General features: G+C 59.4%; 28 protein-coding genes and 1 pseudogene (1 of these 29 cut by a window edge). 19 read left to right on the top strand and 10 right to left on the bottom strand.

The genetic code is table 11. From position 1 onward, the window contains the following. Window positions 1-93 precede the first annotated feature (93 nt). The 6 genes from QZ460_RS07650 to QZ460_RS07625 form a co-directional block, all read right to left on the bottom strand. Window positions 94-474 (bottom strand): TraR/DksA C4-type zinc finger protein, encoded by a 381-nt coding sequence (locus QZ460_RS07650; RefSeq protein ID WP_290540986.1) that lies wholly within the window; start codon window positions 472-474, stop codon window positions 94-96. A gap of 83 nt (window positions 475-557) precedes the next feature. Then, window positions 558-3,953: an isoleucine--tRNA ligase gene (gene ileS / locus QZ460_RS07645; RefSeq protein WP_290540985.1), complete on the bottom strand. Its 3,396-nt coding sequence runs from the start codon at window positions 3,951-3,953 to the stop codon at window positions 558-560. A gap of 262 nt (window positions 3,954-4,215) precedes the next feature. Then, window positions 4,216-4,782 (bottom strand): sugar O-acetyltransferase, encoded by a 567-nt coding sequence (locus QZ460_RS07640; RefSeq protein WP_290540984.1) that lies wholly within the window; start codon window positions 4,780-4,782, stop codon window positions 4,216-4,218. A 1-nt stretch (window position 4,783) separates the two neighbouring features. Continuing rightward, window positions 4,784-6,613 carry an ABC transporter ATP-binding protein gene (locus QZ460_RS07635; protein WP_290540983.1) on the bottom strand — a complete coding sequence of 610 codons (1,830 nt, stop codon included), beginning with the start codon at window positions 6,611-6,613 and terminating at the stop codon, window positions 4,784-4,786. Window positions 6,614-6,746: 133 nt separating this feature from the next. Beyond that, the gene (gene rnhA, locus QZ460_RS07630) at window positions 6,747-7,211 is read right to left on the bottom strand and encodes a ribonuclease HI (RefSeq protein ID WP_290540982.1); all 465 of its coding nucleotides are present in this window, start codon (window positions 7,209-7,211) and stop codon (window positions 6,747-6,749) included. Between the two features lie 151 nt (window positions 7,212-7,362). Further along, on the bottom strand, window positions 7,363-9,990 hold the full coding sequence (locus QZ460_RS07625) for a valine--tRNA ligase (protein ID WP_290540981.1): 2,628 nt from the start codon (window positions 9,988-9,990) through the stop codon (window positions 7,363-7,365). 116 nt (window positions 9,991-10,106) lie between these two features. Here QZ460_RS07625 and lon point away from each other — a divergent pair, with 116 nt between their 5' ends. The 4 genes from lon (at window position 10,107) to QZ460_RS07605 (ending at window position 15,636) form a co-directional block, all read left to right on the top strand. After that, on the top strand, window positions 10,107-12,536 hold the full coding sequence (lon, locus tag QZ460_RS07620) for an endopeptidase La (RefSeq protein ID WP_290540980.1): 2,430 nt from the start codon (window positions 10,107-10,109) through the stop codon (window positions 12,534-12,536). A 260-nt stretch (window positions 12,537-12,796) separates the two neighbouring features. Further along, a complete protein-coding gene (gene kdsB, locus QZ460_RS07615; protein ID WP_290540979.1) occupies window positions 12,797-13,552 on the top strand; it encodes a 3-deoxy-manno-octulosonate cytidylyltransferase in 756 nt (251 codons plus the stop codon). Window positions 13,553-13,891: 339 nt separating this feature from the next. After that, a complete protein-coding gene (gene kdsA, locus QZ460_RS07610) occupies window positions 13,892-14,644 on the top strand; it encodes a 3-deoxy-8-phosphooctulonate synthase (protein ID WP_290540978.1) in 753 nt (250 codons plus the stop codon). 26 nt (window positions 14,645-14,670) lie between these two features. Beyond that, window positions 14,671-15,636 (top strand): KpsF/GutQ family sugar-phosphate isomerase, encoded by a 966-nt coding sequence (locus QZ460_RS07605; protein WP_290540977.1) that lies wholly within the window; start codon window positions 14,671-14,673, stop codon window positions 15,634-15,636. Between the two features lie 301 nt (window positions 15,637-15,937). Here QZ460_RS07605 and QZ460_RS07600 read toward each other — a convergent pair whose 3' ends face one another. From QZ460_RS07600 to trpS, 3 genes are read right to left on the bottom strand one after another with little or no spacing between them, the layout of a single operon-like run. Then, complete coding sequence (locus tag QZ460_RS07600) at window positions 15,938-16,285, bottom strand: PAS domain-containing protein (RefSeq protein WP_290540976.1); 348 nt, start codon at window positions 16,283-16,285, stop codon at window positions 15,938-15,940. Beyond that, window positions 16,282-18,063, bottom strand: a complete 1,782-nt coding sequence (locus QZ460_RS07595) for a chloride channel protein (RefSeq protein ID WP_290540975.1) — start codon at window positions 18,061-18,063, stop codon at window positions 16,282-16,284. The genes QZ460_RS07600 and QZ460_RS07595 overlap by 4 nt, the downstream gene beginning before the upstream one ends. Before the next feature lie 7 nt (window positions 18,064-18,070). Further along, entirely contained in the window at window positions 18,071-19,195 is a 1,125-nt protein-coding gene (gene trpS, locus QZ460_RS07590) for a tryptophan--tRNA ligase (protein WP_290540974.1), read from the bottom strand. 116 nt (window positions 19,196-19,311) lie between these two features. Between trpS and QZ460_RS07585 the strand changes: the two genes are divergently transcribed. The 9 genes and pseudogenes from QZ460_RS07585 to QZ460_RS07545 all read left to right on the top strand — a co-directional run bounded on the left by QZ460_RS07585 (window position 19,312) and on the right by QZ460_RS07545 (window position 30,261). Continuing rightward, window positions 19,312-20,211 (top strand): hydrogen peroxide-inducible genes activator, encoded by a 900-nt coding sequence (locus QZ460_RS07585; RefSeq protein WP_290540973.1) that lies wholly within the window; start codon window positions 19,312-19,314, stop codon window positions 20,209-20,211. Window positions 20,212-20,622: 411 nt separating this feature from the next. Beyond that, window positions 20,623-20,973, top strand: coding sequence for a ribosome silencing factor (gene rsfS, locus QZ460_RS07580; RefSeq protein WP_290540972.1), 351 nt, complete (start codon window positions 20,623-20,625; stop codon window positions 20,971-20,973). A gap of 8 nt (window positions 20,974-20,981) precedes the next feature. After that, on the top strand, window positions 20,982-23,087 hold the full coding sequence (gene ftsH / locus QZ460_RS07575) for an ATP-dependent zinc metalloprotease FtsH (RefSeq protein WP_290540971.1): 2,106 nt from the start codon (window positions 20,982-20,984) through the stop codon (window positions 23,085-23,087). Window positions 23,088-23,120: 33 nt separating this feature from the next. After that, window positions 23,121-23,969, top strand: coding sequence for a phosphatidate cytidylyltransferase (locus QZ460_RS07570; RefSeq protein ID WP_290540970.1), 849 nt, complete (start codon window positions 23,121-23,123; stop codon window positions 23,967-23,969). 19 nt (window positions 23,970-23,988) lie between these two features. Beyond that, window positions 23,989-24,672, top strand: coding sequence for a phosphatidylserine decarboxylase family protein (locus tag QZ460_RS07565; RefSeq protein WP_290540969.1), 684 nt, complete (start codon window positions 23,989-23,991; stop codon window positions 24,670-24,672). Window positions 24,673-24,676: 4 nt separating this feature from the next. Continuing rightward, window positions 24,677-25,783 carry an AI-2E family transporter gene (locus QZ460_RS07560; protein WP_290540968.1) on the top strand — a complete coding sequence of 369 codons (1,107 nt, stop codon included), beginning with the start codon at window positions 24,677-24,679 and terminating at the stop codon, window positions 25,781-25,783. After that, window positions 25,783-26,076 (top strand): annotated as a pseudogene (locus QZ460_RS07555) (riboflavin kinase); the annotation flags it as partial. The gene QZ460_RS07560 and the pseudogene QZ460_RS07555, both read left to right, overlap by 1 nt. 78 nt (window positions 26,077-26,154) lie before the next feature. Continuing rightward, complete coding sequence (ahcY, locus tag QZ460_RS07550; protein WP_290540988.1) at window positions 26,155-27,564, top strand: adenosylhomocysteinase; 1,410 nt, start codon at window positions 26,155-26,157, stop codon at window positions 27,562-27,564. Window positions 27,565-28,083: 519 nt separating this feature from the next. After that, window positions 28,084-30,261: an alpha-N-acetylglucosaminidase gene (locus QZ460_RS07545; protein WP_290540967.1), complete on the top strand. Its 2,178-nt coding sequence runs from the start codon at window positions 28,084-28,086 to the stop codon at window positions 30,259-30,261. A gap of 80 nt (window positions 30,262-30,341) precedes the next feature. On the opposite strand, the gene QZ460_RS07540 is transcribed toward QZ460_RS07545, so the two are convergent. After that, entirely contained in the window at window positions 30,342-31,547 is a 1,206-nt protein-coding gene (locus QZ460_RS07540) for an ROK family transcriptional regulator (RefSeq protein WP_290540966.1), read from the bottom strand. A gap of 657 nt (window positions 31,548-32,204) precedes the next feature. Here QZ460_RS07540 and QZ460_RS07535 point away from each other — a divergent pair. From QZ460_RS07535 to QZ460_RS07510, 6 genes are all read left to right on the top strand, one after another. Continuing rightward, complete coding sequence (locus QZ460_RS07535) at window positions 32,205-35,336, top strand: TonB-dependent receptor (RefSeq protein WP_290540965.1); 3,132 nt, start codon at window positions 32,205-32,207, stop codon at window positions 35,334-35,336. Between the two features lie 19 nt (window positions 35,337-35,355). After that, window positions 35,356-37,002, top strand: a complete 1,647-nt coding sequence (locus tag QZ460_RS07530; RefSeq protein WP_290540964.1) for a RagB/SusD family nutrient uptake outer membrane protein — start codon at window positions 35,356-35,358, stop codon at window positions 37,000-37,002. A 25-nt stretch (window positions 37,003-37,027) separates the two neighbouring features. Then, window positions 37,028-37,414 carry a hypothetical protein gene (locus QZ460_RS07525; protein WP_290540963.1) on the top strand — a complete coding sequence of 129 codons (387 nt, stop codon included), beginning with the start codon at window positions 37,028-37,030 and terminating at the stop codon, window positions 37,412-37,414. A gap of 44 nt (window positions 37,415-37,458) precedes the next feature. Then, a complete protein-coding gene (locus tag QZ460_RS07520) occupies window positions 37,459-38,814 on the top strand; it encodes a DUF5018 domain-containing protein (RefSeq protein WP_290540962.1) in 1,356 nt (451 codons plus the stop codon). 111 nt (window positions 38,815-38,925) lie between these two features. Then, a complete protein-coding gene (locus QZ460_RS07515) occupies window positions 38,926-40,200 on the top strand; it encodes an alpha amylase family protein (protein ID WP_290540961.1) in 1,275 nt (424 codons plus the stop codon). Window positions 40,201-40,209: 9 nt separating this feature from the next. After that, window positions 40,210-40,778 carry the start of a family 10 glycosylhydrolase gene (locus tag QZ460_RS07510; protein WP_290540960.1) on the top strand. The gene runs 766 nt beyond the window's last position, so the window shows 569 of its 1,335 coding nt (coding positions 1-569); it begins with the start codon at window positions 40,210-40,212; its stop codon lies off the right edge, out of view.

The raw sequence follows: 40,778 nt of genomic DNA, 5'->3' as shown, positions 1-40,778 counted from the left end.
TGTCCCCCCCCCCCCTGAAAGAGAAAAAAGACGACCCGAAGGTCGTCTTTTTTCAGTTGCCGTCCGGCGTGTGGAAATCGCTTCCTCCGCTTCCTATTTGCGTTTCTCTTTGGCCTCGATGCACTCCGTGGCATGGGGCACTTTCATCAGCCGCTCCTTGGGGATGAGCTTTCCGGTCGTTTTGCAGATGCCGTACGTCTTGTTCTCGATGCGGACGAGTGCCATCTCGAGATTGCGGATGAATTTCATCTGATGGGCAGCCAAACGACCGCTTTCCTCCTTGGAAAGGGTTGCGGCGCCCTCCTCCAGCACCTTGAACGTCGGCGAAGTGTCTTCCGTATCGTTGTCGGCGGTATGGGTGATCGTGGCGCGCAGCAGCTCGTAGTCCGCCCGTGCGTTCTCAAGCTTTTTCAGGATAAGCTGCCGGAACTCTTCGAGTTCGGCATCGCTGTATCTGGTTCTTTCGTCTGCCATAATAGTCTCCTCTCTTTTAAGGTTTATTGTAAAATTAAGCAATATTTCCGATATTACCAAATTTTACCGGAATATATACGGGGCTATATCCGCGTCACGGCGATGCGCAGCGGTTCGTCATCCACGTCGGTTTCGACGACCGTTTCGCCAGCCGGTTCCGCCGCCGGACGAACCTCCACGGCGAGGGTCTGCGAAGCGATGTAGTCGGCGAATTTGGCGATTCCGTCGGCCACCAGGGGCTTCTGCTCGATCTCTACGCGGATCTTGTCCGTGACTTCGAAGCTGGAGTCCTTGCGGATATTCTGGATGCGGTTTATCAACTCGCGTGCCACGCCTTCGGCTTTCAGCTCCTCGGTGACGGTGATGTCGAGCGCCACGGTGAGTTTTCCTTCCGAGGCGACGAGCCACCCGGGCATGTCTTCCGAAGTGATTTCAAAGTCGGCGGGCGTCACGGTGATCTGCTCCGTTCCGAGGTTGAGCACCGTTTCCGGCGCGGCTTCCACCTCGGCGATGCGTTCCTGCGAGAACTCCGCGACGAGGGCGGCGATCTGCTTCATCCACTTGCCGTAACGCGGCCCGAGGGTCTTGAAGTTGGGCTTGATGCGTTTGGTGATCAGTCCCGTGGTTTTTTCGATCAGCTCGATCTGCTTCACGTTCACCTCGTTCATGATGAGGTTCTTCACGGCCGCAATGTGCTCCGCCGTTGCGGGGTCGAGCACCGGGATCAGTATCTTGGTCAGCGGCTGGCGCACCTTGATCGATACCTTGCGGCGCAGGGCCAGCACCATCGACGAGACTTTCTGTGCCAGCGACATCATCTCTTCGAGACGGGCGTCGATCAGCTGTTCGTCGGCTTTCGGGAATGCGGCCAGATGCACCGACTCTTCCGTGTGGCGGCCGCTCACGCTGTTGAGATCCGTGAATATGCGCTCGGAGATGAAGGGTGCGAACGGAGCTGCAAGCATCGTGACGGTTTCGAGACAGGTGTAGAGCGTCTGATAGGCCGCCAGCTTGTCCTCCGACATGCCTCCGCCCCAGAAGCGTTTGCGGTTGAGACGCACGTACCAGTTCGAGAGGTTTTCGCCCACGAACTCCTGAATGGCGCGGGCCGCCGGGGTCGGATCGTAGGCTTCGAGCGACTCGGTGACGTTCTTCACCAGCGTATTCAGCAGCGAGATGATCCAACGGTCGATTTCGGGCCGTTTCTCCATCGGAACCTCCTCCTCACGCCCCGTGAAGCCGTCCACATTGGCATAGAGGGCGAAGAACGAGTAGGTGTTGTAGAGTGTTCCGAAGAACTTGCGGCGCACTTCGTCGATGCCGTCCCTGTCGAACTTGAGGTTGTCCCACGGCTGCGAGTTGGAGATCATGTACCAGCGTGTGGCGTCGGCTCCGTAGGTGTCGAGCACCTCGAACGGATCGACGGCATTGCCCAGACGTTTCGACATCTTGTTGCCGTTCTTGTCCAGCACCAGACCGTTCGAAATGATATTCTTGAAAGCCACCGAGTCGAACAGCATCGAGGCGATGGCGTGCAGCGTGAAGAACCAGCCGCGCGTCTGGTCGACGCCTTCGGCGATGAAATCCGCGGGGAAGACCTCGCCGAAGTTCTCCTTGTTCTCAAACGGATAGTGCACCTGGGCATAGGGCATGGCGCCCGAGTCGAACCATACGTCGATCAGGTCTGATTCGCGTTTCATCGGCTCGCCTTTCGACGAGACGAGCACGATCGAATCGACATAGGGACGGTGCAGGTCGATGTTCCCGGTCGCGTAGTTCTCCTGCGACATGTCGCCGACCTTGAAATTCCGGTACGGGTTCTCCTGCATGACGCCCGCCGCTATCGAACGCTCGATTTCGGTCATCAGCTCTTCGATCGACCCGATGCACTTCACCTCGGAGTAGTCCTCCGTGGCCCATACGGGCAGCGGGGTTCCCCAGAAGCGCGAACGCGAGAGGTTCCAGTCCACCAGTCCTTCGAGCCACTTGCCGAAGCGGCCCATTCCGGTCGATTCGGGTTTCCAGCGGATCGTTTTGTTCAGTTCGATCATCTTGTCGCGCAGCGCCGTGGTGCGGATGAACCACGAGTCGAGCGGGTAGTAGAGCACGGGTTTGTCCGTGCGCCAGCAGTGGGGATACGAGTGGGTGTGCTTCTCGATCTTGAAGGCCTTGTTTTCGGCTTTCAGCATCACGGCGATGTCGATGTCCAGTGTCGGGTCGGTCTCGCTCAGGCGCTCGTCGTAGGCGTTCTTCACATAGCGGCCCGCATACTCCCCGTATTTCACGGTGTCGACATGCGTCTTCACGAACTCCGGGTCGAGTTCCTCGATCAGGAAGAATTTGCCCTGACGGTCGACCATCGGCTGGTTCTTGCCCGCGCGGTCGACCATGAAGAGCGGCGGGATGCCGGCGGCCTTGGCCACACGGTCGTCATCGGCACCGAACGTCGGGGCGATGTGCACGATGCCCGTACCGTCCGAGGTGGTCACGTAGTCGCCGACGATCACGCGGAAGGCGTCGCCTTCGGGCTTCACCCACGGGATCAGCTGTTCGTAGTGGATTCCCTCGAGCTCGGGGCCTTTCCAGCTTCCCTCCATGATCTCGTATGTGCCTTCCTGCTTTTTGGTGAAGTAGGAACCCAGAAGTTCTTTGGCCAGGATGACCGTCTGGCGCTGGTCGGTATAGGGGTTGCGGCACTTGACCTTCACGTATTCGATGGCGGGGCCTACGGCCAGTGCGGTGTTCGAGGGCAGCGTCCACGGCGTGGTGGTCCATGCTAGGAAATAGAGCTCGCCTTCGACCCCGGCGAAGAGCTTTTCGCTCTTTGCGTCGCGGATCACACGGAACTGCGACGTACAGGTCGTGTCCTTCACATCGCGGTAGCAGCCGGGCTGGTTGAGTTCGTGGGTCGAGAGTCCCGTTCCGGCGGCGGGCGAGTAGGGCTGGATGGTGTAGCCCTTGTAGAGCAGCCCCTTGTCGAAGAGCTGCTTCAGAAGCCACCACAGCGTCTCGATGTATTTGTTGTCGTAGGTGATGTAGGGGTTGTCCATGTTGACCCAGTAGCCCATCTTGCGGGTGAGGTTCTCCCAGGCGCCCGTGAACTCCATCACCGCCTCGCGGCATGTGCGGTTGTACTCCTCGATGGAGATCTTCTTGCCGATGTCCTCCTTGGTGATGCCGAGTTTCTTCTCGACGCCCAGCTCCACGGGCAGTCCGTGCGTGTCCCATCCGGCCTTGCGGTGCACGAGATAGCCCTGCTGCGTCTTGTAGCGGCAGATGATGTCTTTGATCGTGCGGGCCATGACGTGGTGGATGCCGGGCATGCCGTTTGCCGAGGGGGGGCCCTCGTAGAATACGAACGTGGGATGGCCCTCGCGGGTCGTGATGCTTTTGTGGAACGTGTCGCGCGCGTCCCATTCGCCGAGCACTTCGGCGGCTGTGCCTGCCAGGTCGAGGCCTTTATACTCCTTGAACTTCATATCGGTAGAAATTTCTTCGCTAATTTTCTGACAATTGGCAAAGATATAAAAAAGATTTGAAAAACGGCCCTGCAGCCTTCGATTTGTGGATCTCCGCTCCGGGAATCAGGGTTCAGCACCCGCCCCTCCTTTGCCGGATTTTGTCCGGGCCCTCTTTTGTGGCGGCGGTGTGCCGGATTTTGTCCCGATGTCTTTTGCGGCGGCGGTGTTTGTGGCGGCGGTGTGCTGGATTTTGCCCGGATGTTTTTTTGTGGCGGTGGTGTTATTCGGTTTCGCCCGGCCGGGGCAGCGTGCGGATCACGCGAGCCGGGTTTCCCACGGCCACCGAGTTGGCCGGGATGTCGCGCGGCACGACGGCTCCGGCGCCGATGACCGAACGCGCGCCGATGGTGACGCCCGGGCAGACGATGACCCCTCCGCCCAGCCAGCAGTCGTCGCCGATGCTGATCGGATGGCCGGCTTCGAGTCCCGTGCGGCGCTGTGCCGCGTCGAACGGATGCAGGGCGGTGAGCAGCTGTACGTTGGGGCCTATGAGCGTGTGGCGGCCGATGCGGATCGGCGCCAGGTCGAGGAACACGCAGGAGAAATTGACGAACGAGCCTTCGCCGATCGAAATGTTGCACCCGTAATCGCAGTGGAACGGGCCTCGGATGAATCCTTCGCATGCGGGACACAACTCGCGCAGGGCGGCTCGATAGGCCTCGTCGTGGCCGCAGAGTTCGACGTTGAGCCGATGCATCAGACGTGTGGCCCTGTCGCGGATGGCGGTGAGTTCTGCATCCCGGGGGTCGAACCACCTGCCGGCGAGCATCTTTTCCCGTTCGGTCATTTTAGTCGAAGGATTGCATTTCGATCAGCTTGGCGTAGATGCCGTTGCGCTCCATCAGGGCGTTGTGCGTGCCCTGTTCGGCGATGCGGCCGTGGTCGACGACGACGATCAGGTCGGCGTTGCGGATGGTCGACAGACGGTGGGCGATGACCACCGACGTGCGGCCCTGGAGCAGGTTGTTGAGGGCATCCTGCACGAGTTTTTCGCTCTCGGTATCGAGAGCCGATGTGGCCTCGTCGAGGATCAGGATGTCGGGGTTCTTGAGTACCGCGCGGGCGATCGAGAGCCGCTGGCGCTGGCCGCCGGAGAGTTTCACGCCCCGGTCGCCGATGTTGGTTTCGTAGCCCTCGGTGCATTCGCGGATGAAGCAGTCGGCGTTGGCGACCTTCGCCGCCTCGACCACCTCTTCGTGCGTGGCGCCGCGCTTGCCCATGCCGATGTTGTTTTCGATGGTGTCGTTGAACAGCACGGTGTCCTGTGCCACGACACTCATATGGGCGCGCACGCTCTCCTGCGTGTAGTCGCGCAGCGGGATGCCGTCGATGAGGATTTCGCCTGCCGAGGGGTCGTAGAAGCGGGGCAGCAGCTCGCTCAGCGTCGACTTGCCGCCTCCCGAGGGACCTACCAGAGCCACGGTCTGCCCGCGGCGGATCTCGAACGAGATGCCGTTGATCACTTCGCGCTCCCCGTCGTAGGAGAAGTGCACGTCGCGGAATTCGATTTTCTCTTTCAGTCCCGTGAGTTCCCGGGCGTCGGGTTTGTCCTGTATCTCGGGCTTGGTGTCGATGATCGAGAAGATGCGCTCTCCGGCGGCGATTCCCTGGTTGATGTTGGCAAACTGGTCGATGAAGGTGCGCACGGGGCGCGTGATCTGCGAGAAGATGGCGATGAAGGCGATGAATCCGCCGGGGTCGAGCACGCCCCGGGTCACGAGCGAACCGCCGAAGACGAGGATCACGCCCACGGCCGCGATGCCGAGGAATTCGCTCATGGGCGATGCCAGCTGCTGGCGGCGGGCCATCGAGAGGGTCAGACGCGCCAGATCGGCGCTGATGGCGTAGTATTTCTGCTTGATGTATTCCGTGGCGTTGTAGCTCTTGATGACCTTGATGCCCGAGAGCGACTCGTCGAGCGTCGAGACCATTTCTCCCATGCGCTGCTGGTTGGTGCGGGCCGGGTGGCGGAGTTTCTTCACGATGCTTCCGATCAGCAGGGCGACCATCGGGAGGAACAGCACCGAGAAGATGGCCAGCTCCCACGAAATGGCCACCATCATCACGATGTAGCCGATGATGAGGAACGGCTCGCGGAACGACACCTGGAGGGTGTTGGTGATGCAGAACTGCACCACGCCCACGTCGGAGGTGATTTTCGAAATGATGTCACCCTTGCGCTGGTCGGAGAAATAGCCCACGTTCATGTCCATCACGCGGGCGAACATCTCGTTGCGCATGCGTTGCAGGGTCCGCGTGCGCATGTTCTCCATGGTCCATGCGCCGAGGTATCGGAACAGGTTGCTCAGCAGGCTGATGCAGATGGCCACCACGGCCAGCAGCATCAGTACGTTCTGGCGGTCGTACTGTTCGAAGATGTGCGAGTAGGTGAAGTTGAAAAGTGTTGCGAGGTAATCCTGGTTGAACTCCAGGGGAGGCAGCTTTTCGACATATTCGAAGGCGTAGCTGGCGTCGAACATGGTGTTCAGGATCGGGATGATCAACATGAACGTCAGCGAGTTGAACAACGCATAGAAAAGCGAGTAGAGGAAGTAGGGGATCGCGTATTTCTTGATAGGCCGGGCAAAACCCAACAGCCTCATGTATGTCTTGAACATTCGGGGCGTATGTTTTTGGTTACGCAATTAGCGGTGTAAAGATAAAAAGAATAAGCCGAAAAGCGAAAAAAGTAGGATATTTCAGAGGATTCTGGCGAACTTTCCGCCGAAAAAAGGCTCCGGGGCTCCGTTTTTACCGCTCCGAGGGATCGTATCCCGTGTCTTCGAGCCAGCGGGCCTTGTCGTTGGCGGCCGCCACTGCCAGCCGGTCGCAGCGGTTGTTCTCGACGGTTTCGGCGTGGCCCTTGACCCAGACGAAGCGGACGTTGTGGCGGTTGTACACGCGCAGGAAGCGCATCCAGAGATCGGGGTTTTTCTTGCCCGCAAATCCCTTGCGGACCCAGCCGAAGACCCAGCCTTTGGTGACGGCGTCGACGACGTATTTCGAATCGGAGTAGACGACCACGTCCGAGCCCTCGAACTTGAGTGTTTCGAGCGCCACGCACACGGCCATCAGTTCCATGCGGTTGTTGGTCGTCAGGCGGAATCCCTGCGACAGTTCCTTGCGGTGGTGCCCCGAGAGGAGTACTGCGCCGTAGCCGCCCGGACCGGGGTTTCCGAGGGCCGAGCCGTCGGTGTAAATCGTGATTGCCGGCAAGAGTTGATCGGTTGAAAGGTGAGTGTGAAATTGTGAAAAACGACTTGTCGTCCCGGAGTCCGTGTTGTGCGGGATGACGGAAAAGCGGAAAGAGGACGGTTTTGTCGGATGTCCCGCAAATGACCCTCCTCTTTCCGCATTCGGTTGCAGCCTATTGCAGTGCCGCCAGTTGTTCGCGGAGCGCCGTGATCTTGGCTTCGGCGTCGGCCTGCTTGGCGCGCTCGTTGGCCACCACCTTCTCGGGAGCCGATGTGACGAACCGCTCGTTCGAGAGCTTCTTCATCACCGAAGCGAGGAATCCCTCGTAGTAGGCCAGCTCGTCGGCGAGCTTTTTGCGCTCGGCCTCGGTGTCGATCTTCCCGGCCATCGGCACGAAGTACTGCGTCGTCTTGACGATGAAGGCCGCGGCCGCCGGGTCCTTCTCCGTGACGGTCTCGATATCCGCCAGGTTGGCCATTTTCTGCACGACGGGGGCGAATTCCGCGGGGTAGTTTCCGTCGGCGATGACCCGGAGCGTCAGCGTCTCTTTCTGCGGCAGTCCCTTCTGGTTGCGTATGTTGCGTACCGAGGTGATGATCTCCTTCGCCAGATCGAAGCGCGCCAGCATCGCGGCATCTTCGGCTGCGGGCTCGGGCATCTGCGCCACGCAGATCGACGCATTCTCGGCGCGAGGCGCGAGGTCCTGCCAGATCTCCTCCGTGACGAAGGGCATGAAGGGATGCAGCACGCGCATTAGGGCGTCGAACCAGCCTTTCGTCGCCTCCATCGTCGGGGCGTCGATGGGCTGTCCGTAGGCGGGCTTCACCATCTCGAGGTAGAGACCGCTGAAATCGTCCCAGAAGAGGCGGTAAGCCTCCTTGAAGGCCTCCGAGATGCGGTATGACTTGAAATCCTCGGCGATCTGGCGCAGCGAGCGGCCCAGAGCCTGCTCGAACCACGCCACGGCCAGACGGTTGTTCTCGCTTTGCGCCGCCGCGGTGTCCTCCGCCCAGCCGTTGACGAGGCGGTAGGCGTTCCAGATTTTGTTGCCGAAGTTGCGGCCCTGCTCGCACAGCGCCTCGTCGAACATCACGTCGTTTCCGGCCGACGAGGAGATCAGCATGGCCATGCGCACGCCGTCGGCGCCGAATTTTTCGATCAGATCCAGCGGATCGGGCGAGTTGCCCAGCTGCTTGGACATCTTGCGGCCGATCTTGTCGCGCACGATACCCGTGAAATAGACGTTTCCGAAGGGTTTTTCGTTGCGGTATTCGTAGCCGGCCATGATCATGCGGGCCACCCAGAAGAAGATGATGTCGGGGCCGGTCACCAGGTCGTTGGTGGGGTAGTAGTAGCTGATCTCGCGGTTGTCCGGGAACCGGATGCCGTCGAATACCGAGATGGGCCACAGCCACGACGAGAACCACGTGTCGAGCACATCCTCGTCCTGCCGCAGGTCGGCGAGCTGCAGCGAGGCGTCACCGCTCTTCAGGCGGGCCTTTTCGAGCGCCTGCTCGGGCGTGGGTGCAACCACGAACCCGCCTTTGGGCAGATACCAGGCCGGAATGCGCTGGCCCCACCACAGCTGGCGCGAGATGCACCAGTCCTTGATGTTCTCCATCCAGTGGCGGTAGGTGTTCTTGTATTTCTCGGGCACGAACCGGATCACATCCTCCATTACGGCCTTCGTTGCCGGCTCGGCCAGCTCCTGCATCGAGAGGAACCACTGCATCGAGAGTTTCGGCTCGATGGCCACGCCCGTGCGCTCCGAATAGCCCACGTTGTTGGTGTAGTCCTCGGTCTTCTCCAGCAGTCCTGCCGCTGCGAGGTCCTTCTCGATCTGACGGCGCACGTCGAAACGGTCCTGACCCACGTACATGCCCACTTTGTCGTTGATCGTGCCGTTGTCGTTGAAGATGTCGATGCTCTCCAGGCCGTATTTCTCGCCCAGCATGTAGTCGTTCACGTCGTGTGCCGGGGTTACCTTCAGGGCGCCCGTTCCGAATTCGATGTCCACATACTCGTCGCGGATCACCGGGATCGAACGGCCCACCAGCGGCACGACGACGCGGGCGTCGGCCGGCAGCGACCTGTAGCGCTCGTCATTGGGGTTGACGCACAGCGCCGTGTCGCCCAGAATGGTCTCGGGACGGGTCGTGGCGACGATGATCGCCCGGTCGGTTCCCTCGATCATGTAGCGCAGGTAGTAGAGTTTGCCGTGCGACTCCTTGAAGACCACCTCCTCGTCCGAGAGGGCCGTCTGCGCCGCGGGGTCCCAGTTGACCATCCTGACGCCGCGGTAGATCTTGCCTTTCTCGTAGAGGTCGCAGAAGACGCTCAGGACGCTCTCCGTGCGGGCCTCGTCCATCGTGAAGCAGGTGCGGTCCCAGTCGCACGAGGCGCCGAGCTTGCGCAGCTGGCGGAGGATCACGCCGCCGTATTTTTCCTTCCATTCCCAGGCGTGGCGGAGGAACTCCTCACGCGAGAGCGACGACTTTTCGATGCCTTTTTCGCGCAGCATCGCCACGACCTTGGCCTCCGTGGCGATCGAGGCGTGGTCCATGCCCGGCACCCAGCAGGCGTTCTTCCCGGACATCCGTGCGCGGCGCACCAGCACGTCCTGCAGTGTGTTGTTGAGCATGTGGCCCATGTGGAGCATGCCCGTCACGTTGGGGGGTGGAATGACGATCGTATAGGGTTCGCGTTCGTCGGGTTCCGAGTGGAAAATCCCCCGGTCGATCCAGTAATCGTACCATTTTGATTCGATTTGCTGCGGTGCGTATTTGTCTGCGATTTGCATGGCGCGTTGAATTTTACGTTATTTTCAGGGATGCAAAGTTATTAACATTCTGTCAAAGATAAAATAAAATTTCTAAAAAATCGTTATCTTTGCACCATTATATATTTGTATATCCTATGAGCAAAAAAGATAAGATCGAAACCATCGAAGTCGACGACGTGAATCTCGTCCCCGAACTGCTCGACGGCAATCACCGTGTGATTCCCATCGTGACCGGCAGTGACGAGCCCATGGAGGAGGTCGATGTGCCTGAAATCATCCCCATCCTCACGCTGCGCTCGTCGGTACTTTTCCCGGGGGCTATCACGCCCATCACGGTGGGCCGCGACAAGAGCATCAGCCTCGTGCGCGCCGTGGATGCCGAGGGTGGCATTCTGGGTGCCGTGCTGCAGCGCGAAAGCGACGTCGAGGATCCCGCGCCGGACGACATGTACAAGGTCGGCACGGCTGCGCGGATCATCAAGATCCTCGAAATGCCCAACGGCAACCTCACGGTGATCCTGAACGGACTGGAGAAGATCGAGATCACGGAGTACATCTCCACCAAGCCCTATTTCAAGGCCCGGGTGACGGCCCTGCGCGATTCGACCCCTGATGTGAAGAGCATCGAGTTCGAGGCACTCGTGGACTCGATCCGCGATGTGGCGCTGAACATCATCAACGTCTCGCCGACGATGCCCAAGGAGGCGGCTTTCGCCATCAAGAACATCGACTCGAAGCGCGGCATCATCAACTTCATCTGCTCCAACATGGAGCTGACGGACGAAGACCGCCAGTCGCTGCTGGAGGCCCCCGGCCTGCTGGCCCGCGCCCGCAAGCTGCTCGAAATTCTGATCCGCGAGCAGCAGCTGGCCGAACTGAAGAGCCAGATCCAGGAGCGCGTCAAGCAGGAGATCGACAAGCAGCAGCGCGACTACTACCTCCAGCAGCAGATGCGCACGATCCAGGACGAGCTGGGCGACGGTGCCGATGCCGACATCGAGAAGATGCGCGAGGAGGCCAAGAAGAAAAACTGGCCTGCGGAGGTGGGCGAAACCTTCGAGAAGGAGTTGCAGAAGGTCGAGCGGCTGAATCCCGCCGTGGCCGAGTATTCGGTGCAGATGACCTACCTGCAGCTGCTGCTGGAACTGCCGTGGAACGACGTGACGAAGGACAACCTCGACCTCAAGTGTGCCCGCGAGCAGCTCGATCGCGACCATTTCGGGCTGGACGAGGTGAAGGAGCGTTTGCTCGAGCACCTGGCCGTCATCAAGCTCAAGGGCGACCTCAAATCGCCGATCCTCTGCCTCTACGGCCCTCCGGGAGTGGGCAAGACCTCGCTGGGCAAGTCGGTAGCCGCGGCCCTGGGCCGCAAGTTCGGCCGTATTTCGCTGGGCGGCCTGCACGACGAGTCGGAGATCCGCGGACACCGCCGCACCTACATCGGCGCCATGCCGGGTCGGATCATCCAGACCATCAAACGCTGCGGTTCTTCCAATCCGGTCATCATCCTCGACGAGGTGGACAAGGTAACCGTTTCGAACCACGGCGACCCGTCGAGCGCCCTGCTGGAGGTGCTCGATCCGGAGCAGAACACCACCTTCCACGACAACTACCTTGATATGGAGTACGACCTGTCGAAGGTGCTGTTCATCGCCACGGCCAACAACGTGGGCAATATCGCCCCGGCGCTGCGCGACCGCATGGAGATGATCAACATCGCCGGGTACCTTCTGGAGGATAAGGTGCGCATTGCACTGGACCACCTGCTGCCCAAGCAGCGCGAGGCCCACGGCATCAAGGAGCCGGAACTGACGATGATCCCGGAGGTTGTCGAGCACCTCATCGCCAGCTATACGCGTGAGGCCGGCGTGCGTTCGCTGGATAAAAATCTGGCGAAGATTGCCCGTGCCCGTGCCAAACAGATCGCTTTCGACGAAGCTTTCGCGCCCGAGATTTCGATCAGGGACGTCGAGAAAATCCTCGGCATGCCCAAGTTCCTCAAGGAGGAGTACGAAGTGGGTGGCATGACGGGCGTCGTGACGGGCCTTGCGTGGACCGAGGTCGGCGGCGACATCCTCTACATCGAGTCGGTGCTGACGCCCGGCAAGGGCAAGGTGAGCCTCACCGGTAATCTGGGCGAGGTGATGAAGGAGTCGGCGACGATCGCCCACGAATGGACGATGGCCCACTACCGGGAACTGGGCATCGACCCCAAGCTCTTCGAGACGAACGACATCAACATCCACGTCCCCGAGGGTGCGATTCCGAAGGACGGTCCTTCGGCCGGCATCACGATGGTCTCCTCGATCGTGTCGAGCTATACGGGCCGCAAGGTGAAGGAGCGGATCGCCATGACGGGTGAGACGACTCTCCGTGGACGGGTGATGCCCGTGGGCGGGGTGAAGGAGAAGATCCTGGCGGCCAAGCGCGCCGGCATCACGGAGCTGATCCTCTCGGAGGAGAACCGCAAGGACATTGCCGAGATCAAACCCGAATATATCGCAGGCCTCACGTTCCACTACGTGAGGAGCAACGAGGAGGTGCTGCAGCTGGCTCTGGAGTAGTCCGGGCTCTTTGGGCCGGCGGCGTATCCGGCGATGTTTTCGGTTTCGTTTTCGGCGGAGTACGCCCCGATCGCCCCAATCGCCCCGATTGACCGGATCGGCGGATCGGCCCGATTGCCCGGATTGGCTGGATCGACCGGATCGGCCGAATTGGCCGAATTGACCGGATTGCCCTGATCGACCGGAAGTTTTCGTATGAACTCGCGGCGGCGAAGCTGACGAAGAGCCGGCGGAAGCCTCTTGCGGAACAGGAATAACCCATGAAATTCATTGCAATCATCCCCGCGCGTTATGCTTCGACGCGCTTTCCCGGAAAGCCGCTGGCGCGACTGGGCGGCAAGCCCGTCATCGAGCGGGTCTACGAACAGGTCGCCGGTGTGCTGGACGAGGCTGTGGTGGCCACCGACGACAAGCGCATCCGCGATGCGGTGCTGGCCTTCGGGGGGCGGGTCGAAATGACCTCCCCGGACCACCGGAGCGGCACGGACCGCTGCCGGGAAGCCTACGAACACCTCGGCGCGGAGTACGACGTGGTGATCAACGTGCAGGGCGACGAACCTTTTATCCGTCCCTCGCAGCTGGAGGCCGTGAAACGCTGTTTCGACGATCCGTCGACCGACATTGCCACGCTCGTGAAACCGTTTACCGAGGCCGACGGACTGGAGGCCCTCGAAAATCCCAACTCTCCCAAGGTGGTCCTCGACGCACAGTCGCGGGCCATCTATTTTTCCCGTTCGGTGATCCCCTACCTGCGGGGCGTTCCGCGCGAGGAGTGGCTTGCGCGCCACACCTTCTACAAGCATATCGGTCTCTATGCCTTTCGTGCCGACGTGCTGCGGGCGGTGACGGCGCTGCCGCAGTCGCCGCTCGAGCTGGCCGAATCGCTGGAGCAGCTGCGCTGGCTGGAGAACGGCTACCGGATCGGGGTCGGTATTTCGGAGGTTGCGACCATCGGCATCGATACGCCGGAGGATCTCGAAAAAGCGGAAGCCTTTTTGAAAGAATTGAAAAATTGATTATCTTGTATCGTCATTTCGCCCGTATGCGGTCGGTTTCATCCCCCGGGGCCTTTGAAGAACGGCCTTCCGACGATGGCCGGTTCGAGTTTGGCCCAATTGTGTAACTGGTTGGAAAAAGCCTTCCGGAGACGGCCGGTCCGAGGGTGAGCCCGATTCCGGGGCTGTGCTTCTGAAGCAGGACTTTCGGCGGAGCGTACCGGAGTTGCCAAGGCGGCTTCGGGCTGCGGCAGGGCCGGGGATTCAAGGCGGCTTTGAGTTGCGGCAGGACCGGGGTGCCAAGGCGGTTGCGGCCGAGCCGGGCGGTAGCGGAATGGCGTGAAAATTAGAATGTTGTTTATGGACTTGAAATTCATCGCGGGGCCGTGCGTCATCGAATCGGCCGAACTGCTGGACGCCGTGGGCGAAAGGCTCGCGGCCATCAATCGCAGCCTCGGCACGCAAATCATCTTCAAGGCCTCGTTCGACAAGGCCAACCGCACCTCCATATCGTCGTTCCGCGGTCCGGGACTCGAAAAGGGTTTGCAGATGCTTGCGGACGTGCGGGCGAAGTGGGGGCTGCGGCTGCTCACCGACATCCACGAATCGTGGCAGGCCGCACCCGTCGGCGAGGTTGTCGACGTGATCCAAATCCCGGCATTCCTCTGCCGCCAGACCGATCTAGTGGTCGCCGCGGCCAAAACGGGCAAGACGGTGAACATCAAGAAAGCCCAGTTCCTTTCGGGCGCGGACATGTGCTATCCCTACGAGAAGGCCCGCGAGGCGGGAGCCGGTGACATCTGGCTCACCGAACGCGGCAACTCGTTCGGCTACAACAACCTGGTTGTCGATTTCCGCAATATCCCCGACATGCTCAAAATCGCCCCTACGGTCGTGATGGACTGCACCCACTCGGTGCAGCGTCCCGGCGCGGCGGGCGGCAAGACGGGCGGCAACCGCGAATTCGTGCCCGCCATGGCACACGCGGCCAAGGCGTTCGGGGCCAACGGTTTTTTCTTCGAGGTGCACCCCGATCCCGACAAGGGGTTGAGCGATGCGGCCAACATGCTGCGTCTGGACGATCTGGAGCCTCTTGTGAAAAGCCTGCTGTAAAGTTACGCATCTAATTCTCGTTAAGCATGACAGATACGACCAAGACGCAGATTCTGGAGGTTGCCCGCAAGGCAATCCACACCGAAATGCTGTCGCTCAAACGCATGGAAGATACGCTTGGCGACGAGTTCGCCACGGCCGTGGAGATGATCCTCGCCAGCCGCGGCAAGTGTATCGTTACGGGCATGGGCAAGTCGGGCCTCGTGGGACGCAAGATCGCCGCGACGCTCGCTTCGACCGGCACCCCGAGTTTTTTCCTGCACCCCGGCGAGGCCTTCCACGGCGACCTGGGCATGATTTCGAAGGAGGACATCGTGGTTGCGCTCTCCTATTCGGGCGAGACGGACGAAATCCTCAAGATCGTCCCCTTCATCCACTCCAACGGCAACAAACTGGTCTCGATGACCGGAAACCCCGACTCGGCTCTGGCCAAGAATTCCGACGTGCACCTCGACGTGGGGGTGAAGGAGGAGGCTTGTATTCTGCACCTCGCGCCCACTTCGTCGACCACGGCGCAGATCGCCATGGGCGATGCGCTGGCCGTGTCGCTGATGCAGATGCGGGGCTTCACGAGCGTTGATTTTGCGCGCCTGCATCCGGGCGGAAGCCTCGGACGGCGTTTGCTGATGACCGTAGGCAACGTCATGCGCGACCACGATCTGCCCGTCGTGGCGTCCGACTGTCCGGCTGCGGAGATGATCCACGCCATTTCGAAGGGCGGACTGGGGCTGATCGTCATCTGCGACGGCGAGCGGATAGAGGGCATCGTCACCGACGGCGACGTGCGCCGTGCGATGGAGCGTCTGCGCGGGGAGTTTTTCAACATCACGGCTTCCGACATCGCCACGCGCAATCCCAAAACGATCTCGCCGGATGAGAAACTGATCGAGGCGGAGAAGATGATGACCCGCAACAAGGTCACCTCGCTGCTCGTGACGGACCCGGCCGGCAAGTTGGTCGGAGTGATCCAGATTTACGACATCAAGTTGTAGCAGACCTTCCGCCCGGGCTGCAGCCGTCCGCCGGAGCTATCTCGCGGGGCCGATTCATGGAGACGGCCGGCGCTTGTAACGGAGCCCGTTTGGCATCCGCAGGGGTGCCCAGGCGCCCGGAACCTTCGGGGTCAGTCCTCTGGCACGATGTCTTGTTCGCAAGGCCCCCCCCCTCGCTCGGATATTCCTGCCTTGACCGGGCCTGATGCCCGCCGGCCATAGCTTCGGCCTTTGTCCGGATCCGGGCTGTTCCCGAAAAACAAAACAAGGGGAGATTTTCAAAAACCTCCCCTTTGTCTTGCTATCCCCTGATGTAGTGCGGCAGTTCGTCCGGCAGCTCCATCGAGATTTCCACCAGCCCGCGGATCTCGCCGCTCTCTTTCCAAGCTGTCTGGTAGATCATCTTGTGCACGCCCTGCTTTTCGATGGTGTAGGCGTTCGTGCCTCCCGATGCGAGCAGACGGCGGATCGTTTCGCGCGACCGCTCGTTGTGGCAGTCGAACAGGCTCCGGCCGATCAGGTCGCCGTGTTTGGCGAAGGTCGCACGCGCCTTTTCGTTCATGTAGCGGATTACGCCCTCGCTGTCGCACACGGTGATGGCGCAGGCGACCTCTTCGGCCCAGGGTGGAAGGATATTTCCCGTTGTCATTGCTGGATTTTTACGAGTTGTTCACGATATGCGTTCAGAATGCGCGACTTGGAGATGAATCCCAGATAGCGGCCCTGCTTGTCCACGACGGGCAGCATCCACGTGCGCTTGTCCTCGAATTTCTCCATGACGCTCAGGATGGTTTCGTGTTCGATGATCCTGTCCGGCGGCGGAATCATATAGTCCGAGATCGGGTGTCCGTATTTCTCGTGTTTGAACATGTCCTCGCGCAGGTCGTCCAGCTGCACCACGCCGATCAGCCGATCGGAGTTGTCGATCACGGGGAAGATGTTGCGGCGGGCCGTCGAAATGATGTGCACGATGTCGCCCAGCGTGATGGTCTCCTTGATGCGCAGGAAATCGGTCTCCATGAGCTCATCGAGTTTCAGGAAGACAAACACCGACTGGTCCTTGTCGTGGGTCAGCAGTTCGCCCTTCTGGCGCAGCTGCTTGGTGTAGATCGAGTCGGGATCGAGGTAGTAGTCGACGGCGAACGAGATGCAGGCGGTGATCATCAGGGGGATGAACAGCCCGTAGCCGTTTGAGAGTTCTGCGATCAGGAAGATCGAGGTCAGCGGTGCGTTCATCACCCCCGACATGACGCCCGCCATGCCGACCAGCGTGAACGAGACGATCGACACCTCCCATCCGAACAGTGTGTTGCACACCAGTGCCAGCGAGGCGCCCGTGAAGGCTCCGACGAACAGCGACGGCGCGAACGTACCGCCCACACCTCCCGCGGCGTTGGTTGTGGCCATGGTGATGACCTTGAAGAACATCGTGGCGATGACGAAGAGGATGATCACCCAGTCGATGTCGCGGAAACGGTAGAAGAGCGAGTTGTTGAACAGCTCCTGCGCATTGCCGTGCATCAGGGAGGTGAATCCCTCGTAACCTTCGCCGTAGAGCGGCGGGAAGACGAAGATCAGGATACCCAGAATCGCACCTCCCCACAGCCATTTCTTGTACTGCTTGTCGATGCTTTTGAAGAAGCCGCCGACCCGCGAGTTCATCGACGTGAAATACCACGCCATCAGCCCGCACAGCACGCCGAGCAGGATGAACAGCGGTATCTGCCACAATTCGAAGGCGTCCTTGGGGGCCAGGGTCACGGCCAGAATCGGGTCGAAGCCGCGCAGCATGAAGGCCATTGTCGTCGCGGTGACCGAGGCGATCAGCAGCGGGATGACCGATCCGGCGGTGATGTCGAGCATCAGGATTTCCAGCACGAACACCACGCCCGTGATCGGGGCCTTGAAGATCGCCGCGAGGGCGGCACCCGCACCGCAGCACAGCAGCAGCGTTGTGTGCTTGTAGTTGAGACGCGCCATCCGTCCGATGTTCGAGCCGATGGCCGCTCCCGTGAGCACGATCGGGGCCTCGGGTCCCACCGAGCCGCCGAATCCGATGGTCGTCGCACCGCCCACGATCGAGGTCCAGCAGTTGTGCCGGGCGATGTGCGAGTTGCGGCGCGACATGGCGTAGAGGACGCGTGTCACGCCTTCGGAGATGTTGTCGCGGACGATGTATTTGACGAACAGCGTCGCCAGGATGATACCCACCGCAGGGTAGATCAGGAAGAGGATGTGGGCGCTGTCCACCGGGAACCAGTGGATCAGTCCGCTCTTGATGCCGTGGAGCAGCATCTCGAACAGATAGGTTCCCAGCCCGGCTAGTACACCGACCACCACAGCCAGCACCATCATGATCTGCTGGTTGGAGAGTCTCCGGGTCAGCCGGAGAAATTCGAAGTAGAGACGGTCGGCGCGGAAGGACATCTTTTTCCTACTTGTTGTGAGCGAAATGCTCGGTTTGCCCGGCGATCAGTTCCTCGTCGTCGAAATAGTTGATTTTCATGGCTGCACGGACGTCGGCTAGGGTCTCAGCAGCCGCAGCACGGGCCTTTGCCGAACCTTCGCGCAGGATCTCGTAGACCTCGCCGATGCGCGCTTCGTAGTGGTGGCGGCGCTCGCGGATCGGATCGAGCATTTCGTTGAGAATGGCGATCAGCAGGCGTTTCACCTTCACGTCGCCCAGTCCGCCGCGGCGGTAGTGTGCCTTCAGCTCATCCAGCGAGGCGTATTCGGGCAGGTATTTGGCAAAATGCTCGGGACGGCTGAAAGCGTCGAGATAGGTGAACACCGTGTTGCCCTCGACTTTGCCCGGATCCTCCACGCGCAGGTGGTCGGGATCGGTGTACATGCCCATCACCTTCTTCTTGACTTCCTCGGCCGTGTCCGACAGGTAGATGCAGTTGTTCAGCGACTTGGACATCTTGGCCTTGCCGTCGGTTCCCGGCAGACGCATGCAGGCCGCATTTTCGGGCAGCAGGATTTCCGGTTCGACGAGCGTCTCGCCGTACACCGCGTTGAATTTGTGCACGATTTCGCGCGTCTGCTCGATCATCGGCTCCTGGTCCTCGCCCACGGGCACGGTCGTGGCCCTGAAGGCCGTGATGTCCGACGCCTGGCTGATGGGGTAGGTGAAGAATCCGACGGGGATGCCCTGACGCTGGGTCGTGTCGCCTTCGGCGGCCCCCTCGGCGAATCCGCGCAGGGCGATCTCGGCCTTCACGGTCGGGTTGCGCTGGAGACGCTGTACGGTGACGAGGTTCATGTAGTAGAAGGCCAGTTCGCACAGTTCCGCAACCTGCGACTGGATGAAGAGCGTCGATTTCGCAGGATCGAGACCCACCGAAAGGTAGTCCAGCGCCACTTCGATGATATTCTGACGCACCTTTTCCGGATTGTCGGCATTGTCGGTGAGTGCCTGTGCATCGGCGATCATGATGAATATCTTGTCGAATTGGCCCGAGTTCTGCAACTCGACGCGGCGGCGGAGCGAACCCACAAAGTGGCCCAGATGGAGCCGGCCCGTGGGACGGTCGCCGGTAAGGATGATTTTTGCCATATTTTTAAAAAAAGTACATTTTGTAGGCGAAGATACGAAAAACTCTGCGGCAATGCGAAAAAGTTGTCTGATATAGTTTTTTTTTATATCTTCGCTTTCTCAAATAGACGCCTGCTATGACAATCATCCAACTCGAATATCTGCTGGCCGTGGCCAACTGCGGGAGTTTCTCGCTTGCCGCCGAACATTGTTTTGTGACGCAACCTTCTTTGAGCATGCAGGTCAAGGCGCTCGAAGAGGAGCTTGGCGTGGTGCTTCTGGACCGTTCGAAGAAGCCCGTCATTCCGACCGAGGCGGGCGAGGTGGTGCTCGAACAGGCGCGCGAGACAATCAAGGCATACAATTATATCAAGGAGGCCGTCTCGGAGCTCAAGGGTGAAACCGCGGGTAAACTGCGGCTGGGTGTCATTCCGACCATCGCGCCCTACCTGCTGCACAAATTCATCCCGGCCTTCGTGCACGACTACCCGAAGGTCGAGCTGGAAATATCCGAGATGATCACCTCGGACATCGTCGAGGCGCTCAAGCGCGACCGGATCGATGCGGCGCTGGTGGCCAGCGGCACCTGCGGCGACGGCATCCTCGAGCAGGAACTTTTCAACGACCGCTTCTACGCCTATGTGTCGCCCGAGAATCCGCTTTATGAACGGCAGAATATCCGGATCGAAGATATCGACCTCAAGGATCTGCTGATCCTGAGCCCCGGCAACTGTATGCGCGACCAGATCATCGAACTCTGCCAGGCGCGGCGTTCGATGCCGTCGCACTATTCGTTCGAATCGGGTTCGCTGGATACGCTCATGCGCATCGTCGACTGCACGTCGTCTCTGACGATCATTCCCGAAATGGCCGTCGAGTACATTCCCGCGGACCACCTCGACCGGCTGAAAACCCTCTCGAAGGGGGCCACCTCGCGCAAGATCGCCGTCGCCGTGCGCCGTACCTATGTCAAGAACTCGATCATCCGGGCCTTGACCGAGACCATCTTGGCCAACGTCCCGGTGGCGAAGGCATAGCTTCCGCGGATAAGGTGTGTTGCGCCCGGCAGTTCTTCTGCCGGGCGCAATGCGTTGCGACGTCTCTGTCCGGAGTGTTCCGTTTTCGGAACTTGCCCGCCTTTGCTTGCCCCCCCCCTGCCGCCCGCCTCCGCCCGCCTTCCGCCTGCCTTCCGGCCATCTCCTTCCGTCCGGTGGCCATGCGGCGGCCTGTGCGGATCGGACCCGAAAGTTCCCGCATTGCGCGGAAAGGGGAGGCGGCCGGAGTCTTCCGAAAAGCGGCGTAACAACGAATCCGGCAACAAAAAGTGCGAAATATTGAATTGCTTCCGGGACAATATGCCCGCTTGTAACGCGATTTTTATCGCGTTGCTTTCAAATCTCATTCTCTTTTCATACCTTTGCAAGGTTATAGATCCCTATTGAATGCTTATGGATAAACTGATCGAAACGATCGTCAGCGCGATTGAAGATAAAAAAGGTAAGAATATTGTATCGTTGGACCTCTCGGGATTCGATGGAGCGATTTGTTCACATTTTGTGGTTTGCAACGCCGATTCCACGACGCAGGTGTGCGCCATAGCCGCCGAAATCGAGGAGCAGGTGTCCGAAAAACTGGGCGAGAAGGTGTGGCGCATCGAAGGCCAGCAGAACGGTGTGTGGGTCGCCATGGACTATGTCGATGTGGTGGTGCACATCTTCCAGACCGAGCTCCGGAGCTTCTACCGTCTTGAGGAGTTGTGGGCCGACGCACCGCAGGTGAAATATGAATACGAAGAGTAATCCGGATTATGGCAAGGAAAAACAAGAATAACAATAAAATGAATCTGAACATGCCGCGTCCTTCGATGCTGTGGATCTACGGCCTGATCGCCATGCTCATCTTCGGCTGGTATCTGTTCGACGGCAGCAATGAAGCGCCGCTGCCCAGCGACTGGGCCACCGTGCAGCAGATGGTCGAGAAGGGCGAGGTGGAGAAGATCCAGGTTGTGAACCGCGATCAGGCGCAGGTGTTCCTGAAGGAGGATGCCGGCGAGAGATACCGCAACGACTCGGTGGACCGTCGTTTCCGCCGCCTGCCCGAGACGGGAGTGCAGCTGACATTCACCATCGGTTCGGTCGACTCGTTCCGCGAGGATTTGAAGGCCGCCGAGGAGAAGTCGGGGCAGAGCGTGCCGGTGATCTATGAAAACAAGGCCAACGACTGGACCTCGATTCTGCTCAACCTGCTGCCGTGGGTGGTGATCATCGGAGCGTGGTTTTTCATCATGCGCTCGATGTCGCGCGGTGCGGGAGCCGGAGGCGGCGGAGGCATCATGAATGTCGGTAAAGCCAAGGCGCAGGTCTTCGACAAGGACAACTCCAGACGGGTGACGTTCAAGGATGTGGCCGGCCTGGAGGAGGCGAAGGTCGAGATCATGGAGATCGTCGATTTCCTGAAGAAGGCCGACAAGTACAGGGAACTGGGAGCCAAGATTCCGAAGGGTGCATTGCTCGTGGGCCCTCCGGGAACGGGTAAGACCCTGCTGGCCAAGGCAGTTGCCGGGGAGGCCAACGTGCCGTTCCTCTCGATTTCGGGCTCCGATTTCGTCGAGATGTTCGTCGGCGTGGGCGCCTCGCGTGTCCGTGACCTGTTCGAACAGGCCAAGCAGAAGGCCCCGTGCATTGTCTTCATCGACGAGATCGACGCCATCGGCCGCGCCCGCGGCAAGAATGCCGGATTCTCGGGCAACGACGAACGCGAAAATACGCTGAACCAGCTTCTGACCGAGATGGATGGCTTCCAGACCAATACGGGAGTCATCGTTTTGGCGGCCACCAATCGTGCCGATATCCTCGACAAGGCACTGATGCGCGCCGGACGTTTCGACCGTCAGATCGAAGTGGGGCTGCCCGACGTGAAGGAGCGCGAGGAGATTTTCAATGTCCACCTGCGTCCGCTGAAGCTCGATCCGCAGCTGGACCGTTCGTTCCTGGCGCGCCAGACCCCCGGTTTTTCGGGTGCCGACATCGCCAACGTCTGCAACGAGGCGGCTCTGATTGCCGCGCGGCACAACAAGAAATTCATTTCGAAAGAGGACTTCCTGGCTGCCATCGACCGCATTGTGGGCGGTCTGGAGCGCAAGAATAAGATCATCACCGACGAGGAGAAGCGCGTGATCGCCTTCCACGAGGCGGGACACGCCACGGTGAGCTGGATTCTGGAGCATGCCAGCCCGCTGATCAAGGTGACGATCATCCCGCGCGGCAAGGCGCTGGGTGCCGCCTGGTACCTGCCCGAGGAGCGTCAGATCACCACGCGTGAGCAGATGATGGACGAACTGGCCGCGACGCTCGGAGGCCGCGTTTCCGAGCAGCTGACCTTCGGCGAGATTTCGACCGGGGCGCTCAACGACCTGGAACGCGTCACCAAGCAGGCCTATGCCATGGTGGCCTATTACGGCATGAGCGAGAACGTCGGTACGCTCTCCTTCTACGACTCCACGGGCCAGAGCGACATGGCCTTCACGAAACCCTATTCGGAACTTACGGCCCAGCAGATCGACGCCGAGGCCAAGCAGGTCATTGAGCAGGCCTACAAGATGGCCGAGAAGGTGCTCCGCGAACATGCCGACGGGTTGAAAGAGCTGGCCGAGCTGCTGCTCTCCCGCGAGGTGGTCTTCACCGAGGATGTTGAGCGTATCTTCGGCCGCCGCAAGAAGGACATCGAACGCGAACGCCGCGAGGCCGAGGCGAAAGCCAAGGCCGGAGGTGAAGGCGGCAAAGCCGTCGGGGAGGAGCCTCAGGCCGGTAATCAGGCTGCCGCGGTCGTCGATCCTTCGGCCGAATCAGGCAAGTCCGAAACGGCCGAACCGGCTCCCGTAGCTCCGGCCGTTGCCGCTCCCGAAACCGAATGAGCCCGTTGAAACCTAACTACACCCTAAAAAACGATGAGTGAAAAAATGAAGAACCTCTGGGTGCGCACTGCGAGCGGGGCCGTCCTCGCCGTGGTGGTGCTGGGGGCTATCGCATGGTCGCAATGGAGTTTCGGCCTGCTGCTGGCGGCGTTGCTGGTCGTCGGCATGGCGGAGTTCTATTCCCTGGCCGGGGAGCGGGGCAGTTCCCCCCAATGGATCGTCGGACTGGCTGCCGGGCTCGTGCTTTTCGCCTTGAATTTCGCATTCGTGTCGGACGACATCCAGATCCTCGGCAGTGCCCGCCAGGCTTTCGCCTGCGGCATGGCCTTCCTGCTGTTGCTGCTTCCGACCATGTTCATCTGCGAACTTTTCCGCCGCCGGGAGAATCCCGCCGCCAATATCGGCATCACGTTCCTGGGAGTCGTCTACGTGGCGCTCCCGTTTTCGCTGATGTGTTACATTCCGATCATCGGCAGCGAGACGTGGAATCCCTGGGTGATGCTTTTCTACGTTTTCATCATCTGGGCCAACGATGTCTTTGCCTATCTGGTGGGCATGTCCGTCGGCAGACACCACCTGTGCGAACGCCTCTCGCCCAAAAAGTCCTGGGAAGGGTTCTTCGGGGGGCTGATCGGGGCCGTTGCCATGGGTCTTGTCGCCGCCCGCGTGCTGGACGGCAGCTATTGGGTGTGGTCCGGACTGGCGCTCGTCGCGGCCGTTACGGGGGTTCTGGGCGACCTGGTGGAGTCGATGTTCAAACGCGCCGCCGGGGTCAAGGATTCGGGAACGCTGATCCCCGGTCACGGCGGAGTGCTGGACCGCTTCGACGCCATGCTGCTCTCGGCGCCGTTCGTCTTCGTCTATATGCTTTTTCTGATGTAACAGCTAACTTAACCGTGTTATGAGAATCAATAAGGAAGGATATAAAATCATTGTCATTTCGGGCGCAGTCTGCCTGCTTCTGTGGTGGCTGTTTTACCATTTGCTGATCCACGATGCCAATGTTTCGCTGCTGTGGTTCAGTGCCATCGTGCTGCTGCTGTTCTGGTTTTTCATCGTAGCCTTCTTCCGCGAACCCCGCCGGGTGCGTATCCACGACGCCGATCTGGTCTTCGCACCCTGCGACGGCCGCGTGGTGGTGACGGAGGTCGTCTCCGAGGACGAATACCTCAAGGAGGAGATGCTGCAGATTTCGATCTTCATGTCCATTACGAACGTCCACATGAACTGGGTTCCCGTGGGCGGCAAGGTGGAGTATTTCAAATACCATCCGGGTCGTTTTCTGGTGGCCTGGCACCCCAAGTCCTCGACCGAGAACGAACGCACGACGACCGTGGTGCGTATGGCCTCGGGCCAAAAGGTGCTCTTCCGCCAGATCGCGGGACTGATCGCCCGGCGCATCATCTCCTATATGACCGTCGGCCATCAGGTCGAGCAGAACAGTGTCTGCGGATTCATCAAGTTCGGCTCGCGCGTCGACGTGCTCGTCCCCAAGGACAGCGAACTGCTGGTGGAGATCGGCGATCCCACGGTGGGTTCGCAGACCCCGATTGCCCGGCTGCGCAAGAACCTCGAAAACGAATAACGCCATGAGGGCGACTCCCCAGACTTTCCTGCGGTTCATCGCGGGCGTGGCGGTTGCCGCGGCCGTGCTTTTCCTGGTCTGGTATTTCTCCTCGATTGTCGTCTACATCCTCGTCTCGGCCGTGCTGGCCGTCATGGGCAATCCGCTCGTGAAGTTTCTTTCGTCGGTGCACTTCAGGGGGTGGCAGGTTCCCCGCTGGTTGGCCGCGCTGGTGACCCTTGTGGTGATCTGGGTCGTCCTGGCTACGCTGTGTTCGTTGTTCGTGCCGCTGGTCTTCAACAAGATCAACCAGTTTGCCCATGTCGACTTCGCTGCGGTCGTGGGGAGCATCGGCGAGCCGATCGCCCGGATGCAGCACGATTTGCAGGCTCTTTTCTCCCTGCCCGAGAGCACTTTCTCACTCTCCGACGAACTGACCGCCGCCCTCCGGAAGGTCATCGACATCAATTCGCTCAACACGATTTTCTCGTCGGTCATCAACCTCGTTCTTTCGTCGGTGATCGCCATTTTCTCGGTTTCGTTCATCACCTTCTTCTTCCTCAAGGAGGAGGGGCTTTTCTATGCGATGATCACCTCCGTTTTCCCGGAACATTACCACGACAACATCACCCGTGCGCTGGATTCGGTGACGCTCCTGCTGGCACGCTACTTCACGGGCATCCTTTCGGAGAGCCTCCTGCTGACGATCGCCGTGACACTGGTGATGATGGCCTTCGGGATGAAGGCCGCCGACGCGGGATTCATCGGCCTTATCATGGGAGTGATGAACGTGGTTCCCTATGCCGGGCCGCTGATCGGCGGCGTGGTCTCGGTCTTCGTGGGCATCGTCTCGCCGATCGAGGGCATGAGCGTGGGGCATACGGCTTTCGTGATCGCCGGGTCGCTGCTGATCCTCAAGGGGATGGACGACTTCATCCTCCAGCCGACGCTCTATTCCGAGCGGGTGAAGGCGCATCCGCTCGAAATCTTCCTGGTGATTCTCATCGCCGGATCGCTGGCCGGAATCTTGGGCATGCTGCTGGCAATACCGTCCTATACGGTGCTGCGCGTTTTTGCCAAGGAGTTCTTCTCGCAGTTCCGTCTGGTGCGTAAACTGACCGAAAAAATCTGATGGAACGGGTTCTGATCGAGGGCGTTGTGGAACACGGACGCCGACTCGGACATGAGTTGGGCTTCCCGACGGCCAATCTGTCCGTCCCGGAGCAGGTTGCCGCTGCCGACGGGGTTTACCGTTCGCGTGTGCAGATCGACGGCCGGATCTACGAGGCCATGTCGAACCTGGGGCGCAATCCTTCGGTCGGGGGCGTTGAGCGGCGTCTCGAGACCCATATTTTCGACTTCCGGGGCGAGCTTTACGGCCGTCGGCTGCAGGTCGAACTGCTCGAAAAGATCCGCGACGAACGCCGGTTTGCTTCGGTGGGGGAATTGCGCGCGCAGATTGCCCGAGACAAGGAATCTATTTTGAAATTAAAACAGGATACTATGTATTTGGATTTGACCATGCCCTATAAGGTTGCCGACATGTCGTTGGCCGAATGGGGCCGCAAGGAGATCGAGATTTCCGAGCATGAAATGCCCGGCCTGATGGCCGTGCGCCGCAAATACGGACCCGAAAAGCCGCTGCAGGGCGTGCGTGTGATGGGCTCGCTGCACATGACCATCCAGACGGCGGTTCTGATCGAAACCCTCGTGGAGCTGGGTGCAGACGTGCGCTGGTGCTCGTGTAATATTTTCTCGACGCAGGATCACGCCGCCGCAGCCATTGCCGCCGCGGGTGTTCCGGTCTTCGCGTGGAAGGGCGAGACGCTGCCCGAATACTGGTGGTGTACGGCCATGGCCCTCTCGTTCCCCGGCGGCAAGGGCCCGCAGCTGATCGTCGACGACGGCGGCGACGCCACACTGCTGATCCACAAGGGCTACAAGGCCGAGAACGACGCCTCGTCGCTCGATTACGCCGCTTCGTCTTACGAGGAGGAGGTAATCCTCGATACGCTGCAGCGGATTCTGGCCGAGGACCCCGACAAATGGCACCGCACGGTCGCCGAGTGGAAGGGTGTGAGCGAGGAGACCACCACGGGTGTGCACCGCCTCTATCAGATGCAGGAGGCCGGCGAACTCCTGGTTCCGGCCATCAACGTCAACGATTCGTGCACCAAGTCGAAGTTCGATAACCTCTACGGTTGCCGCGAGTCGCTGGCCGACGGCATCAAGCGCGCCACGGATGTGATGATCGCCGGCAAGGTGGTTGTTGTGTGCGGCTACGGCGATGTGGGCAAGGGATGCGCACGGTCGATGCGTTCCTACGGTGCCCGGGTGATTGTCACGGAAATCGACCCCATCTGCGCCCTGCAGGCCGCCATGGAGGGTTTCGAGGTAAAGACCGTCGAGAGTGCGCTGGCCGAAGGCAACATCTACGTCACCTGCACGGGTAACTGCGACATCATCACGCTGGAGCACATGGAACGCATGCGCGATCAGGCCATTGTCTGCAACATCGGCCATTTCGACAACGAGATTCAGATGGCGCGCCTCGAAAAATCGGGGGCCGTGAAGCTGAACATCAAGCCGCAGGTCGACAAGTTCACCTTCCCCGACGGACATTCGATCTTCGTTTTGGCCGAGGGCCGTCTGGTGAACCTCGGCTGCGCTACGGGCCATCCTTCGTTCGTGATGTCGAACTCGTTCACCAACCAGTGCCTTGCGCAGATGGAACTGTGGCAGAAGGAGCACGCGGTGGGTGTCTACCGCCTGCCGAAGCACCTCGACGAGGAGGTGGCGCGCCTGCATCTGGACAACCTCGGCGTCGAGCTGACCCGTCTGACCAAGCGTCAGGCCGACTATATCGGCGTTAGCGAGGATGGCCCCTACAAGGCCGAGCACTACCGTTATTGATATCTGAGGCCTGTGCCTCTTGCGCTGGTCCGGCCCGGATGGAACAACTGCTCCTCCGGGCCGGACCAGCGTTTGTGCGCTCTTTTGCGAGACCCTCTTGGCGCAGAAGCTCCATGACCTGCTGCCGGAGGATCGACCGTTGCATCGGGACGACCGGCCTCCGGATTGCCGAATCCAAAGCCGTGCATCCGGCGATCCGGAAACACGCCCTTCCCTCCCTCTATCCGCGTTCGGCCCCCAACCCGCGTTCGGCCCTCCATCCGCTTTCGGTCCTCCATCCGCGTTCTGCCCGCAACCCGCGTTCCGGTGGCTCCCGACCCGACCTTGCGATTTCAAAAGCCGGATTAACGGCCCGTTGTAAGTCCCGGATTCCTGGGGACAGCGCGCTAAACCGGCCGATGAAACCGACAAATTCAAAAAAAATAATTTTACGATAAACGGCTTTTGAAATAATTATATTAAATTAGCGACCGAAATTATATCAACTAATTTATTCAAATCCGAATTTTTGACATGAATATGCTGAGACTACTCGCCCCACTCGTGCTGCTGTTCCTGGCCGGGAGCTGTAACACCGACGACGATGCGGCCGTCCGCGCACTGGCGCGGCGGATCATCCCCGAACAGGAACACCGCTTCCGTTTCGAACACATCGCCGACACGGCCGACTGCTTCGAACTGGAGTCGCGCGGCGGGCGAATCATCGTTCGCGGCAACAATTCAACGTCGATTGCCGTGGGTCTGAACCATTACCTGAAGAACTATTGTCTGACGACCGTGTCGTGGAACAGCTGCAACCCCGTTGAGATGCCCTCGGTGCTGCCGCCCGTCGAAGGCACGGTCCGCGGCGAAGCCCGTGCCAAAGAGCGCTTTTTCCTGAATTACTGCACCTTCGGCTACACGATGCCCTGGTGGGGCTGGACGAAGTGGGAGCGCTTCATCGACTGGATGGCGCTTCAGGGCGTTACCATGCCGCTGGCCATCACCGGACAGGAGGCCGTTTGGGAGAAGGTCTGGACGAAATTGGGCCTCACCGAGCAGGAGGTCCGCGCCTACTTCACGGGTCCGGCCCACCTGCCGTGGCACCGGATGTCGAACATCGACTACTGGCAGGGTCCTCTGCCTCAGGAGTGGCTCCAGGGCCAGTTGGAACTCCAGCAGCGCATCGTGGCCCGCGAGCGAGAACTGGGCATGAAGCCCGTGCTGCCGGCATTTGCCGGGCATGTTCCCCAGGAAATCAAGCGTCTCTATCCCGACGCCCGGATCACGCGCGTAAGTTATTGGGGAGGCTTCGCCGACGAGTACCGGTGCAGCTTCCTCGACCCGATGGATCCGCTGTTCGAGGTCATTCAGCGGGAATTCCTCACCGAGCAGACCCGTCTGTTCGGCACCGACCACATCTACGGAGCCGATCCCTTCAACGAAATCGACGCTCCGACGTGGGATCCCGAGACCCTGGCGGGCATGTCGCGCCATATCTACGAATCGCTCTCGAAGGTCGACCCCGAGGCCGTATGGCTTCAGATGGGCTGGCTCTTCTATGCCGACCCGACTCACTGGACGCAGGAGAACATTCAAGCCTTTCTGGGCGCCGTTCCGCAGGACAAACTGCTGATGCTGGACTACTTCTGCGAGTTTACCGAGATCTGGAAGCAGACCCGGCAGTTCTACGGACAGCCCTATCTGTGGTGCTATCTGGGCAATTTCGGCGGCAACACGATGCTTTCGGGTAATTTCCGCACGGTGAGTGCCCGCATGGAGGATGCTTTCGCCAACGGCGGCGGAAACCTGTGGGGTGTGGGTTCGACGCTCGAAGGCTTCGGCGTCAACCAGTTCATGTACGAATTCATTCTGGACAAGGCGTGGAAAACAGGCCTGAGCGACGACGAATGGATCGACCGCCTGGCCGACCGCCGCACGGGCTACCGCGATCCGGCGGCACGTTCGGCCTGGCATACGATCTGCGACAGCATCTACACGCAGCCTGCGCAGACGGGACTGGCGACGCTGACCTGCGCCCATCCCTCGCTCGAGGGCAACTGGTACTGGACCACCAAACCCACGGTGGGCTATGAGTTCCCGACGTTGTGGAAGGTCTGGGAGCAGCTGCTGGCCGTGGGGAGCGACCGCGATACCTACCGTTTCGACGTGGTCAACCTGGGGCGTCAGGTGCTGGGAGACTATTTTCTCCGGGCCCGCGACCGCTTTGCTGAGGCCTGTGCCCGCCGGGATCTTGCGGCGATGGATGCCGCGGCTGACTGCATGCGCGGCCTGCTGGCCGATCTGGACCGTCTGGTGGCCTGCCATCCGGAATTTTCGCTCGAGGCGTGGATCGACTCCGCCCGGGGATTCGGTACAGACCCCGCCTCGAAAGATTACTACGAAACCAACGCACGCACGCTCGTCTCGATCTGGGGGGACAGTTACCACCTCACGGATTACGCCAGCCGGGCATGGGCCGGAATGGTCTCAACTTACTATGCTCCCCGCTGGGAACTCTTCATCGACCGTGTCACCGAAGCCGTGCGCGCAGGGCGCACGTTCGATCAGAAGGCTTTCGATCGCGAGATCCGCGACTTCGAATGCCGCTGGTCCGAAGCCTCCACGCCTTTGACCTACCCCGAGGCGGGCGACGCCGTTGCCACGGCACGCGAACTGGCCCTCAAATACAAGCCGCTGTTCGACAGCCTGCAATAGGGGATAGCGCGTAGCGGCGCATGCGGAAAAGCCCGGACTTTTGGTGACAAAGTCCGGGCTTTTGTTGTGTGTGCCGTGGGTCAGAAAAGCCCGAGCGACTTGCTCCGTGCCAGCAGACATGCGCCCATCACTCCGGCACGCTCGCCCAGCGCCGAGAGTTTGATCTGCGTATCCTTGTTGACCAGCATCAGCGAATACTTGTTGACGGCATTGCGCACGGGCAGCATCAGATACTCCTTGGCCACCGACAGCGTGCCACCGATGACGATCATTTCGGGATTGAACATGTTGATCAGCCCCGCAATTGCCTTGCCCAGCGTATGGCCCACCGAATCAAGTACTTCGATGGCCAGTACATCCTCCTTCATCAGTGCGTCGAGGATGTCGTTGAGCGTGATCTCCTCTCCCTTGTTGAATTTCTCCGAGAGCATCGACACGCGCCCCTGCCGGAGTTTCTCGAGAAACACACGGTGCATTGCTGATCCCGAGGCTCCCGTTTCGAGACACCCGCGCTTTCCGCAGCGGCAGATGATCTCGTTGTCCAGCAGCGGGAAGTGGCCGAACTCGCCCGAGAACCCCGACTTGCCGTAGAAAATCTTGCCGTCGATGATCATCCCCAGTCCCAGCCCCCAGCTGGCGTTGATGTAGAGCATCGTCTGTTCGTTGTGGGCGGCGCCATACATGTATTCGCCGTAGGTTGCCGCGCGCGTATCGTTCTCGATGTAGACCGTCGATCCGAGCCGTTCTTCAAGCAGCATCGTCAGGGGTTGCTCCTCGACGAAGAAGTAGCTGTAACTGTACCCGGTCTGCGAATTGACACGCCCCGATATGTTCACGCCGATGGCCAGCACCTTGTCGTTCGCGATCTTGTGTGTTCGGATGAATGCCAGAATCACGTCGCAGAGCTGGTCGAGCGATTCGGTCGTGCTGTCCATCTGGAACTCTTCGGTCCTCTCGTCGATCAGCTGCCCCTTGAAGTTGACCACGGCCATTACCACGGAGTCCTTGCGGATGTCCACCCCGATGAAATAACCGGCATAGGGATTCAGACCGTAAATATTCGGTCGTCGGCCCCCGGCCGTACCCTGCTCGCCGAAATTATGCACAAATCCCTCGTCGATCAACTCGCCGATGAGTTTGGTCACGGTCGGCACACTCAGATTCATGGCCTTGCTCAAATCCGTAATGCTCAAATCGCCTCCGGAGATATACTGACAGATGACCTGTTGTTTGAGAATCGCATTCTTATTGCCTTCCGTGGCCTGCTTAAGAAAAGTATGCGTCATTGTTTTCCTGTTTTTAATCTTTTTTCATTCGCGATGCCTGAAAAACAGGGAGCGAATGAGGTAAAGTTAAAAATAAATAATGAGTCGAGCAATAGAAAACAAGAAAAATGAATTCAAGCCTGTTCATAATAACGTATTTTACCATCTTGTGCCCCGATTGTCATCCGAAGGATTCGAAAGATGAGAATTTTGGGGAGGGGATGTGTTTTTAAATAAAATTTATTACAATGAATGATTTTTGTAACAATTTTTATCATTATATTTGTGCATTGATTAAGTGCTTTACTTTAACCCATCGTCAGAAAACCGAATGGTTGTATTGCTAAAAAGACCTTTTGTGAACGGAATCGGCCGTGACATCCTCCCTCAGACCTGGGGCGAAGAGGAGCAGTACAAGGACTTCGGCAGTTGTTTCTCTCGCTCCGGACGCGATGGCCGGGCTTCCGGCAGTGGCCGATTCGCCGGGAGTTTCCGCATGCCCGGCAGACTCGGACGGTGTCGGATGATCTTCGAACGATGCAATCGTGTAACCTTAAAGACAACCTCACAGAAGACGACAGATGTACTGAAAACACCAATCCCGAAAAGGAGCGCGGCTCCCTTTTCCCCAATCTCTAAATCTATTGCCACCTTATTCTTATGAGAAACTTTTACAAGATGAAAACTCCAGGTATACGCCGCCTGTTGTGCTGCGTATCGGCTGTGGTCGCCATGCTGATCACAGGCTCGGAAGTAGTTAGGGCCCAAAGCTTTCAGGTTTCGGGCCGGGTCACCGATGCTGCGGGAGGCGGAATTTCCGGAGCGGCCGTCATTGTCAAGGGCAACAACGCCCGCGGCACCACGACCGACGAACGGGGACAATATGTCATCAATGCCTCGTCGCCCGATGACGTCCTGATCTTCAGCTTTCTCGGCTACAAGACCGAAGAACTGTCGGTCCACGGCCGCAAGACGCTCAACGTCGTCCTGGATGAAGATGCGACGCTGGTCGACGAAGTGCTCGTCGTGGGCTACGGCACACAGAAACGCCAGTTCCTCGTGGGTTCTGTATCGTCGGTCTCCAACAAGGAACTGCTGAAGGCCCCGATGAGCAACGTCTCGAACATGATGACCGGCAAACTGCCGGGTGTGACGAGCATCCAGCGTTCGGGACAGCCCGGTAGCGACGGCACGGCGATTCTCGTCCGTGGCGTTTCGTCGTTCAACAGCAGCACGCCGCTGTGTATCGTGGACGGCGTGGAGCGCATGATCAACACGGTCAACCCCAACGACATCGAGTCGATCTCGATCCTCAAGGACGCCGCCACCTCGGCCATCTACGGTGTCCGCGGAGCCAACGGCGTCATCCTGATCACGACCAAGAGCGGTTCGAAGGGTGCGGCCCAGATCTCCTACGACGGTTCGGTGACCTTCTCGACCAATGTCGCCATGCCCGAGATGCTGAACGCCCGGGATTATATCGGCTGGCACAACAAAGCCCGCGAAATGGACAACCTCGATCCGCTGTGGACCGACGAGAGAATCGCTTTGATGAAAGAAAAGGGCATCTACGGCGATACCGACTGGCTGGACCTGCTGTTCAAGAACTACGGCTTCACCCACCAGCACAATATTTCGGCCAGGGGCGGTACGGACAACATCAAATATTACACGAGCATCGGCCTGATGAATCAGGACGGTATCCTGCCCAATACGTCGCACAAACGTTATAACGTCCGCGCCAATATCGATGCCAGGATCGCCAAAAACCTCAGCCTGAACGTCAATCTCAGCGGCTTCCGCACCGACACGCACGCTCCGGGCTATTCGCTGGCCAAGCAAAATGATTTCAGCCCCATTTCGCAGGCCATTTATGCGCTGCCGCTGCTCGCTCCGACCTACAACGGTCTGCCTCAAGGCTATCAGGGCGGTACCTACACCCACCAGCCCGTCGCAGCCGTCAACCAGAGCGGCTATCAGGACGTGCGGCGCTGGCAGTTTGAGAGCAACGCCAAACTGGAGTACGATTTCGGCAGTATCCCGGCTCTTCAGGGACTGAAGGCCGCCGTTCATGTAGCCTACGACTATTCGAACACGACCAACCGCAACTTCATGAGTTCCTATCGGCTGATGGCCTTCTCGACGACGACCATGGACTCCGCCGAAGCGAATGCCTCGGGCATCAATACGCTCAACGATTTCAACCGTTCGGCCTCCGATGGCGACAGCTTCACCGTGCGGCCGACCCTGACCTACAACCGCGAATTCGGACGGCATACCGTCGGGGGGCTGCTCTTCTACGAGCAGCGCAAGGCCTATTCCGAGACGATGACCGGTTACAAGAAGGGCTACTACGCCCGCTATCCGGTGGATCTGTCCATCGGCACCACGTGGGACGGCATCCCCACCCCTGTGACCGGTTCGTTCAATGAAACGGGCATCGCCAGCGTCGCCGGGCGGTTCAACTATGCTTTCGACAAAAAGTATCTTGCCGAATTTTCCTTCCGGGCTGATGCTTCCTACAAATTCCATCCCGACAACCGCTGGGGCTTCTTCCCCTCGGTGGCTCTGGGCTGGGTGATGTCGGAGGAAAAATTCTTCAAACAGGCGCTTCCCAAGATCGACTATTTCAAACTGCGCGCCTCCTACGGCGAACTGGGTATGGACGATACTTCGCCCTATCTCTACCTGCAGTCCTATACCTCGACGGCTCCGTCGTACAGTTATATCCTCGGCGGCAAGGGTCAGATCGCCTATTTTACGAGCAACTACGTGTATAAGGACCTCACCTGGTCGCGGACGCGCAGTTTCAACGTCGGTTTCGACCTGAACGCCTGGGGCGGGAAACTGGGAGTCGAATTCGACTGGTTCTACAAGGTGACGGACGACATTCTGGAGCCCGTTAGTGGCTCGTATGCCCCTTCGCTGGGCGGCAATGTCCCCTCCTACAAGAACTCCGGCAAGGTGGACAACCGCGGATTCGAGCTGGTGCTCAAACACAACAACTCCTTTGCGAGCGGCTGGCGTTACTCGCTGACCGGAAGCCTCTCGTGGGCCCGCAACAAGGTCCTGGCCAAGCAGATTTCGGACAATCACCCCTCCTACCGCGCCGTATTGGGCAACCCGATGGGTATTCTTTACGGATTCAAGGCCATCGGACTTTTCCAGACCGAAGAGCAGATCGCCAATTCGCCCACGGCTCCTTCGGGCGAAAAACGCTTGGGCGACCTGATGTATGCCGATATCAACGGCGACGGCAAAATCGACGAGGCGCACGACTTCGTGAAGATCGGCAACAGCTACAACCCCGAGATGAACTTCTCGCTCAACATGGAGGTTGCCTACAAGGGTCTCTACCTGACGGCTCTGTGGCAGGGCGTGGCGCTTTGCAACTACCAGCTGAGTGCTGCCTATGATTCGAGTGTCTACGACAATACGATGTACACCCGTCCCTTCTACGGCGACGGCAATGCTCCCTACTACCTTGTCGAGAATGCCTGGCGCGAAGATCACCGCAATGCCGACTATCCGCGTTTGAGTACGGTTGCCAACGGCAACAATGCATGGCCGTCATCCTGGTGGGTGAAGAACGGTGCCTACCTGCGCCTGAAGAACCTCCAGATCGGCTACACGCTTCCCAGCCACGTTCTGGAAAATACGGGAATCGGTCGTGTCAATATCTATGTGGCAGGCACCAACCTTCTTACCATCAGTGCTTTCAAGTATGTAGACCCTGAGATGCCGTCGGTCAACAACGGCTACTACCCGCAGCAGCGTACGTACAGCATCGGTGTCAACTTAACCTTCTAAACGCAAAAGCAACAGCACCATGAAAAAAATAATTTCGATAATGACCCTGTGGCTCGGGACGGCCGTACTCGGCACCTCCTGTTCTGATGTTGTGGACCTGACTCCCTCCGACCGCTTTTCTCCGGAAACGGTCTGGTCCACGACCGAAACGGCCGACAGCTATTTGATCGGTCTCTATTCGATCTTCGGCTCCAACACGGAGTTTTATACCGGAAGTTACACGTCGCCCAAGCTGACGGATGCCTATTCCGATATTCTGAAAAGTACGGCGTGGGACAAGTACAACCACAACTACAACTCCTCGCTCTTCCAGGAGGCCGCCTTCAACAGCAACTCGGCCGGCGCTTTCGAATGCTGGGGGGCGCACTACGGGCGTATCCGCCGCGAGAACGAGTTTCTGAAGGACGCTCCCTCCTATGGGCATAAGTTCGGCGACGACTGGCTCAAGATCCGTATCGCCGAGGCCCGGTTCTGCCGTGCCTACGCCTACTTCCTGCTCTGCCGCGTCTACGGAGGTGTGATCCTTCGCACGGAGGTCGACGGCCCAGCGGAGAACGACAAGGCCCGCTCGACGGAGGCCGAGTGCTGGGATTTCATCATCACCGAACTCAAGGAACTGGCTCCGGATCTGCCTACCGAGTGGGACTCCGACAACCTGGGACGGGCCACGCAAAAGTCCGCCTATGCTCTCCTGAGCCGCGTGGCGCTCTATGCCGAGCGCTGGGACGTTGCCGCCCAAGCCGCCCGCGACGCCGAAAAGGCCGGCGGCAAACTCGACCTGTCGGGCTATGGCAAAGTCTTCACCTCGGGCATCGACAATCCCGAAATCTGCTTTGCCGTAGATTTTGACAGCAACATCATCAAACACAGCCTCGATGCCTACCTGCGTCCTTCGGGCGACTCCGAATTGGGCAAGCAGGTCTATTCGGGATTCGCCCCCACGAGCGAACTGGTCGATAGCTACGAAATGGCCGACGGCACCCCGTTCAGCTGGTCGACACATGGCGCCGATCCCTATTCGAACCGGGAGCCTCGTTTCTACGCCACGATTCTCTACAACGGGGCTTCGTGGATGGGCCGCAAGATCGAGAGCTATGTCGGCGGCAAGGACGGTTACAAGGACTACGAAAATGCCGGTGCGGCCGGAACGACTGTAACGGGTTACTACCTGCGCAAATACCTCACCGACGGCGACAAGAGCTGGGTCACGAACGATTCGGGACAGTACTGGATCCTCATCCGCTATGCCGAAGTTCTGTTGAACAAGGCCGAAGCGCTGGCCATGGAGGACTGGAGCAAGCACAGCACCGAAGCCCTGAAGGCGCTCAACGACGTCCGGTCGCGTGTGGGTCTCGGAGCGCGTATCACGGCCGACAAGGATGAGTTTCTGAAATACGTCCGCCACGAGCGCATGGTCGAGCTGGCGGGCGAGGGGCTTCGCTATTGGGATCTGCGTCGCTGGCGGCTGGCCGAGGAGGTCATCCACGACAAAAACGTCCACGGCGTAAAGATCACCAGGCAGAACGACGGATCCTTCACTTACGAGCAGGTCGACGCCGACGGCGGCCACAAGCGTATTTTCTACGAGCGCTACTACCATTTTGCCATTCCGCTGTCCGAACGTTCGAACAACAAGCTCTGCGACAACAACACCGGCTGGAACTAATCAAATGCGTAAAACCGAAAGAATTATGAAACTCCGAAAATATTTAGCAGTACTGGCCGTGGCCGCTCTTGCATCGCTGAGCCTGACCTCATGTGCCGAAGCGGAAGACGAATTTCTCCACACGGACAGTGCGATTCTCTCGATCGAAATCCTGCCTGCGGGCGGTGGAATGGGAATTGCCGGTGTGATCGACGAAACAACGGGCGAAATTTTCTTCCCCATACCCAAGCAGCTGCGTGAAAAATACGACGTCACCAGTCTGATGGTCCGTGCCAACGTGGCATACGACACGTTTATCTATCCTTCGCTGTCGGGGCTGAAAGACCTTTCCGATCCGCTCGAGATTCGCGTCACGGCCGGCGACAAAGGTTCTCGCACCTATACGTTGTGGGCCTTCTACACGCGCAGATAAAAACCAACTAACTCGATGAAAATTCAAAAATCAACTCGACCCTTATGAAAACTTTCAATTTATTCACTTACACCGCTTTGGCCGCTTTTACCCTGTCTGCTGCCGCCTGCTCGGACGACGATCCCGCCCCCAAGGGGCAGGACGTGCTGCGGGGTGAGAAATGCCGTATCGAAACCTTCGTCCTCAACCTTGGAGAAGGCGAAACTCTTTCCGGCGACGTCTACGACTACGACAAGTCGATCGACCTCCAGTATCTGGCTTCCCAGCTCGAAGCCATGCAGTCGGCCACGGCGACCGTGACGCTGTCCGAGGGTGCGACCATCTCGCCCGATCCGTCGTCACCCCTCGACTACACCCAGTCCGTTTCGTTCACGGTGACGGGTGCCGACCAGAAGACCACACGCGTCTATAAGACCAAACCCGTCAAGAAGGAGCAGAAGACCTACACCAAGGTCAGCCCTGCCACCCGGAAGACGGCAACCGAAATGCTTGTTGCGGAGCACAACGTCTATAAGCAGATCGGTGCCAGCGGCGACAAGATCGTCATCGGCACCAAGGTGTTCGACGGCAAGACCCTCGCTCCGGTCGGCGAGTTGAACATGACCGGTTACGAGTCTCTGAAGGTCGCCGGACTGGCCAACGACGAAGTGGGCCATCTGGTGGCTTCGCTGACTGCCAGCGGTGACAGCGGTGCGACGCCCGTAACCTATGCCTGCTGGAAGAAGGGCTGGAACCAGCCCGCCGAGACCATCATCGGCCCCTCGGATAGCGCTATTGCGGCATTTATTTCCGTGGGCGGTAATCTGCTGAAAGGCAAGGCACTTGTTTCAGCGATCGGAGGCCGTATGGCTAACGGCCCGCAGTTCTGCTGGGGTTTCACCAACGGTACGCGCGACGTTTATCATAAGATGTCCTCGGGCCTGCCGTCCAACGATGGCAGCTGGACGCAGATGATGTCGCCCTGCTCGGGTGAGATTGCCGGCACGTGGTTCATCTGGGATTCTGTGGTGGGAGGCAGCAATGTGCTGACTTGGAGCGGCTTCGGAGGCTCGGGAACTCCCCAAAACATGATTCAGATTCCGGGCAATGCTCCCGGCGGCCCGCACAACTGGGGCAACTATACCAAGGGTTCGATCCGCTCGTTCACGTTCGACGAGAAGCCCTATGCCGCCGTCTTCACGACCGGCTGGCCCTGCACCTATGTTTCGATCGTAGATCCTCAGGGCGGCTTCCTGCTCGATCCCAACGAGGCGATCATCAGCGCCGCCATCTCGGATGCGAACGCTTATTGCCCGGTCGGAACCTATGTCTACAACGAGAAGGATAAGTGCGGCTATGTTTACGTTCTGGTTCCGGGACATGCCGTCTGGAGTTGGAAGCTGGAAGTAGCCTACGAATAACCGAAAGGAATCTGCCCGGCAGGGCAGCACGCTGCGAACGTTAAATCCGCGTTTTCCCGGCCCGAGGGCCATTCTTGGGCCGGGGGAATGCGGATCTTTGAATCAAAAAACATGAGAACGATCACTTATACAACCTTGCTGCTCGCCGCGGCAGCCCTGATCTCCTGCGGGGGAAATGGCGGCACGACACCCCGTGCGGCCGACGGAGGGAAGCCCAAAATGCTGTGGTTCGACGCCGAAGCCAATTTCGGGCGTTTCGCCTCGCAGGATTCGATCCGCTACTACCTCGATCGCACGGTCGAGACGGGTTTCAACCAGATTGTCGTAGACGTGCGTCCCATTTCGGGCAACGTGCTCTACAAAAGCGACTTCATCGAGCCGCTCACAGTCATGGGCCGGGACACCGTAGTCCGCGACTGGGACTACCTGCAATTTTTCCTCGGCGAGGCGCGCAGGCGCAACCTCAAGGTCACGGTCTCAACGATGATCTTCCCGTCCGGAATCCCGGCCTCCCGCCAGGGTGTGGTCTACAGCGATCCCTCCTTTGCGGGCCGCACCTGCATCGAATACCTGCCCGAAGGAATGAAGGACATCAAGGACGATCCCACGAAGGTCGCCGCGTTCCTCAATCCCGTATTGCCCGAAAATCAGGAGTATGCGCTTCGCTTCGTGCGCGAGCTGCTCACCAAATACAAGTTCGACGGCTACGCCCTCGACTACTGCCGCTATCCGGATGCGGCGAGCGACTTTTCGGAGGCTTCGCAGAAGGCCTTCGAGCAGTTCATCGGCACAGCCGTGGAGCACTTCCCCGCGGACATCTTCACCTACAACCCCGACGGCACGCGACGTCCGGGTAAGTATTACAAGCAGTGGTGGGAGTTCCGTGCGACCACCATCCGCAACTTCATCGCCCGCGTGCGGCAGTCGGTGGATGAGCTGCAGCCCGGCGTCAAACTCGAATACTGGGCCGCTTCGTGGCTCCACGGCATCTACGGCAACGGTCAGAACTGGAGCAGCCGCCGCTCGTCCTTCTCCGAGCAGTATCTCGACGACTGGGCCACGCCGACCTACGGGCAGACCGGTTTTGCCGACCTGCTGGATGTATTCATCACCGGCACCTATCTCGAACGCGTCCGGGGCATGGACGATCCCGAGTCGATTGAATACGGCTTGGCCCGTTCGCTTAAGGACGTGGACGGCGACTGCGCGCTTTACGGATCGCTCTACGCCCGAAACCACCTTTCCGAATTTGAGGACGCAGTCTATCTCTGCCTTTCGCGCACCGAAGGCGTGATGGTCTTCGATATCGTCCAGGTCATCGAGAACAACCTCTGGGAACCCATCCGCCGCGGCATCGACCGGGCCGAACAGGAAATCAACGAATAACGACACAAGATGATGAAACAGCCCGTTTTGATCCTATGCGTTCTGCTCATGACCGCATTCGGGGCCTGCACCGAATCGCACCAGACGCCGCCCGAGATCTCCAAACCCGAACCCACGCCCGACCCCTCGCCCGGCCCCTCGGGTGAGAAGGAGAAGATGCTTTGGTTCGATGCCGAAGCCAATTTCAAGCGTTTCTCGACCCAGGCAGGCATCGCCGCCATGCTTGACAAAACCGTTGAGGCCGGCTTCAACAAGATTGTCGTGGATGTGAAACCCGTCGTGGGTGACGTGCTCTACGAGAGTGTGTTCATGACCAAGGCGACGACCATCGGCTCGGTCACGGTTCCTTCGCGCAACTGGGACTACCTGCAGTTCTTCCTCGACGAGGCGCACAAGCGCAAACTGAAGGTCACCGTCTCGACAACCATCTTCCCGATGGGCCTGCCTGGCTCCAAACAGGGCCCGGCCTACCGCGATGTGCGGTGGAAGGGCAAGACCTGCCTGCAATACACACCCAAGGGCATGGTCGATATCAAGGACGACCCCTCGAAGGTGGCGGCCTTCCTCAACCCCGTGCT

The organism is Alistipes sp. (assembly GCF_020026455.1).
In the GTDB taxonomy this organism is placed as follows: Bacteria; Bacteroidota; Bacteroidia; order Bacteroidales; family Rikenellaceae; genus Alistipes.
This window is presented reverse-complemented; position numbering and strand designations above follow the sequence as displayed.

Bases quoted from the DNA above. Each gene is read 5' to 3' on its own strand.
- QZ460_RS07650 (WP_290540986.1), bottom strand. From the start codon at position 474: ATGGCAGACGAAAGAACCAGATACAGCGATGCCGAACTCGAAGAGTTC.
- ileS (WP_290540985.1), bottom strand. From the start codon at position 3,953: ATGAAGTTCAAGGAGTATAAAGGCCTCGACCTGGCAGGCACAGCCGCC.
- QZ460_RS07640 (WP_290540984.1), bottom strand. From the start codon at position 4,782: ATGACCGAACGGGAAAAGATGCTCGCCGGCAGGTGGTTCGACCCCCGG.
- QZ460_RS07635 (WP_290540983.1), bottom strand. From the start codon at position 6,613: ATGTTCAAGACATACATGAGGCTGTTGGGTTTTGCCCGGCCTATCAAG.
- QZ460_RS07625 (WP_290540981.1), bottom strand. From the start codon at position 9,990: ATGCAAATCGCAGACAAATACGCACCGCAGCAAATCGAATCAAAATGG.
- lon (WP_290540980.1), top strand. From the start codon at position 10,107: ATGAGCAAAAAAGATAAGATCGAAACCATCGAAGTCGACGACGTGAAT.
- kdsB (WP_290540979.1), top strand. From the start codon at position 12,797: ATGAAATTCATTGCAATCATCCCCGCGCGTTATGCTTCGACGCGCTTT.
- kdsA (WP_290540978.1), top strand. From the start codon at position 13,892: ATGGACTTGAAATTCATCGCGGGGCCGTGCGTCATCGAATCGGCCGAA.
- QZ460_RS07605 (WP_290540977.1), top strand. From the start codon at position 14,671: ATGACAGATACGACCAAGACGCAGATTCTGGAGGTTGCCCGCAAGGCA.
- QZ460_RS07600 (WP_290540976.1), bottom strand. From the start codon at position 16,285: ATGACAACGGGAAATATCCTTCCACCCTGGGCCGAAGAGGTCGCCTGC.
- QZ460_RS07595 (WP_290540975.1), bottom strand. From the start codon at position 18,063: ATGTCCTTCCGCGCCGACCGTCTCTACTTCGAATTTCTCCGGCTGACC.
- trpS (WP_290540974.1), bottom strand. From the start codon at position 19,195: ATGGCAAAAATCATCCTTACCGGCGACCGTCCCACGGGCCGGCTCCAT.
- QZ460_RS07585 (WP_290540973.1), top strand. From the start codon at position 19,312: ATGACAATCATCCAACTCGAATATCTGCTGGCCGTGGCCAACTGCGGG.
- rsfS (WP_290540972.1), top strand. From the start codon at position 20,623: ATGGATAAACTGATCGAAACGATCGTCAGCGCGATTGAAGATAAAAAA.
- ftsH (WP_290540971.1), top strand. From the start codon at position 20,982: ATGGCAAGGAAAAACAAGAATAACAATAAAATGAATCTGAACATGCCG.
- QZ460_RS07570 (WP_290540970.1), top strand. From the start codon at position 23,121: ATGAGTGAAAAAATGAAGAACCTCTGGGTGCGCACTGCGAGCGGGGCC.
- QZ460_RS07565 (WP_290540969.1), top strand. From the start codon at position 23,989: ATGAGAATCAATAAGGAAGGATATAAAATCATTGTCATTTCGGGCGCA.
- QZ460_RS07560 (WP_290540968.1), top strand. From the start codon at position 24,677: ATGAGGGCGACTCCCCAGACTTTCCTGCGGTTCATCGCGGGCGTGGCG.
- ahcY (WP_290540988.1), top strand. From the start codon at position 26,155: ATGTATTTGGATTTGACCATGCCCTATAAGGTTGCCGACATGTCGTTG.
- QZ460_RS07545 (WP_290540967.1), top strand. From the start codon at position 28,084: ATGCTGAGACTACTCGCCCCACTCGTGCTGCTGTTCCTGGCCGGGAGC.
- QZ460_RS07540 (WP_290540966.1), bottom strand. From the start codon at position 31,547: ATGACGCATACTTTTCTTAAGCAGGCCACGGAAGGCAATAAGAATGCG.
- QZ460_RS07535 (WP_290540965.1), top strand. From the start codon at position 32,205: ATGAAAACTCCAGGTATACGCCGCCTGTTGTGCTGCGTATCGGCTGTG.
- QZ460_RS07530 (WP_290540964.1), top strand. From the start codon at position 35,356: ATGAAAAAAATAATTTCGATAATGACCCTGTGGCTCGGGACGGCCGTA.
- QZ460_RS07525 (WP_290540963.1), top strand. From the start codon at position 37,028: ATGAAACTCCGAAAATATTTAGCAGTACTGGCCGTGGCCGCTCTTGCA.
- QZ460_RS07520 (WP_290540962.1), top strand. From the start codon at position 37,459: ATGAAAACTTTCAATTTATTCACTTACACCGCTTTGGCCGCTTTTACC.
- QZ460_RS07515 (WP_290540961.1), top strand. From the start codon at position 38,926: ATGAGAACGATCACTTATACAACCTTGCTGCTCGCCGCGGCAGCCCTG.